This window comes from Elioraea thermophila (ex Habib et al. 2022) (genome assembly GCF_003336755.1).
Lineage (GTDB): Bacteria > Pseudomonadota > Alphaproteobacteria > Acetobacterales > Acetobacteraceae > Elioraea > Elioraea thermophila.
Genome location: NZ_KZ851831.1, coordinates 55,656 through 112,752, shown reverse-complemented (window position 1 = coordinate 112,752; position 57,097 = coordinate 55,656). Strand labels below are relative to the sequence as shown.

Sequence of the window (57,097 nt, the reverse complement as noted above, 5' to 3'; positions counted from 1 at the left end):
ATGCAGAAGGGCGCGGTGGAGAGACGACGATCGACCCCGCCGAAGGGGGCGACGAGCAGCGAGCCCTGCACGTTGACGAAGTGGATCGATATCACCCCTCGCTCCGCCGCCAGCTCCGCCCATTCGCCGACGCGACCGATGTGGCCGGCATTCTTCAGTGCGATGGCGGCGAGGCCGGAGGCGAGCGCCTTCTCCACGCCGAGGCGGACGGCGAATGGAGCGACGGTCTGGCCGAAGCCGTACAGGCCGTCGACCACCGCCGTGATGGACGTTGCCCGCTCGATGCGCGGCTCGACGTCGGCGCGAACGAGGCCCTCGCGCAGCCAGGCGACGTAGCGCGGGGTGCGCACCACGCCGTGGCTGTCATGCCCCGTCAGGTTGGCGGAGACGAGCGAGGCGGCGATGCGCGCACTTTCCTCCGCCGAACAGCCGGCGGCGGCGAAGATCGCGGCGACGAACGTGCGCAAAGAGTTGGCATCGAGCACAGGCATCGGTGGGCGGCGTCGGCGTGGCAGGAGCGGAAGAGGAGGACGGACGCTTTCAACCCTGCGCCGCCGCTTCGGCTTCGGCAAGATAGCCGCGATTGGCGGTGGGGCTCAGCAGGATCTCGTTGATGCAGACATGGGGTGGCCGAGTGGCGACGAACAGGATCGCCTGCGCGACGTCTTCGGGCTTCAGCATGCGTGCGCGAACGTCGGCCGGCAGCGGGATTGGCCGACGATCGAGGATCGGCGTATCGACCTCGCCCGGTTCGATGACGCAACTGCGCACGCCGTCGCGGCAGGCCTCGAGGTTGAGGCTGTGCGAGAGGGCGACGAGGCCGTGCTTGGCCGCCGTGTAGGCAGGACCGGGCAGGGCCCCCACGAAGCGGCCCGCCCAGGAGGCGACGTGCACGATGATGCCGCGCGAGGAGCGCAGGTCGGGCAGCACGGCGCGCGCAACCAGGAACGGCGCCTTCAGGTCGGCTTCCATGATCATCGTCACCGTCGCGGCGTCGATCGCGCTCCAGGAGCGGTTCGGCGCATTCGCCCCGGCGTTTGAGACGACGAGATCGAGCCCGCCGAAGGCCGCCAGCACGGCGTCGCGCGCCGCCTCGACCTGGGCTGGGTCGGTGAGGTCGGCGGGAAAGACGAGGGCGGATGGGCCGATCAGCGCGGCCGTCTCCTCGAGGGGAGCGCGCCGGCGACCGGTGAGCGCCACACGGGCCCCCTCGGCGGCGAGCAGGACGGCGGTCGCGCGCCCGATGCCCGACCCCGCACCGGTGACCCAGGCTCGCCGTCCGGCAAGTGCGCCCATGCTCTCCCTCTCCGCCCCGCCCTCCTAGAGCACGCGATCCGTTGCGGGATCGATCAGGTGCATGCGATCCATCTGCACGGCAAGGCGCATCGCCTCGCCCGGCGCGCCCGCCGCCTGGGGGTCGACGCGGGCGCAGACGCTCGTTCGCCCGAGGCGGAAATGCACCAGCGTCTCCATCCCCATCGGCTCGACCACGTCGAGCGTGACGTCGATCGGGGCGAGGTTCGGCTTGTCGGTTCGTGTCGCCTCCGTCACGTGTTCGGGGCGGATGCCGAACAGGAGATCGCGGCCGACATGGGCCGCGTAGCGCGCGGTGCGCTCGGCCGGTACGGGAAGGGTCGGCCCGCCTTCAAGCGCGACCGCGAGTGCGGCGGCGGTGGGGACGAGCCGGGCCGGGATCATGTTCATCGCCGGGCTGCCGATGAAGCCGGCGACGAAGCGCGTGGCCGGGTTGGCGTAGAGTTCGCCGGGCGGGCCAGCCTGCTCGATGCGACCCTGATTCATCACCACCACCCGATCCGCGAGCGTCATCGCCTCCACCTGGTCGTGCGTGACGTAGACGGTGGTGGTCTTCACCGTCTGGTGCACCGCCTTGATCTCGGTGCGCATCTGCACGCGGAGCTGGGCGTCGAGGTTGGAGAGCGGTTCGTCGAACAGGAACACCTTCGGGTCGCGCACGATGGCGCGGCCCATCGCCACGCGCTGGCGCTGCCCCCCCGAGAGCGCCTTCGGCTTGCGATCGAGAAGCTCGCCGAGGCCCAGGATGCGGGCGGCGCGATCGACGCGGCGCGCGATCTCCTCGCGCGGGAAGCCGCGCAGTTTCAGCCCGAAGGCCATGTTCTCGAACACCGTCATGTGCGGGTAGAGGGCGTAGTTCTGGAACACCATGGCGATGTCGCGATCGCGCGGCGGGATGTCGTTCACCACCTCGCCGCCGATGCGGATCTCGCCCGCCGTCACCTCCTCGAGCCCTGCGATCATGCGCAGGGTGGTGGTCTTGCCGCAGCCGGAGGGGCCGACCAGGACGACGAATTCCCGGTCGGCAATCTCGAGATCGATCGCCTTCACCGCCGCCACACCGCCGTCGTAGGTCTTGGTCAGCCGGCGGAGACTCACCTGCGCCATCGCTCCTCCCTCGAGCCGGCCTGCCGCGGCTCAGCCCTTGGTCGCGCCGGCGGTCAGCCCGGCGATGTAGTAGTCCAACAGGAAGACGTAGACGACGACGGGGGGCAGGGCGGCGAGCAGGGCGCCGGCCATGATCTGGCCCCAGGCGAAGGTGTCGCCGCGGACGAGCTGGGAGACGACGCCGATGGTGAGCGGCATCGCCTCCGGCTTGGTGATGAAGGCCGTCGGATAGACGAAGGCCGCCCAGGAGACGGTGAAGGCGAAGATGGTCGCGGCGATGATGCCGGGCAGGGCGACGGGCACGAAGATGCGGAGCAGCATCTGCAGCCAGGACGCGCCGTCGATCAGCGCCGCCTCGTCGAGCTCCTTCGGGATGGAGGCGAAGTAGCCGATCATGATCCAGGTGCAGAACGGCACGGTGAGCGTGGGGTAGACGAGGACGAGGCCCCAGATCGAGTTGAGGAGCCCGAGCGAGCCGACGATCTGGTAGAGGGGAATGAACAGCAGCGTGTCCGGCACGAGATAGGTGAGGAACACGCCCGTCGCCAAAGTCGTGCTGCCCCAGAACCGCATGCGGGAAAGCGCGAAGGCGGCCGGCACGGACACCGCCATCGTGATGGCGACGACGATCAGCGTGACGATGATCGAATTGCGGAAGAAGCCCAGGAACAGCGGGTTGCCGAGGATCGCCGCGTAGTGCTCGAGGGTGGGCTCGCGCACGAACCAGGGGCTGAGCGACTGGTCCGCCATCTCGGCGTTCGTCTTCAGCGAGGTGATCAGCATGTAGACGGGCGGGGCGAGGAAGATCACCGCCGCGAAGCCAAGCGAGGCATAGGCCGCGCGCAGTGCCCAAGCACGTTCGCGCGACAGGCTGCCCGCGCGGCGATAGAGCTTGGGGAAATCGCGGTTGGCGGCGGAGGTCGCGGCGTCCATGCCCTTTCTCTCCGTCACATCATCTCGCGGGCCCGGCGCGACACGCCACGCAGGATGAAGAAGGCCGCGACCGCGAGGATCGGCAGCATGAAGAGCGAGACGGCCGCGCCGCGCGGCAGGTGCCCCGACAGGATGCCGACCTGGAAGGCGTAGGTGGCGAACAGGTGGGTGGTGTCGCGCGGCCCGCCGTTGGTGAGCACGCGCACGATGTCGTAGTTGGCGAAGGTGACGATCAGGCTGAACAGGACGGTGATGGCGATGATGTTCCGCATCATCGGCAGCGTCACGTAGAGGAGCTTCTGCAGACCCGTCGCACCGTCGATCGCCGCCGCCTCGTAGAGCTGTTCGGGGACGGATTTCAGCGCAGCGAGATACATGATCATGAAGAACGGCGCGCCGTACCAGACATTGACGGTGACGACGGCGATGCGCGCCCACCACGGCGTGCCGAGCCAGGGAATGGAGGGAAAGCCGAAGACGTTGAGGATCCAGTTGATCGAGGAGTAGGACGGGTCGAACATCCACCACCAGCCCAAGGTGGAGAGGGCGGGCGGGATGACCCAAGGGATCAGCAGCATGCCGCGCCACTTGCGCTGCCCGCGCGCGGGGATGGTGTGCAGCATGTGGGCGAGCCAGAAGCCGATCAGCGCCTTCAGCAGCACGGCGGTGATGGCGAAGAAGCAGGATTGCCACACCACCATGCGGAAGGTTTCGGACTCGATCAGGAACAGGTAGTTGTCGAGCCCGACCGAAGCCGTCATGCGGCGATTGAGGGTGGAGAGGTAGATCGCCCACGTCGCCGGCCAGGCGACCAGGCCGGCGATGATCAGGATGAGCGGCAGCGCCAGCAGGAAGGCGATGGTCGAGCGGCGGCGGGCGAGACGGGCGAGCGAGCCCGTTCGTCGGCGCGGCACCGTCACGTCCGCCTCACCGCGTGCGATCGTGCCGCTGACCCCGTCAGGCGCCATGCCGGCAGCCCGTTCCGGCGCGCCCGCTCACCGCGCGCCCTGCCGTGTCCTCGCCTCGGCCTCGCTCAGCCGCGGGCGAAGGTGCGCAGCTCGCGCTCGGCCCAGGCCAGAGCCTGGTCGATCGTCTCGCCAGCCTGCGCGATGCGCGCGATCAGCTTGGTGTTCACGCCCTGCGTGTAGGCCTGCACCGCGATCTCCGGCGGGGCGGGGGCGAAGGCGACCGAGGCGCGCGCGTTGTGGTGCGCCTTCAGCGGGTAGTTGAAGACGACGCCGACGGGCGGCCCCTCCGTCTTCCACACGGTGAAGTCGTTCATGCTGAGGAAGGGCGGGATGTCGTAGCCGGCCGAGGTCGCGCTCTGCTTCTCGGCCGATTCGCGCTGGGAGAGGAACTCGAGCAGCGACTTCGCCGCCGACTGGTGGCGGCTGAAGTTCCAGATCCCCCAGAAGTACGGCAGATAGGGCACAAAGCGGCCCTCCGGCCCTGCCGGCATCGGGAAGGTCCAGTGCTGGTCGTGGCCCGGCATGTTGTCGCGCCGCGCCACCGCCCAGGCCGAGGGCGGGTTGAAGATGAGGGCGGAGCGGCCGGCCTGGATGGCGCGGTTGTTCGAAGCATCGTCCCAGGCCCAGACGTCCTGCGGCAGGAAGCGGGCCAGCCGGAGCATGTATTCGACCGCCGCCCGCAGCTTGGCGTTGCCGCGCACGGTGGGGCGGCCCTCCGCATCCAGCATCGAGGCGCCGAAGGAGGCGAACAGGGCGCCCACCCAGTCCACCGCATCGGAGGTGGTGCCCATCGGCAAGCCGAACGGCACGCCCGCGGCATGACACTTCTCCGCCGCGGCCAGGAAGGTGTCCCACGTCCACTGCTCCGCCCCCGGTCCGGCGCGGTCCTCGGCCGGCCACATCTCCCGCACGTCGATTCCGGCATGTTGCTTGAGGAGATCGATCCGCCCAAGAGACGGCTTCATCTGCGTTCCGGAGACGGCGGGGATGGCGACCCAGCGCCCGTCGCGCTTGGCGAGATACTCCGCCGCGTTGTTCACCGGCCCGTATTGCGCGATGAGCCGCCCCATCACGTCATCCACCGGCACCAGCTGATCGGCATAGGCGGCGGGGAACCAGGTCGGGAAAGAGAGAATGTCGTGGCCCGATCGGCTCTGCGCCTGGGCGGCGATGGTCAGTTCGTTCTGCCGCCCGACCGAGGTGATGAAGTCCACCTGCACCTCGACCCGCTCTCGCGCGCCCCAGGCGGCGCAGAGCTCGCGCAGCGCGCCATTGCCGGCCGGCACCCAGTGGTCCCAGAAGCCGCAGCGCAGGGTGACGCGGGGTTGGCCGTGCACCGCCACCAGCGGCAAGGCGCTCGCCGCCGCGCCGCCGGCGACCGAGCCGAGGAACGTCCGACGTGTCGTGCGCATGCCTGCCATGTCCGTCTCCCCAGTCTTCGTGTCGTGCCGCTTCATCGCCGTGAAGCGATGGTGATCCGGCATCTTTTTCGTCTCCCGGGCCGACTGTAGCGGCCTTGCGCATCGGCGCGCAACGCCGATCGCGCCCTTGGCGCAGGGAGCACGATCGGTTGAGATGCCACCGATGGCGGGTCGCGCATCCGCCGGCAGTCAGGCAGGGAACGAAAGGGGAGAGGCGTGCGCCCGAACAGGATTCGCGAGCTCTGGGCCGCAGGGAAGACCGTGGTCAACGGCTGGCTCGGCATCCCGTCGTCGATCGCGGCGGAGGCGATGGCGCAGGCGGGCTGGGACAGCCTGACCATCGACCTGCAGCACGGCATGGTGCATTTCGACACCGCGGTGCCGATGCTGCAGGCGATCTCCACCACGCCCGCCGTGCCCCTCGCCCGCGTGCCGTGGAACGAGCCCGGCATCATCATGAAGATGCTGGATGCCGGCGCCTACGGCATCATCTGCCCGATGGTGAGCTCGCGCGCCGAGTGCGAGCGCTTCGTGCGCGCCTGCCGCTACCCGCCGAACGGCTATCGCAGTTTCGGCCCGCTGCGCGCGGCCTGGTACGCCGGCACGGCCGACTACTGGAAGCACGCCGACGCCACCGTGCTCACCTTCGCCATGATCGAGACCGCGGAGGCGCTGGAGAGGCTCGAGGAGATCGTGACCACGCCGGGGCTCGATGCGGTGTATGTCGGCCCGAACGACCTCGCGCTCGCGATCGGCGAGACGCCGGCGATCGATCCGACCGCAGAACGGACTCTGGCCGAGATCCGCCGCATCGCGGAAGTGGCGACGAAGCATGGCGTGGTGCCCGGCATCCACACGGGGAGTGCGGACGGGGCGAAGCGGATGTTCGGCCTCGGCTACCGCTTCGCAACCATCATGGGCGACTCGGCCCTGCTCACGGCGGCGGCGAAGGCGGCGGTGGCGGCGGCGAAAGGCGCGGAGGCGAAGCCGGGCGGCGGCACCTACTGACGCTCGTGGCGGCGACGTCCCGGTCGCACCGTCGGCGGCCGAACGGACGTCCGCCCCGCCCCGATCAGTGGATCTCGCTCATCCGGGCGAAGGCGGCGCGCAGGTCGGCGATGCCGAATCCCGGCCGGCGCGCCGCCTCCAGGATCACCGCCTCGCGCCGCGCGCACAACGCCGCCGCCTCCGGCACCCGTGCCGCGACCTCGTGCGGAATCACCACGGCGCCATGGCGGTCGGCGTGCACGAGCTCGCCATCATGCACCACCATGCCGTGGATGCTCACCGTCACCCCCACGGCGACCACATGGACGAAGGCGTGCGACGGGGCGAGCATGCCGGCGAGGATGGGGAAGCCTTTCGCCATCATCGGGATGTCGCGGATCGAGCCGTTGGTGATGCAGCCGGCAACACCGAGCGCCTTATGCACGGTCGTCTGCACCTCGCCCCAGAAGGCGCCCGTTCCGGGAACGGAATCGAGATCCTGGATGACGGCGATGTTCGGCCCGGGCGTCGGTTGCGCGACGTGCTCGTAGTAGCGCAGACGAAGCGCGTTGCGCTCCTCGGCCGCCATCGCGGGCGGGCGCTCGGCACGGATGGCGGCGGTGCGCGCGTAGCCGACCAGGATCGCGTCCGGGTGGTCGTTGTGCACGAAGGGGCGGGTGGTGAAACGGATCAGCTCGCGCGGGGAGACGAGCTCCTCCAGCGCGTTGCACACCGTCGGCGTGTCGAGCTTGGCGAGTTCGGCCAGTAGCGCCGGGTCGTGTACGGTCATGCCGGTCCTATCCTCCCTTCGTGATCGCGCGACCCTCCCAAAGGATCGCGGGCGCGTCGAGAGGCTCAGGCGGCGAGGCGTTCGGCGAAGGCGAGCAGGTCACGCAACGGCAGGGCGCCGGACAGGCGGGCCACCTCGCGCCCGCCCCTGAACCCGATCAGGGTGGGGATGGCGCGCACGCCGAAGCGCGCCGCCGCCTCCGCGTGAGCCTCGGTGTCGAGCTTGAGGAAGCGCACCTGCGGCAGACGTGCGGCGGCTTCGGCGAAGGTGGGGGCGAAGGCGCGGCAGGGGCCGCACCACGGCGCCCAGAGATCGAGCACGGCGGGCAGCTGATCCTTCTCGAGGAAGCGCGCGAGGCGTGCGCCGTCGGTCTCGATCGGTGCGGCCGGCAGAAGAGGCGCGCGGCACGACCCGCACACCGGCCTTTCGTTCAGGCGCGCGGCCGGCACGCGATTGAGGGTGCCGCAGGCGGGGCAGACGAGGATGGTGGCGTCACGCTGATCGCTCATGGCGCACCAGCTAGCACGCCGGCGCGGAGGCCGCGACGGGACGGCGCGCATGCCTTCGTTGACCCGAAGATAGCACCGCCCTATCTCTCTTCCGTAACGGAACGGCGAGGAGGAAAGGCGCGCACCATGGCCAAGCCCATCGACCCCGCAACGCTGAAGAAACGGCTCGACGACGGCACCGCCATCGTTCTCGACCTGCGCGACCCCGACGAGTTCGCCCGCGAGCACATTCCCGGTGCGCGGCTGCTGCCCGCCCCGGTGCTCGATGCGCGCGATCTCGCTGCGGAGCCAGGCAAGGCGATCGTGCTGGCCTGCGCTTCGGGGGTTCGCACCGAGGCCTGTCTCGCCCGCCTGCCGCGCGAAGCGACCACCGAGACTTACGTGCTGGAGGGCGGCCTGTCCGCCTGGAAGCGGGCGGGGCTGCCCGTGGTGCAGGGGGCGGCGCCGCCGATTTCGCTCGCCCGGCAGACGATGATCGGCGCGGGGCTGATGGTGCTCCTCTGGCTCGCCCTCGGCGTGTTCGTCTCGCCCTGGTTCCTGCTGATGGTCGCCTTTGTCGGCGTGATGCTGAACGTGGCGGGCTTCACCGGCTTCTGCCCGATGACGCGCATCCTCGCCCGCCTGCCCTGGAACCGCCCCGCCCGCGCATGACGCCAGCCGTCGGCCGCTGAGGCGACCCCACGGCTCCGCTCCGTCTTGCCGACCGGGGTCGGGCGCGCGATAGGGCGCCACACGCTAGTTTCCCGAAGCCCCCGCCCGATGTCGCGCCTCGCCGCCGCCCTGCTCGCCGCCGCGCTGATCACCCCCTCCCTCGCCGCGGCCGATGCGCTGCGCGAGGCGGCGGAGCGCGGCACGCTTCGGCTCGGCGTGCGCGCCGACGCCGCCCCTTTCTCGGCGGCGGACGGAGCGGGCGGCTATGCGGGCTACGCGGTCGATCTCTGCCGTGCGGTGGTGGAGCGGGCCGCGCGCGCCACCGGCCGGCCGATCACCGCCCAGTTCGTCGCCATCGACGCCGGCAACCGCTTCGCCGCCCTCGCCGAGGGACGGATCGACCTCCTCTGCGAGGCGACGAGCCGAACCCTCTCCCGTCTCGACCACGCCGATTTCACGCTGCCCACCTTCGTCACCGGCCCTGGCCTGATGGTGCGCCTCGCGCCCGGGGCGGTGCGGCTTCCCCCGCTCGGCGGCAAGGGCGTGGGCGCACCGGAGCAGGCGCCGCGGCGCATCGGCGTGCTCGCCGGCACCACGGCCGAGCGGCTGCTGCGGGAACGCGTCGCGCGCGGAGAACTCGCCGCCCAGATCATCGAGGCGGCGACGCATCAGGACGGGCTCGCCGCGCTGACCGCGGGGCTGACCGATGCCTACGCCGCCGACCTCGAGATCCTGGTCAGCTTGCGCGGTCAGGCCGCCGACCCCGCCGCGCTCGCCATCGCCGACCGCGTGCTCGGGCTCGAGACCTATGCGCTTGCCGTACGCCCGGGGGCGCGGGAACTGCGCGTGCTGGCCGACCGCGTGATCGCCGAGGCCGCGCGGTCGGGCGAGCTCGTGCGCATCGCCGCCCGCCACTTCCCCGGGCGCGAGCCGGGCGAGGCTTTCCTCGCGCTGATGCTGTTCAACGCCCTGCCCGAGTGAAGCGGGCGGCAACCGTCATCATCCCGCCATGGCAGCGGTGGGGCGGGATGGGCTAGGGACGCGGCTGTCGCAGCGCGGGAGCGATCCCATGAAGCCCGTCCAGGCCATCAACCGCACCTACGACGAGATTGCCGTCGGCGACACCGCCTCCGAGGTCAGGACCATCACCGCCGACGACCTCGTGCTGTTCGCGCACGCCTCCGGCAACCTCAACCCGATCCATCTGCCGGGCAAGCAAGGCGAAGGCGACGACGAGGAGGCGGTGGCGCCCGGCATGCTGGTCGCCTCGCTCTTCTCCTCCGTGCTCGGCAACAAGCTCCCCGGCCCCGGCACGCTCTATCGCCGCCAGACCGTGCACTTCGCCGCCCGCGCCAAGGTCGGCGACACGCTGACGGTGACGATGACGGCGAAGCTCAAGCTCGCCGACAACGTGATCGTCTTCGACGGGCGCGTGGTGAACCAGGATGGCGTCGTCATCGCCGAAGGCGAGGCGGAGGTCATCGCGCCATCGAAGCGGATGACGCTCGATGATGCCGCGTTGCCGATCCTGTCGCTGCGCCGGCAGGTGAAGTTCGACCGTCTGATCGCCGCCTGTTCGGGCCTTCCGCCGCTCGCCACCGCCGTCGTCCATCCCTGCGATCAGGCCTCGCTGGCGGGGCCGATGGAGGCGGCGAAGGCGGGGCTGATCGTGCCCCTCCTGGTCGGCCCCCGCGCGCGGATCGAGAAGGTCGCCCAGGAGCACGGGATCGACATCAGCGGCGTGGAGATCGTGGAAACGCCGCACAGCCACGCCTCGGCCGAACGCGGTGTCGCGCTGGTGCACGAGGGCCGGGTGCGCGCCCTGATGAAGGGGGCGCTCCATTCCGACGAGATCCTGCACGAGGTGGTCAAGCGCGACGGCGGCCTGCGCACCAAGCGCCGCATCAGCCACGCCTTCGTGCTCGATGCACCGGGAATCAACCACCTGCTGATCGTCACCGACGCCGCGATCAACATCTTGCCCGATCTGCTCACCAAGGCCGACATCGTGCAGAACGCGATCGACCTCGCGCGCGCGATCGGCATCGAGAAGCCGAAGGTGGCGGTGATGAGCGCGGTGGAAACGGTGAACCCGGCGATCCCCTCCTCGGTGGAGGCGGCCGCGCTGTCCAAGATGGCCGAGCGCGGGCAGATCACGGGCGGCATCGTGGACGGGCCCCTCGCCATGGACAATGCGATCGACCTCGACGCCGCCCGCACCAAGGGCATCACCTCCCTCGTCGCCGGGCGGGCCGAAGTGCTGGTGGTACCGAACCTCGAGGCCGGCAACATGCTGGCGAAGAACCTCACCTTCGTCGCCCGCGCCGATGCGGCGGGGCTGGTGCTCGGCGCGCGGGTACCGGTGATGCTGACCAGCCGGGCGGACGATGCCCGCGCCCGCATGGCCTCCGCCGCGCTCGCCGTGCTGTACGAGCACTGGCTGACGACGGGCGAGTCGGCGGTGAAGGGAGTCTGAGCGCCGTCGATCGCTGCGGCGGCGGGCTGCCCCGCCGCTCAGCGGTTCATCAGGAGCGTGACATCGGCGTGCTCCAGCACGTGCCGGGTCACGCCGCCGAGGATCAACTGGCGCAGGCGGGAGTGGCTGTAGGCGCCCATGATCAGGAGGTCGGCACCGAACTCGGCGGCGGCGGCGAGCAGCCCCGCGCCGACGGCGCCACCCGCGGAGCCGATCGGCTTGAAGGCGCGGGACTCCGCCGCCACCCCGTGCCAAGCGAGGTAGTCGATCAGCCCCGACACGTCCGGCCCCCGCCGCTGATACTCCTCGGCGTGCAGCACGCGCACGGCCTCCGCCCGCTCGATCCAGGGCAGTCCGGCGGCGACGGCGGCCGAGGACTCCGCCGTGCCGTTCCAGGCGATGGCCACGCGCCGGCCGATCGTTTCGGGGGCGGTGCGGCGTGAGACCATCACCGGCCGTCCCGAGTCGAACAGGACCGCGTGCAGGGCGTCCGAGGTGGAGACGTCGTCGTCGGCCTCCGGGTGGGCGAGCACGACCAGGTCGGCAAGCCGCGCCTGGTGCGCCACCACCTCCTCCTCGCGCCCGACCACGGTGGCGAAGGAGGCGGTGACCGTGCCGGCGGAGAAGGCCTGGGCGGGGTCGGCGACCATCGGCACGCCGTTCTGCTCGACGAAGCGGGAAAAGAGCGCCTCCACCTTGCGCGCGCGCTCGGCCGCCTCGCGTTCGGTGGCACTCATCATCTCCTCGATCATCGCCCCGGACAGGCCCTCGCCGGCAAGGGGTGCGACATCGCGCGGATCGAGCCGCACGTGCAGCCCCTGGACGTGGGCGCGCCAGATCCGGGCGGCGAGGAAGGCGGTGGCGAGCGCGGCCTCGCCGGCGGCGCTGCCGATCACGGGCAACAGGAGCTTGCGGTAGGCCATGCGCGGGTCTCCACAGGGCGTGACGGGCGCCTCTCTAGCACGCTCGCCACGACGCGATCACGGTTTCGGGAGCAAGTGCCGGGCGCGGTCGACGAGATCGGGCGCGGCGGCATCCAGGCTGACCCAGGCGATCGGACCCGGATCATGCTTCAGGGCGGCGCGCAGCACGGCGATGTCGGCATCCGAGGCGTCGCCGACGCGGGCAGCGAGCCGCGCCTCGAGCACCTCGGGGGGCGCGTGCAGCCAGAAGCCGACGAAGGGGGCTTCGCCGCGCGCGGCCTCGATCGCCGCGCGTTCCTCCGGGCGGAGGAAGACCGCATCGGCGATCGCGGCGTGGCCGGCGGCAATCGTCGCGTCGGCGAGGCGGATGAGTTCCCCGTAGACCGCGCGCGAGGCCTCCGCCGTGTAGGCCTCGGCCCCCAGGCGCTCCTCCGGAGCCCGCCCGGCGAGGCGCTTGCGGATCTCGTCCGAGCGCAGGACGAGCGCGCCGGGAGCGGGGCCGAGGTCGGGCGCGAGGGCGCGGGCGAGGGTGGATTTGCCCGTTCCCTGCAGCCCGCCGATCGCGACCAGAAGGGCAGGTGGGGGGGCGAGAAACGCCATCGCCCGATCGAGGTAGTCCCCTGAATCGGCGGCCCGCCCCATCCGCGCGGCGACATGGGCCCTGATCATGGCGCGGGAGGAGAGCCAAAGCGGCAGGCCCCGCACCAGCGCCGCATCGCCCGTGCGCGCCACATAGCGGTTCAGCACGCGGTTGGCCGCCGCCCGGCCCGCCCGCCGCTCGAGATCCATCAGCAGGAAGGCGAGGTCGTAGCCGAGATCGATGGTGGCGAGCTCCTCGTCGAACTCGAGCGCGTCGAACGGCACCACCCGGCCCTGCCAGAGGCAGAGATTGGCGAGATGCAGGTCGCCATGCGCGCGGCGGACGAAGCCCGCGCGGGCTCGGGCCGCGAACCAGGCGGCGAGGCGGCGGTGCCAGGCGAGCGCCCGCTGCTCCCAGGCGGCGACCACCGCGCCGGCGAGGCCCGCCTCGCGCGCCGCCCGCGCGTTGCCGGCGATCACCCGCGCCATCGCGGCGGCGGCATCGACACTCCGCGCCGGCGGGAGGGCGGCGTGCATCGCCGCCACTGCATCGCCGATCGCATCGAGCAAGCCCGCGGTGAGCGCGCCGCGTTCCGCCACCCGGTCGAGGAAGTCCGCCTCCGGCACGCGGGCCATCTCCACCGCCCACTCGACCACCTCGCCCTCGCCGCCGAGCGCAAGCGCGCCGTCGCGGCGGCGGACGATGGGGACGACGCCGCGATAGAGCCCCGGCGCGTGCGGGGCGTTGAGGCCGAGCTCGCGCCGGCAGAAGCGTTCCCGCGCGGCCAAGGCGGAGAAGTCGAGGAAGGAGAGGCGCACCGGGCGCTTCACCTTCCACACCCGATCCTCGCCCACGAAGACGCGCGAGATGTGGGTCTCGATCGGGGGGCGGCCGGCAAGCCGGGTGAGGAAGGCGGTGACCTCGGCCTCGTCGCGCGCCGAGTCGGTCAGGGGTAGAGGAGTTCGGTCCGCCACGGCTCGTCCTCCGAGTCGCGGCGATAGACGAGCCGCTCGTGCAGGCGGAAGGGGCGGTCGCGCCAGAATTCGATCACGCGGGGGGAGAGGCGGAAGCCCGACCAGTGCGGCGGACGGGGAATCTCGCCGGCGCCGAACTTGATGGTCCAGTCGGCGACCGCCTTCTCCAGCGCCCAACGCCCCTCGAGCGGGCGCGATTGTTTCGAGGCCCAGGCGCCGATGCGCGAGCCCCGCGGGCGGGAGGCGAAGTACGCATCCGCCTCCTCGTCGGAGACGCGCGCGACGGGGCCTTCGACGCGGACGGAACGGAGCAGGGATTTCCAGTGAAAGCACAGCGCGGCATGCGGGTTGGCGGCCAGTTCCCGCCCCTTTCGGCTCTCCAGGTTGGTGTAGAAGACGAAGCCCCGCGAATCCGCCCCCTTGAGCAGGACCATGCGCGCCGAAGGCCGGCCATCGGGGGTGGCGGTGGCGAGGCAGCAGGCGTTGGGGTCGTTCGGTTCGCTCTTCTCGGCCTCCGCCAGCCAGGCGGCGAAGCGGGCGAAGGGGTCTTCGACGTCGGACACGCGGATCGGCTCCGTCAGCTCTTGGCGTGTTCGCCGGTGATGGGCCCGCCTCCCGGGCCTGTCCAGCCCCCTTGCCCCGGCGCGCGGTCGCGTGCCACCTAGGCGGCCTGTTTGATGGGGCGGGGCGGGCATGGACGAAGCCGCGACGGTGGAGCGGGCGGTACGCGCGGGCGGGCTGATGAGCGGCCGGCGCGGCCTGATCATGGGTGTGGCGAACGACCGCTCCATCGCCTGGGGTATCGCCGCCGCCTGTGCAGCGCACGGCGCCACCTTGGCCTTCACCTACCAGGGTGAGGCGCTGCAGAAGCGGGTCGAGCCGCTCGCGGCGTCCGTCGGTTCCGACCTCGTTCTGCCCTGCGACGTCACCGATGAGCCCTCGATCGATGCGGTGTTCGAGGCGTTGCGCGAACGCTGGGGCAGGCTCGATTTCCTCGTCCACGCCATCGCCTGGTCGGACAAGGAGCAGCTGAAGGGCCGCTACCTCGACACCACGCGCGAGAACTTCCTCAAGAGCCTCGACATCTCCTGCTGGTCGTTCACCGCGGTGTGCCAGCGCGCGGTGCCGTTGATGGGGGCGGGCGCCTCGATCCTCACCCTCACCTATCTCGGGGCGGAGCGGGTCACGCCGCACTACAACGTCATGGGGGTGGCGAAGGCCGCCCTCGAGGCCTCCGTGCGCTACCTCGCCGCCGACCTCGGCCCGTTGGGGATCCGGGTGAACGCGATCAGCGCGGGGCCGATCAAGACGCTGGCCGCGTCGGGGATCGGCGATTTCCGCTACATCCTGAAATGGAACCAGTACAACAGCCCGCTCAGGCGCAACGTCACCATCGAGGACGTGGGCGGGGCGGGGGTGTATCTCCTCTCCGACCTTTCCTCGGGGGTGACGGGCGAGGTGCACCACGTGGATTGCGGCTATCACGTGGTGGGCATGAAGGCGGTCGACGCGCCGGACATCAGCACCGTCTGACCCTCTCGCGGTGTCGAACACCTTCGGGCGGATCTTCCGCTTCACCTCCTTCGGCGAAAGCCACGGGCCGGCGATCGGCTGCGTGGTCGATGGCGTGCCGCCGCGCCTGCCGCTCAGCGAGGACGACATCCAGCCCTTCCTCGATCGCCGCCGACCGGGCCAGTCCAAATTCGTCACGCAAAGGCAGGAGCCCGATCGGGTGCGGATCCTGTCGGGGACGTATCGGGGGCTGACGACGGGGCATCCGATCGCGCTCGTCATCGAGAACGTCGATGCGCGGTCGAAGGATTACGATGCGATCGCGGATCGTTTCCGCCCCGGTCACGCCGACCTCACCTACTGGCTGAAGTACGGCATCCGCGACCCGCGCGGCGGTGGGCGCAGTTCTGCCCGCGAAACGGCGGTCCGCGTCGCCGCCGGCGCCGTCGCGCGCAGGATCCTCGGCGAGCGCGTCGTCATCCGCGGCGCACTGGTGCAGCTCGGGCCGTGGCCGATCGACCGCGCGCGCTGGGACTGGGCGGAGGTGGAGCGCAACCCGTTCTTCTGCCCCGACGCGGTGGCGGCCGCCGAATGGGAGGAGCGCCTTGCCGAGGTGCGCAAGCGGGGCTCCTCGGTCGGTGCCGTCGTCGAGGTGGTGGCGGAAGGGGTGCCGCCCGGCCTCGGCGACCCGGTCTACGCCAAGCTCGATGCCGATCTCGCCGGGGCGATGATGGGCATCAACGCGGTGAAGGGGGTGGAAATCGGCGCGGGCTTCGCCGCCGCCGCCCTCTCCGGCGAGGAGAACGCGGACGCGATGCGCATGGAAGAGGCGCCCGACGGGTCGCGCCGGGTGGTGTTCGGCTCCAACAATGCGGGCGGCATCCTGGGCGGCATCTCCACCGGCCAGCCCATCGTGGTGCGCTTCGCGGTCAAGCCCACCTCCTCCATCCTCAACCCCGTGCCGGGGGTGACGGCGGAGGGCGAGGAGGTGGAGATCATCACGCGCGGCCGACACGACCCCTGTGTCGGCATCCGCGCGGTGCCGGTGGGGGAGGCGATGATGGCCTGCGTGTTGGCGGACGCCTGGCTGCGTCAACGCGCCCTCACCCCCGACGCGCCGGAGGCGGCGATCCTGCCGCGCCCGTGAGCGAGGCGGCTGCGCTGCAATTCGCCTCGCAATTTGCAGTCACGCCTGTTTGAGTGTCTGTGAACGGGGCGCGCCCGGACACTCGGCACCGAGGAGTTCCGCCAACATGTCGCTCGCACCCCTGCATGGGATGACGTCGCCGGAAGCGGTCCGCCGGGCGGCCGAGGCGTTCATCGCCATGGCCGGGCGCGAATCCTGGCGGCGGCGCATGGCGCAGCTCGCCGACCAGATCAGGTCCCAGCGCATCGCGGGCCGCGTGGCGCGCGAACGCCACGCCCTCGAACTCGGTCTCGATCGCCTGGCGGCGAGCGAGCCCGCCGCGCCGACGGCGGCCGAACGCGCCGTCGCTGCCCTCGCTGCCGAAGCGGTCGCCGTGCGGCGCCGTCTCTCGCCGGCCGGGCAAGCCCGCTTCGACGAACGGCTCGCTGCAGCGCTCGCCGGCGACGGCACGCTGGTGCCCCTGTTCCACCTGCTGCGCACCGCTGCCCGCCAGCGCCTCGCCGGCTTCGAGGTCCGCTTCGCCGGCTTCGAGGACGGGGCGTCGTTCGACCTCCTGCTCGCGCGTGAGGGCCGCGAGGCCGAGGTGGTGTGCGCCGTGTTCTCGGCCGACGAGGGGCGCTGGGTGCACCGGTCGGATTGGTTCGCCCTGGTCGATCGCATCAACCCGGACCTGCAGGCTTGGCTTGCCGGCCACCCGGGTCGCTACCTGCTGAAGGTCACGCTGCCCGAGGGTCTCGACGCGGCGCGCAACCTCGCCGCCGTGCAGGCGCGCATCGGCGCCCTGCTGGCCGAGGAGCGCAAGACCGACCACAGCGAAACCGCCGTGCTCCGCCTCGACCCCCTGCTCGTCGCCCAGGCCGAGGCCGGGCACCGCGCGCTGCTCGAGCGGCTGAAAGCCCAGTTCGGCGAGGAAACCCACTTCGCGGTGGCCGCCGGCGAGGGCTCGCTGTTCGTGGTCGCCGCCCGCGCCTCGCGCCCGAATGAGATCGCCGCCGTGCTGCAGCGGCGGCTCGCCGAACTTCCCGGCCGGCTCTCCGGCACGCGGCCGGGGATCCTCGCCGTGTTCATCGAGGACACCGAGCCGCAGGAGTGGCGCGCGTTGCGCGAGCGTCTCGAGCTCGAGGCCGCGGCGCGCAACTTCCTCACCGCACCCGAGGCGCGGGCGGTGATCGCCGTCTCCTGCGCCTCGCGCTTCGAACTCCTGGGCCAGGGCGAGCCCTTGGCGGCGAAGGCGGGAGAGCTTCGCTTCCGCAACCCTTCGCATCCGAAGGCGAAGGACGCGCCCCTCTTGCCCGCGGTGGAGAGCCGGGTCTGACGGGTTCGAAGCGGGGCCGGGCCCGCCCTGGCCTTTCCGAGCCCGGTTCGTTAGCCTTCCGGGATGGCGGTGGGCGCGGCGGGGCGAGGCAACGGCACGTGGCCGCCCCGCACGGTGGGCGAGGCGCTGACCGGCGCCGAATGGTCGTTCTCCGCCCGCACCGCGCTCGAACGTGCCGCCGCCATGGCGTTCGACCCCGCCACACGCAAGGCCGACGGGCCCGTTCCGACGCTCGGCCTGAGGCATCTCATCGGCGGCGCCTTGCGCGTCGGACTTCGCGAGCGCGGTGGAACCCTGTCGGCCGGACGCCTCGTCGAGGCGATCGAGCGGCGGGTCGGCGCCAACGCCGTGCAGGCCGTCGCCGCGCCGGACGACGGCGATGCCGATGCTGCTCTTCCGCTCTCCGACCACGCGCAGCGCGCCCTCGACGCCGCGCTCCGCCTCTGCCGCGCCACCACCGGCGGCGGCGAGCGCATCAGCGCGCGGCACCTGATTGCCGCTCTCCTCGCCCCGCCGGACGCTCCGACCCTGTCCGCCGCGCTGGGAAGGGTCTGGCAGCGGCTCCTCGCCCTCGATCCCGAGGACCTGCGCGCGGAGTTGCTCGCGGCACTCGAAGCCGATTCCACCATCGCGAACGAGGTCGAAGCGTGGCGCGACCTCCTCGGCACGCTGCGGCTCGGCACCGCGGCCTTCGTCGCCGACCAGCCCGTCGGCGACGACGCCCTGGGCCGCCGCGCCGACGCCCGCCGCCTCGCCGAACTCGCCTGCCTGAGGGCGAACGAGCCCCCGCTCGCCATCGGCATCTTCGGCGACTGGGGCGCGGGCAAGTCCACCTTCATGCGGCTGATGGAGGAGGAGATCGCGGCGATCGAGGCCCGTTGGCGGAACGATCCGAACACGCCGTTCGTCACCCGCGTCGTGCGCGTGCGCTTCAACGCCTGGTCCTTCGCGGATGCCAATCTCTGGGCTTCGCTCGCGGTCGAGATCTTCTCCCAGCTTCGGGATGCCATCGCGCGCTTCGATGGCGGGCGGGCCGGCAAGGCCGATGCGCTGCTGGCCGACATCACCGGTCGGCGGGAGCAGGCGGAGCGGCGCCTCGCCGCGGCGAAGCAGGATGCGGAAGCCATCCGCGCCGCGCGCGACGCGCTCGCGGGGCGGATCCGGGCACTCGAGGGGACGATCGAGCGGCAGCGCGATCCGACTGCCCGCGCGAGGGCCGTTCTCGAGACGCGCGGCCGGGAGATCGTCGCCAGCCTGCGCGCGCTCGGCCTGATTGGTGTGGACGAGGCGAAGGCGGCCGATGCCCTCGCGGAGGAGGTGGCGCGGATCCGTGCGGCGGGCGAACGAAGCTTCGCCCTCTCCCGCCGCCTCCTTCGCGCCTTCCGCCACCGTCTCGCCTGGCCCCTGTTCGCTGCGGTCGCCCTGTTCGCCGCCACTGCGACGCTGTTGCCGCGACTGATGCCGGAAGCCGCAGCCACCGTTGCGGCGCTGCTCTCCGCTCTCGCCCCGCTCGCCTGGCACGCCCAGCGTGCGGCGTCGACTCTCCAACCTTTGCTCGACGCCGTGGAGGCGGACGCCAAGGCCGAGGCCGACCTCCGCGCGGAACGCGAGCGGCTCGCCGCCGAACGCGAGGCGCTCGAGGCACGGCTCGCCGCCCGCGAGGCCGACCTGCGCGCGGCCGAGGCCGAAATCGCCAGCCTCGACCGCGCCGCCGCCACGCCCGCGGCTCTGCTGCGCTTCTTCCTCAACGAGAGTGACGAACTCAAGGCCTACGAGCGCGAGATCGGGCTGATCGGCCGGCTGCGCCGCAGCTTCGAGCGGCTCGACGATCTGATGCGCCGCCAAGCCGACCCGAACGCACCGACCGATCCCGCCCTGCCGACGATCGAACGCATCGTGCTGTTCATCGACGATCTCGATCGGCTGCGCGACGAGCAGGTGGTGCGCGTGCTGGAGGCGATCGCGCTTCTTCTCCAGTTCCGCCTGTTCGTGGTCGTCGTCGCGGTCGATGCGCGCTGGCTCGCGCGTGCGCTGAAGGCGCAGTATCGGGAGCAATTCGACGAGAGCGGGGCGGGGCCCGGCGAGTATCTCGAGAAGATCTTCCAGGTGCCGTTCTGGCTGCAGCGCCTTGCGCCGGGCGACGGTCGTTACGCCGCGTTTGCCGAACGGCTGGTGAGGATACCGCGCGTGGTGAAGTTGGCGGCCCACGCGACACTCCACTTCTCGGCGAGCGCCAGCGCCAGGGTCCTACGTGCGGACGGCACGGTCGACGCGGAACCCGCGATCGATCCGGACGAGCTCCCACAGCCCGGTGACGAGACGCCGCGCGAGACCCGCGCCGCGATCATCCGCCGCGTCGAACTCACGGAGGCTGAGGCGCGCGTGCTCGAGGCTCTCTTTCCCATCGCCGGCTCCACCCCGCGCGCCATCAAGCGCTTCGTCAACCTCTACCGCCTCGCGCGCTCTGCCCGCGACGGCGAAGACCTTCGCCGCTGGCTCGGCGAGACGGGAAAGGCGTCGCAGTTCCCCGCATTCGCGTTCGCCCTGGCGGTTGAGAACGGCTTCGACGCAAGGTTACGCGGCCACTGGCGAGAGGCGCTGTCCAAGACGCATCAAGACGACATTTTCGCCAACACGATCGTCATGCAGGATCTCGGCTTGGAACGCGACGGTTGGGTGCCCCTCCGCACCGCCCTCCGTCGCGCCCGCGACTTCTGGAGCGACGACAGCCTCGGCGGGGCGTTGACCGTCGGCGACATCGCGGCACACCTCGACGAAGCCCGCCGCCTCTCCTTCCACCCGCCCGAGTTCGACCCCACCCCCTTGCCCGAAGAGAGCCGCCCCGATAGCCCCGGGGCGTGAGCCCCATCCTCGTCATCAAGCACGGCGCGCTCGGCGACCTCATCCAGGCCTTCGGGCCCTTCGCCGCCATCCGCGCCCACCACCCGGGTGCCCGCATCGACCTCCTCACCACGCCGCCCTTCGCGGCCCTGATGCGCCGCGCGCCGTGGTTCGACCGCGTGCTGGAAGACCCCCGCGCCCCGGCCTGGAACCTCCCCGCCAGCTTGCGCCTCGCGCGCAGCCTGGCGCGCGAGGGCTACGCCCGCGTCTACGACCTGCAGACCTCCGCCCGCTCCTCGCGCCTGTTCCACCTCATGCGTCTCTTCGGCGCGCGGCCCGAATGGTCCGGCATCGCGCGCGGATGCTCGCACCCGCACGCCAACCCCGACCGCGACCGCATGCACACGCTGGAGCGCCAGCGCGACCAGCTCGCCGCCGCCGGCATCACCACCTTCCCCCCGCCCGACCTCGCCTGGCTGGATGCCGACCTCGCTCGCTTCAGCCTCCCCGCCCGCTTCGCCCTGCTCGTGCCCGGCGCCTCGCCGCAGCGCCCCGAGAAGCGCTGGCCGGCGGAACACTACGCCGCGCTCGCCGCGACAATCGCCGCGCAGGGCGCGACCCCCGTCATCGTCGGCACCGCGGCCGAAGCGCCGCTCGCCGCCGCCATCCGCCAGACGTGCCCCGCGGCCCTCGACCTTACCGGCCGCACCACGCTCGTCGAGCTCGCCGCGCTTGCCCGGCGCGCCCTGTTCGCGGTGGGCAACGACACCGGCCCGATGCACCTGATCGCCGCTCTCGGCCGCCCCGCCGTCGTGCTGTTCTCCGCCGCCTCCGACCCCGCGCTCTGCGCCCCGCGTGGCCAATGCTTGCGCATCCTGCGCGCGGCTGACCTGCGCGATCTCCAGCCTCAGACCGTGCTCGCCGCGCTTGCCGGCCTTGACGCCGTCTCCGCCCCGTCCCCATAGACCGCCGCCAGCGAGGAAGCGAGCGCGCCCATGCCCGCCATCACCCTGCCCGACGGATCCGAGCGTCGTTTCGACGGCGCGGTGACGGGTGCCGAGATCGCCGCCGCCGTCGGGCCGGGCCTCGCCAAGGCCGCGCTCGCGATCGAGGTCGACGGAGAGCTCTGGGACCTCTCGCGCCCGATCACGAAGGACGCGCGGGTGCGCATCATCACGCGCAAGGACCCGGAGGCGCTCGAGCTCATCCGCCACGACTGCGCGCACGTGCTGGCCGAGGCCGTGCAGGCGCTCTTTCCCGGCGCGCAGGTGACCATCGGGCCGCCGATCGAGAACGGCTTCTACTATGACTTCGCCTACGAACGCCCGTTCACGCCGGAGGACTTCCCGGCGATCGAGGCGAAGATGCGCGAGATCATCGCCCGCGGCGCACCCTTCGAGCGCATCGTCACCACGCGCCACGACGCGATCGCCCTCTTCGAATCGAAGGGGGAAAAATACAAGGTCGAACTGATTCAGGATTTGCCGCAGGGCGAGACGATCACGCTCTACCGCCAGGGCGAGTGGGTCGATCTCTGCCGCGGCCCGCACGGCCCCTCCACCGCCGCGATCGGCGACGCCTTCAAGCTGATGAAGGTGGCGGGCGCCTATTGGCGCGGCGATCACCGCAACGCGATGCTGTCGCGCATCTACGGCACCGCCTGGCGCGACCGCAAGGAGCTCGAGGCATACTTGCATCGCCTCGAGGAGGCCGAACGGCGCGACCATCGCCGCATCGGCCGCGAGATGGGCCTCTTCCACCTGCAGGAGGAGGCCGTCGGCTCCGTCTTCTGGCACCCGAAGGGCTGGCGTCTCTATCGCACGGTCGAGGCCTACATGCGGCGCCGCCTCGAGGCCGCGGGCTACGTGGAGGTGCGCACACCGCAGCTCGTCGATCGCAGGCTGTGGGAGGCCTCGGGGCACTGGGAGAAGTTCCGCGAGAACATGTTCCTCGCCAGCGTCGAGGACGAGGCGGAGAAGAACCGCATCCTGGCGCTGAAGCCGATGAACTGCCCCTGCCACGTGCAGATCTTCAACACCACGGTGCGCTCGTATCGCGACCTGCCGTTGCGCATGGCGGAGTTCGGCTCCTGCCACCGCTACGAACCGTCGGGTGCGTTGCACGGCATCATGCGCGTGCGTGCCTTCACCCAGGATGACGCGCATATCTTCTGCACCGAGGAGCAGATCGCCGACGAGACGGTGCGCTTCGTCGAACTCCTCTCGTCGGTCTATCGCGATTTCGGCTTCGAGACGTTCTCGGTGAAGTTCTCCGACCGCCCGGCCAAGCGCGCCGGGTCCGACGCGGTGTGGGACCAGGCGGAAGGCGCGCTGAAGGAGGCCTGCGCCAAGGCCGGGGTGGCCTATACGCTCAATCCGGGCGAGGGCGCCTTCTACGGGCCGAAGCTCGAATTCGTGTTGCGCGACGCGATCGGGCGCGACTGGCAGTGCGGCACGCTGCAGGTCGATTTCGTGCTGCCCGAGCGGCTGGATGCCGTCTACGTCGCGGCGGACGGGGCGCGCCGCCGCCCGGTGATGCTGCACCGCGCGATTCTCGGCTCCTTCGAGCGCTTCCTGGGCATCCTGATCGAGCAGTACGCGGGCCGCTTCCCGCTCTGGCTCGCGCCCACCCAGGTCGTGGTCGCCACCATCGTCTCGGATGCGGACGACTACGCCCGCGCCGTCGCCCGTGCCTTCGCCTCAGCCGGGCTCGCGGTCGAGGCCGACCTCTCGAATGCCAAGATCCAGGCCAAGATTCGTGAGGCGAGCTTGGCCCATGTGCCGGTGATCGCGGTCATCGGACGGAAGGAGGCGGAGACGCGCACGGTGGCGTTGCGCCGCCTCGGCGGCGAGACGCAGACCATCCTGCCGCTCGATGAGGCCGTCGCCCGGCTGGCCGCCGAAGCGACCCCGCCCGACCTGCGCGCGAGGGCCGCGGAACCCGTTGAAGCCGCGGCCTGATCGCCCCATTCTTGCCACGTCGCAACCAGCACGGAGGTTTTCGCCATCCCACCGCGTCCGACCACCCTGGCGCCGCCGACCCGAGAGGGTCCGCGCGTCAACGAAGAGATCCGCATCCCCCAGGTCCGGCTGATCGGACCCGACGGCGAGATGATCGGCGTCGTGCCGACCCGGGAGGCGCTCTGGCGGGCCCGTGAAATGGGCCTTGATCTCGTCGAGATCTCACCGAATGCCGACCCTCCCGTCTGCAAGATCCTCGACTTCGGCAAGTACAAGTACGAACAGCAGAAGAAGAAGAGCGAAGCTCGCAAGAAGCAGAAGATCGTCGAGGTCAAGGAGATCAAGATTCGCCCGAACATCGACGATCACGACTACGACGTGAAGATGCGTCAGGCCAAGGGCTTCATCCAGGAGGGAGACAAGGTCAAGGTCACGCTCCGCTTCCGCGGCCGCGAACTCGCCCATATCGACCTCGGCATGAAGGTGCTCGAGCGGGTGAAGAACGAGCTCGAGCCCATCGCCAAGGTCGAGCAGATGCCGCGGATGGAGAACAAGCAGATGATCATGGTGCTGACGCCGCGCTGATGGCCGGCGTCGGCCCTGGCTTCGCTTTTCCGCAGCGGAAGTGCGCGAAAGGTCCGCGCGGTCAGGCCCAGCGGTCGTCCGACCGATAGCGCGGGCGGAAGTACTTGATGGCGTAGTTGTCGGGCCGGAACGGCCGGCGGAAGACCACCTGGGCAAGGCGCCGCGCGGGCCCCATCGGCTCCCGTCGCGGCTCCGGCAGGCCTCGATTGCGCCCATGCCGGACTTCGACCACGAGGCTCTTTCCGTCGCCGATCACCGCGAGGTCGGGCCCCGCCAGGTGGTGCTCGAAGCTCCCCTGTTCGACCGGCAGCGGCAGGGGCGGATCGGTCCAGAAGGGCGAGGTCGGCGGCTGCAGATAGGCGGCGACCAGCGAGCGCAGGGACCACAGGCAGCTGCCCCGGCCGAGGTAGTTCTCCAACAACTCGGGCGCCGGCCTGTCGCCGCAGCCCTGGGTGACGGTGCCGTGCGCAAGCCCGCCCTCGGCGATGAAGTGCGCCCACACGACGTCGAGGGCGCGGCGCGCGAGCCCCGGCGCCACGGCCTCGGGCGCGATCGCGGCGGCCAGGATGAGCGGGGCGGGGACGGCGAAGCGGTAGCAGAGGCTGCGGCCGAACATCGGCACGCCGCCGTTCGGCGTGAAGAAGGCGGCGAAGCCACGGGCGAAGCGCACCAGGCGCTCGTTCACCCAAGCCGCATCCACCACCTCGCCCATCCGGGCCGCGAGCGGCAGGCCGAAATGCATCTGCCACGCCGTGTAGTGGTCGACCCGCCCGGCGTGGTTTTCCTCGTACCACCCGTCCTCGAGGGCGAGCGACTGCAGGGCCTTCACCCGCTCGCCCAGGCTCGGGTCCGGCGGCGTACCCAGGGCGGCGGCGGCGAGGCCAGCGAGCAGCGGCGCGAGGTGCCAGTTCCCGCCATACACCTGGCATGGCAGCACGGCGGTGAGCCAGCGCGCGAGGTTCCGCCGCGTCGCGCCGTCCAGGCGATCGCGCAACAGCCAGGCGATCAGCGCGATGTCGCCCGCTTCGATGATCCGTTGGTCGAGATCCACCGGCCAGCCCCAGAAGGCGGGCGAGTCCGGATCGCTTCCGGCGGCAACGCCGCGCAGCAGATGATCGGCTGCATGGAAGCGACCGCCATCCGGTGTGGGGACCTCATCGCCCCGCGTGCTGACCCAGGCGGCGAGCAGCAGCCCCGAGCGTGCGAAGCCCTCGACGCCCTCGACACTCCACCCCCGGGTGCCCGGAAGCCCGGGGTAGTGCACGCGCTCGCAGCGGGGGGAACGGTAGGCGGCGACGCCGAGCGCGAAGTAGCCGACCAGGGTATCGTAGTCCTGCCGGGAAAGGGCGCTCTTGCCGCCGATCTCACGACGGATCCGGGGATCGAGCGCCCGGAAGCGCGGATCGGGAGCGACCCGGCGAAACCACCCCTCGACGGGGCGAAGCCGGCGGAGGCCGTCGCACAGCCGTGTCAGCATCGGGGGGAGTTGCCCGATCTCAGGCCGTGCGTCGCGCCCGGCCCTGCTCCATCGCGCGGCGCACCTCCGGGTCCTCGCGCATCAGGGCGGCGAGCCGCTCGCGCCGGTCCCCGTGCGAGGGGTGGGTGGAGAGGAAACTCACCCCGCCGCTGCGCCCGTGCTGCGCCTCCATGCGGTCCCAGAACCGGCTCGCTGCCTGCGGCTCGTAGCCCGCGCGCGCGGCATAGATCAGCCCGAGCCGGTCGGCCTCGTATTCGTGGCTGCGCGAGAACGCTGCGCCGCCGAGCGCCGCGCCGAGCCCCAGGGCGGCGCCGATCGCCGGCGAGTAGGCGCGGGTGCCGCGATTGACCGCCGCCGCCGTGCCCAGCACCGCCACCCCGATGGAGAGGGCGAGCTGCTGGCTCACCCGCTCCTGCGCATGCCGCCCCGTCAAGTGGCCCATCTCGTGGCCCATGATGATCGCCATCTCGTCCTGGCTGCCGCCGACGAAGCCCCACATGCCGTCGAAATAGCCCGAATAGCCGTTCGGCAGGACGAAGGCGTTCACTTGCCGATCGGCCAGGAGTTCGGGACGGAAGCCCCTGCGCGGCTGCGGCGCGCCCTCGACCGAGGAGAGATTGCCCGCCATGCGCTCGAGGCTCCTCTGCCGGGCGGGGTCGCGCAGCGGGCCGCCCGAGCGGCGCCGAATGTCGGCCTCCGCCAGGTCGGACATCCGCTCGAGCTCCTCGTCGTCGATCAGGATGAGCTGCGACCGCCCGAGCTGTTCGTTCTGCGCGCAGCCGCCGACCGGCAGCCCCAAGGCCAGCGCGGTGAGCACGCCGGCACCCGCGCTGAGGATCGCCTGGCGGCGGTGCAGATAGGCCGGGCTCGCCAGAGGTGAGGCGCTCTTGCGCGTCATCGCCGTTCTCCCTCCGCTGTCGTCGTCCGTCTCGGCCGAGACTACCATGGGCGGGCGTGCCGAATCGCCCTCTCCGCCCATCACCCCCGATCAAGCTCTCCCATCCGTGAGCGCGCTCCGCGTCGATCGGCCTCTGGTCGTGCTGCTGCTGCTCGGCTTCTCGGCCGGACTGCCGTTGCCGCTCACCGGGTTCACGCTCCGCCAGTGGTTCGCCGAGGCCGGCGTGTCGCTCGGCGCGATCGGGCTCACCGCACTCATCGGGCTTGCCTACACGCTGAAGTTCCTCTGGGCCCCGCTGCTCGACCACGCCCGACCGCCGCTTTCACGCCTCGGCCGCCGGCGCGGCTGGCTCGCGCCGGTGCAAGTGGCGCTGGCGGCCGCCATCTTCGCCATGGGCTTCACCGACCCTGCACGCGACGCCCAGGCGACGGTGCTGATCGCAGTCGTCGTCGCCTTCCTCTCGGCCACACAGGACATCGCGATCGACGCCCTGCGCATCGAGAGCCTGCCGCCGGAACGCCAAGGGCTGGGGCTTGCCGCCTATGTCTGGGGCTATCGAATCGCCCTTCTGGTGGCGAACGCGGGCGCGCTCGGCATCGTCGAGCTCGCCGGCTGGCGGGCGGCCTTCGCCATCATGGCGGGCCTGATGGGGGTCGGCCTCGCCACCACCCTCCTTCTCGCCCGCGAGCCGTTGCCGCCCGGCACGCCGCCGCCCTCGTCCTGGGGGGCGCGGCTCAGGCTCGCCGTGATCGACCCGTTCCGCGACTTCCTGCGCCGCCCGGGCTGGCCGCTGATCCTCGCCTTCGTCGCCCTGTTCAAGCTCGGCGAGGCGCTGGCGGGGATCATGACCGCGCCGTTCTACCGCGCACTCGGCTTCTCGCGCCTCGACGTCGCGGCGGTATCGGGCGTGTTCGGCATGGCGGCGACGCTGGCCGGCGTCACCTTGGGCGGGATCCTGGTGGCGCGGATCGGGGTCGGGCGGGCGCTGATCGCCACGGGCCTCGGCCAGATGCTCTCCAACTTGATGTACGTGGCGCTGGCCGAGGCCGGCCGCTCCGTTCCCTTGCTTTGGGCCCAGGTGGGCGTGGAGAACGTGACCGACGGGCTCGCCGACGCGGCCTTCGTCGCCTACCTCTCGGGGCTCACCAGCACCGCCTTCACCGCCACCCAGTACGCCCTCCTCTCCTCGCTTGCCGCGGTCCCGCTGCGCACGCTGGGCGCGACGGGCGGCTTCCTCGCCGAGGCGATGGGCTGGACGCGCTTCTTCCTGCTCACCACCGCCGCCGCCCTGCCGGGCATGATCCTGATGCTCGTCCTCTTGTCCCGTTTTCCCCCCAAGCGCGAGGCCGAACCGACATGATCCCCCTCCCCGCCCCCTGGATGGCCTGGGTTTTGCCCCCGGTGCTGCTCGTCTGTTCCAACGTGTTGATGATCTACGCCTGGTATTGGCACCTGAAGAAGCCGGATTGGCCGCTCTGGCTCGCCATCGTCGCCTCCTGGGGCATCGCCTTCTTCGAGTACTGCCTCGCCGTGCCGGCCAACCGCATCGGCTTCGGCCCTTACACCGCGCAGCAGCTGAAGGTGATGCAGGAGGTGATCACCATGACGGTGTTCGCGGGCTTCGCGGTGTGGATGCTGGGGGAGAAGCTGACCTGGAACTATGCCGCCGCTGCCGTGTGCCTGGTGGCGGCGGTGGTGTTCATCTTCCTCCCCGTGCAGAAGTGAGCGGGGCCTGTTCGCTTACGCGGCCGCGGGCTGGGCGACGGCGCGAGGCGCCTCCGCCGGCACCGCCGGCAGCCACGCCGTGAAGGTGGAGCCCTTGCCCTCCTCGCTCTCGATCTCGAGCACGCCCCGGTGCCGGTTCAGCACGTGCTTGACGATCGCGAGCCCGAGCCCCGTGCCGCCGATCGCGCGCGACCGCGCCGCGTCGACCCGGTAGAACCGCTCGGTCAGGCGCGGGATGTGCTGGCGGGGGATGCCCACGCCGTCGTCGGTGACGGCGATGGCGACCCCGGCCGGCCGTCCGCCTTGCGCGGGGGTGGTGAACACCCGCACCCGGATCGAACCGCCATCGCGCCCGTACTTCACCGCGTTGTCGACCAGGTTGGTCACCACCTGGGCGAGCTGGTCCGGGTCGCCGACGATGGGCCGCACCGCGGGGTCGACCGAGAGTTCGACCCGCATCCGGCGTGCCGCGATGCGCGGCTCGAGCGCCTCGATGGTGCGGCGGGCGAGGGTTGGCAGATCCGCCACCCCCTTGGGTGCCGTGTGCTCCATCATCTCGATGCGCGAGAGCGACAGCATGTCGTCGATCAGGCGCGACATGCGCGTGGCTTCCTGCGCCATGATGGCGAGGAAGCGCTGTTGCGCCTCGCGATCCTCCGCCGCCGGGCCGCGCAAGGTCTCGATGAAGCCGAGCAAGCTGGCGAGCGGGGTGCGCAGTTCGTGGTTGGCGTTGGCGATGAAATCGGCCCGCATCTGCTCCACCCGGCGTTCCCGCGTGCGGTCGGAGAGCGTGACCAGCACACGCCCGCCGTTGCGCAACGGGGGGTCGAGCCCGATCGCTTTGGCGATGAGTTCGCGCTCCACCGGCACCGGCAGGGTGACGGAGAACGCGTCGGGCCGCTCGCCGCGCTCCGCCCGCTCCACCGCCGTACGCAGGCCCGGGTGGCGCAGGAGCGCACCGAGATCGGGCCCTTCCGCCGCCGGCGGGGTGAACAGCTCCCGCGCCGCGCCGTTCAGCATGATCGGCTTCGCTTCGCCATCGAGCACGATCAGCGGGTCGGGCAAGCCCTCGACGATGCGCACGGCCGCGCCGGCCAGCCGGTCGACCTCGCTGGTGCGGTCCCTGAGCGAGTCGGCCAGCCGTCCCGCCGCCTCGGCGATTCGCCTGAGCGGCGGCAGCACCGGGAGATGCTCGAGCGGCTGGCCCGCCTCGGCCCGCTTCAGGGTCAGCACGAGGCGGGCGAGGTCGCGATAGACGACGACGCCGGCGAAGGTGCCGCCGACCGCGAAGGCGGCGGCCAGGATGGCGGCGGCGCGTTCGGAGATGATCTCGAAGGCGGCGAAGCCGGCGAGCAGGGCCCCGGGCACGGCGGCGATCGCCGCCGCGGTGCCGGCGACGAGAAGGGTCGGGCTCGCCGGACGGTCGGGCAGTGACGGCGGCATGGCGTTCGCCTCTCCCGGAGGTCGCTCAGAAGATCACGTCGTCGAAGCGTTCCGGCGCGGGTTCGAGCACGCGGAAGCCATCTCGCGTCACCTCCATCAGGGCGAGGGCCCGGCGATTGGTCCCGTCCGGCATCAGCCGCACCAGGCCGAGCACGCCGGCGAAGCCCGCCGGCTGGGTCAGTGCGCCGGACGAAAGATCGGGCGGCGAGGCGTTGGCGAGCGCGCCGACGATCGCCGCCGCATCGAAGGCGACCCCGGCCACGAGAGGAGGGTCGTTGCCGTAGGCCTCGCGGTAGCGCGCGGCGAAGGCTTCGCGCCGCGTCTCGTCGGGGGCGGCGAACCAGGCCCCGACCAGGGCGGGTTCGGTGCCGGCGTCCGCCATGCCGGCGAGCAGCGGCGTGCCGAGTATGCGCACCGGCGGGCTGTCGATGTCGTAGAAGGGCAGGAGCGCGGCCACCGCGCGCAGCCGATCGCCGGAGTCCGCGAGCAGCAGCGCGTCGAAGGGCGGGGGCGGGATGCGCGCCTCGCGCTGCATCTGCGCCGCGCGACGACGCCCCTCCGCCGTGCCTTCGGCGCGGGCCGCCCGGACCTGGGCGTCGATCGGGCCTCGCCGAGTGTCGTAGTCGGACAAGCGCCGCACCGCCGGGGCCGGGTTGTCGCCCGCATAGAGTTCCCGCCGCACCAGGACTCCGCCCGAGTCCGCCACCGCCCGCGCATAGGCCTCGGCAACGAGGCGGCCGAAGGGGGTGTCGGGGGCGAGCAGGGCGAAGCGTTCCGCCCCTGCCGCGCGGGCGGCGGCGACCACGCGCCGCACCGCGGGTTCGGGCAGCTGGCCCAGCACCCAGACCCCGGGACGCGCTTGCGTCGCGTCCGTGGTGAAGGCGAGCACCGGCACCCCCGAGGGGGAGGCGACCGAGGCGACGGCCGCCGTTTCGGAGGCGAACAGGGGGCCGAGGATGGCGCCTGCCCCCTCGGCAAGCGCCTCGCGCGCGGCGGCTGCCGCTCGGGCGGGGTCTCCCCCCGTATCCTTCGGCAGCAGCTCCACCTTGCCCCCACCGTGCTGGAACAGGGCGAGGGTAGCGGCGTTCAGCATCGCCTCGCCCACCTGGGCCTGCGGCCCGGAGAGCGGCAGCAGCAGGGCGGCGCGAAGCTTGCCGTCCGGCCCGAGGGCGGGGCGGGCGGGCGACGGCAAGGCGGAGGGGTCGACCCGAACGGGCGGGGCGGTGGCGACGGGGCGCGCGGGCGGCGGCTGCGGGGCGCAGGCCGTTGCCCCGACCAGCACGCATGCAAGGATGGCGAAGGCCGATGCACGCAAGCGACGAATCACGGGCTGAACCCCCTCCCTCCAGTTCCGACGACGCGGCCGGCCCTCCCGGCACCTTGACCCTCGTCGCCACCCCGATCGGCAACCTCGGCGACCTCTCGCCGCGCGCGGCCGCCGTGCTCGCCGCGGCCGATGCGGTGCTCGCCGAGGATACGCGCGTCACCCGGAAACTGGCGCAGCGCTACGGCCTCGCACCACGCCTCGTTTCCCTACGTGATCATAATGAAGAAACGATGACCGGGCGCGTCCTCGCCCAGCTCGCCGCCGGAGAGCGCATCGCGCTGGTCTCCGATGCCGGCATGCCGCTGATCGCCGATCCCGGCTACCGCCTCGTTCGGGCGGCGATTGCGGCCGGCCATCGCGTCACCTGCGTGCCCGGCCCCTCTGCCGCGACCACCGCCCTCGTCCTCTCCGGCCTGCCGCCCGCGCCGTTCCTCTTTCTCGGCTTTCCGCCGCCGAAGGCGGCAGCCCGGCAGGCGCGCTTCGCCGAACTCGCCGCCCTCGAACGCGCCGGGCTCTCCGCCACCCTCGTGCTCTACGAGGCGCCGCACCGGTTGGCCGAAACCCTGCACGACCTCGCCCACACCCTGGGCGAGGATCGCCCGGCGGCGGTGGCGCGCGAACTGACCAAGCGCTTCGAGGAGGTTGTGCGTGGGCCGCTCGGCGCGCTCGCCGCGCGCTACGCGGGCGCGGAGGTGCTGGGCGAGATCGTCGTCGTCGTCGGTCCCGCCGAGGGCAGGGCGGAGGTGAGCGAGGAGGAGCTTGATGGGCGTCTTCGCGCCGCCCTCGCCGAGGGGCTTTCCGTGCGCGACGCGGCGGAGCGTGTGGCGGCGGAGACGGGTGCTGCCCGCCGCGCGGTCTATGCGCGCGCGCTCGCCCTCAAAGGCTCCGGGCGAGGATGAGCTTCTGGATGTCGGAGGTGCCCTCGTAGATCTGGCAGATGCGCACGTCGCGATACGCCCGCTCCACCGGATAGTCGGCGAGGTAGCCGTAGCCGCCGAGGGTCTGGATCGCCGCCGAACAGATCTCCTCCGCCACCTCGGAGGCATAGAGCTTCGCCATGCAGGCGGCCTCGAGGGCGTTCTCGCCCGCGTCCTTCTTGCGCGCGGCGAGGTGGACGAGTTGACGCGCGGCCTCGAGCTTCGTCTTCGCCTCGACCAGGCGGAAGGCGACCGCCTGATTGTCGATGATCGGCCGGCCGAAGGCGATGCGCTCCTTGGCGTAGGCGATGGCGTAGTCGAGGGCGGCGCGCGCGATGCCGACCGCCTGGGCGCCGATGCCGATCCGCCCCGATTCCAGGGTGGAGAGCGCGATGCGGTAGCCCTCTCCCTCGCCCCCGATCAGGTTCTCCGCCGGCACGCGCATGGACTCGAAGACGAGGGCGCAGGTGTCGGAGGCGTGCTGGCCGAGCTTGTGCTCGACCCGCGCGACCGTGTAGCCCGGCGTGTCGGTCGGCACCGCGAAGCAGGAGATGCCCTTCTTGCCGGCGGCGGGGTCGGTGACGGCGAAGAGAAGGCAGATCTTCGCGATCGACCCGTTGCTGATGAACTGCTTGGTGCCGTCGATGATCCAATCGTCCCCGTCGCGCACCGCCCGCGTGCGCAGGTTCGACGCGTCCGACCCGGCCTGGGGCTCGGTGAGCGCGAAGCAGCTCACCCATTGCCCGGAGGCCATCGGGCGGAGGAAGCGCTCCTTCTGGGCCTCCGTGCCGTAGCGTTCCAGGATGGTGCAGGTCGGCGAGTTGTGCACGGAGACGAGGGTGGAGACCGAAGCGTCACCGGCCGCGATCTCCTCCAGCGCCATCGCGTAGGTGAGCGAATCGAGCCCAGCCCCCCCCCACTCGGGCGAGATGGTGGCGCCGAGGAAGCCGAGTTCGCCGAGTTCGCGAATGATGTCGGGCTCGATGCGGCGTTCGCGTTCGCGCTCCGCCGCACGGGGGGCGAGCTTCTCCTGGGCGAAGGCGCGAGCGGTCTCGACCACGAGGCGTCGCGTCTCCAGGGCCTCCGCGTCGGTGACGTCGAGCATGGGCGTATCCTCCCCGGCGAGAGGTTTACGCCGAAGCGGGCTCGGGCGCCACAACGGGCGTCGCGGCCGCCGAGAGGGCGGCGCGGGCGGCCGCGCGCTCGGCCATCGCCTTGGCGTGGTTGGCACGCTTGATCGGGCCGAAGCCGCGCGCGGCGAAGGGCCAGGAAAGGAGCCGCAGGCAGGCCTCGGCTGTGGCGGGGCGGAGGTGAGCGAGGGCGAAGGCGACGTCCGCCTCGAACAGCCGGATCGCTGCCCGCTCGAGACGGCGATCCTCTTGCCAGTGGAACGGATCGAGCCAGCTGCCGCGCAGCGCCTTCAGGCGCGCGAGCAGGCGAAACACCGGCAGCGCGACGCGGGCGGGGAGCGCGATCTTGCGCCGCCGCCCCGTCGCCGGATCGCGCCCCAGGAAGGGCAGCGGCGGGGAGAGATGGAAGGTGAGCGGGGTGTCGCCGAACTCCGCCTTCAGCCCGGCGAGAAAAGCGGGGTCCGAGAGGTGGCGCGCCACCTCGTACTCGTCCTTGTAGGCCAGCACGCGATGGTAGCCGTCCGCCACGGCGCGCGTCACGGCCCCCGCGCGCCCGAGGCTCGCTTCCTCGATCGCGCGCGCGTGGTCGGCAAGCGTGCGGAAGCGTTGCGCGAGGCGTTCGTTCTGATAGCGCACGAGGTCCGCCGCCCGGTTCGCGATCAGATCGTCGAGGGTCTCGGGGGCGCGGCGTTCTGCGAGGAGTCGGTCGGCGAGTCTGGGCTCGTGCGCGAGCGCCCGGCCCCACAGGAAGGCGCGCTTGTTGGTCGCCACCGCCACCCCGTTGAGCTCGATCGCGCGGAGCAAGGACGCGGCGCGAACCGGGATCAGCCCCTTCTGCCAGGCGGCGCCGAGCAGCAGCGTGTTCATCGTCTGCGCCTCGCCGAACAGCACTTCGGCGAGCCGGGCGGCATCGAGCCAGAGATGGAGGCCGGCGGGCGAGGCGGCTTCGAGAGCCCGGCGATGGCCCTCGCAGTCGAGCACCACGTCGGCGTCGCGCACGAAGGCGGCGACGGAAGCGAGCCGCGCTTGCCCGACCACCGCCCCGTCCGCTTTCAGCCGCGGCAGCACGTCGCGCCCGGCGGCGACCGCCATGTCGGCCGCGATCAGGAGATCGGCCCCGCGCAGCGGCACGCGCGCGACGTCGAGCAAGGCTTCCTCGGCCGCGATCTGCACGTGCCCGACCACCGCGCCGTTCTTCTGCGCCAGCCCGGTGAAGTCGAGGGTGCGCACCGCCCTGCCTTCGAGATGGGCGGCCATGGCGGTGATCGCGCCGGCGGTGACGATGCCGCCACCCCCCACGCCGGCGAACAGTGCCCGCCACGGGCGATCGCCGAGCGGCGGCGGCAGGGGTGTCGGCAACTCGCGCCCCAAGCGCTCCTCCAACGCCGCGATCTCCGGCGAGGGTTCCTTCGGCTTGCGCGCCGCCGCGACGGTGACGAAGGACGGACAGTAGCCCTTGAGGCAGGAGAGGTCGGTGTTGCAGGTGGACGGCGAGACGCGGCGCTTGCGGCCGAACTCGGTCTCGACCGGCTCGATGGCGACGCAGTTCGACTGCACCGTGCAGTCGCCGCAGTTCTCGCACACGCGCTCGTTGATCAGCACGCTCGTCTCGGGCGCAGGCATCGTGCCGCGCTTGCGCTTGCGACGCTTCTCGGTGGCGCAGACCTGGTCGTAGACGATCGCGCTCACGCCCGGAACGGTTCGGAAACGCTCCTGCACCGCGAGCAGGTGTTCGCGCGTGGCGCGCTCCACGCCGGGCGGCAGGTCGGCGGCAGGGGGAAGCCGCGCCGCGTCGTCGGCGACGACGGCGATCCGCGCCACCCCTTCGGCGGCGAGCTGACGCACGATCTGCGCGACGGAAGGCCCGCCGTCCACCGGCTGGCCGCCGGTCATCGCCACCGCGCTGTTGTAGAGGATCTTGTAGGTGACGTTGGCGCCGGCGGCGACCGCCTGGCGGATGGCGAGGATGCCCGAGTGCTGCCAGGTGCCGTCGCCCATGTTGACGAAGGCGTGCGGCACCTCGACGAACGGTGCGAGGCCAACCCAGGTGACGCCTTCGGCGCCCATGTGGGTCACGGTCTTCGCCCGACCCACCGCACCCAGCGCCAGCGTGTGGCAGCCGATGCCGCCCAGGGCGAGCGCGCCCTCGGGCACCACGGTCGAGGTGTTGTGCGGGCAGCCCGCGCAGAAATAGGGCGCGCGGATCAGCGCTGCGGCGGGCGGCGGAAGGTCGGGTTCGGTGAAGGAGACCGCCACACCGAACTCGGGCAGCACACGGGCGAGCGCGCGGGCGATCGCGACGGGATCGAGTTCGCCATGCTCCGGCAGCAGCGGCTCGCCCGACAGCGTGCGCTTGCCGATGATGGCGGGGCGACGGTCGGTGGGGAGGTTGTAGAGGATGTCGCGCGCCTGGCGCTTCACCAGGCTCCGCTTCTCCTCCACCACGATCAGGAGTTTCTTGCCGGAGGCGAAACGCGTCAGGCCCTCGGGCTCGACGGGCCAGGTCAGCGCCACCTTGTAGAGCGCGATCCCCCGCCGTTCCGCCTCACCGCCGCCCAGGCCCAGGAGGTCGAGCGCGCGCACGACGTCGAGATGCGCCTTGCCGCAGGTGACGAGGCCGATCGGCGCATCCGCGTTGCCGAACACGAGGCGATCGAGCGCGTTGGCGCGGGCGAAGGCAGAAGCGGCCGGGAGGCGTTCGGCGATCACGCGCCGTTCGAGTTCCGCCCGCTGTTCCGGCCAGCGCAGGCGCGGGTCGAGGTTGAAGCCCCAGGGCGGGGCTTCGATCTCGGGGCGGACGAATCGTCGCGCGGAGGGAACGACCACCGTCGCCGCCGCCTCCACCGTCTCCGCCACCGTCTTCAGCCCGACCCAGAGCCCCGAGAAGCGGCTCATCGCGATCCCGGCGAGGCCCAGGTCGAGGATGTCCTGCACCGAGGCCGGGTGCAGGAGCGGGATCATCGCCGCCTCGAAGATCTGGTCGGACTGGTGCGGCAGCACGGAGGACTGCGCGGCGTGATCGTCTCCCGCCACCGCAAGCACGCCCCCCTTGGCGTGGGTGCCGAAGGCGTTGGCGTGGCGGAAGGCGTCGCCGGAACGATCCACTCCCGGACCTTTCCCGTACCACAGGCCGAACACGCCCTCGACCCGGCGGCCGGGAAACACCTCGAGCATCTGCGCGCCCCACAGCAGGGTGGCGGCGAGATCCTCGTTGATGCCCGGCTGGAAGCGCACGCCGGCGGCATCCAGGAGCGCGCGCCGGGCCCAGAGCTCCTTGTCGAGCCCGCCCAAGGGAGAGCCGCGATAGCCGGAGACGAGACCGGCGGTGTTCAGCCCAGCGGCGCGATCGAGCCGGGCCTGCTCGAGCAGCACGCGAACGAGGGCCTGGATCCCCGTCAGCAGCACCGGCGAATCGAGGTCGATGAACCGGCTCTCCAACGTGATCGGCGCGGTCCCGCTGAGCGAGTCCATCCGAGCCGTCTCCCTTGCCTCTCCCGGACCCGAAAGGTCAGCAAGGCTAACCCGATTTGCAAGGTCACGTGGTGGCGAAGTGCGCGCGCGGTCAGCACGTTTTGCGACGATTGCTGCGCCGCTTCGGCAAAATCCTGGCGGGGGCGGCCTCAGCGCGGGGGCATGCGCAGCGCGGCATCCAGGCGGATCGTCGCCCCGTTCAGCATCGGGTTCTCGGCGATCGCCGCGACGAGGCGGGCGAACTCCTCCGGCCTGCCGGCACGGCGCGGGAAGGGGATGGTGGCGACGAGGGCCTCGCGCACCGGGTCGGGCAGCCCCGCCACCATCGGGGTGGCGAACACGCCGGGCAGGACGGAGACGACGCGGATCCCCCACTCGGCGAGGTCCCGCGCCGCCGGCAGCGTCATGCCCGCCACGGCGGCTTTGGAGGCGGCGTAAGCCGTCTGGCCGATCTGGCCGTCCTCGGCGGCGATGGAGGCGACGGTGATGATGACGCCGCGCTCGCCGTCCTCGCCCAAGGGTGCGAGTGCCGCCATGTCGGCGGCGGCATGGGCGACGAGCCGCACCGTGCCGAGCAGGTTCACCGCGATCACGCGCTCGAAGAGGGCGAGGTCGTGCGGCACAGGGCGGCCGGAGTCGCGATCGCGCCGCACGAGCTTCTGGGCCGGCGCGATGCCGGCGCAGGCGAGAGCGAGGCGCGCAGGGCCGTGCGCGGCGCGGGCGGAGGCGAGAGCGGAGATCAGGCTTGCCTCGTCGGCCACGTCGCACGGCGCGAAGTGCCCGCCGATCTCGCGCGCGACCTCCGCCCCGCGGTCTGCGTCACGATCGAAGATCGCGACCCGCACGCCACGGGCGGCAAGGAAGCGAGCCGCCGCCTCGCCGAGCCCCGAGGCGCCGCCCGTGATCACCGCCGCGATCGAGCCGTCGAGCACCATCCTCGTCCCTCCTCACCCCTCCGTCTTCGCCGCTTCGCGCGCGAGGGGCGCGATCTCGCCCCGCTCGATCGCCTCCACCGCGGCCTCGGCGCTGTCGAACCACGGCAGGGCGGCGAGCGCGGGCGACCGCTTCAGCCGGTTGCGAAAGCGCGCGTGCCCCCCGCCCAACACCACCCTGAGCCCCGCCGCCTCGGCCGCCGCGACCGCGCGTTCCAGGACCTCGGCCCCGGTGCTGTCCAGCACCGTCATCGCCGAACAGTCGAGCACCAGGAAGCGCGTGCCCGGCTCGGCCTTGGCGATCGCCCGCGGCAGCCGTTCGCCCAGCCGGTCGGCGGCGACGAACACCGGCGAGCCCTGGAACTGCCACACGAGGATCCGGGGGATCGGCTTCGCCTCGGGGTGCAGGTGCAGCTTCCACAGCCCCGGACGGCCCGGAATCCGGCCGAGGCGAGCATCGCGCGGGCGCGAAGCCATGCGCAGGTAGTTGGCGAGGCTGAGCAGGACCCCGAGGCCGACCGTCTTCAGCGCATCGACCGCGACCACGCCAAGTGCGGTGATGAGCGCGATCCAGAACTCGCGCCGGTCGATCTCCCACAGTCGCCGGAACGCGCGAGGATCGATCAGTCCCGCCCCGGTCGCGATCAGGATGGCGGCGAGCACCGCCACCGGCAGGGGCGCGAGCAGAGGCCCGAGGCGGGTGGCGGCGAGGCCGAGGGCGAGGGAGGCGGTCAGCGCCGCGAGCGGTGAGCGCGCGCCCAAGGTGAAGGCAACGGCAGTACGGCTCGAGGTGCCCGTCACCGCGAACCCTCCCGTGAGGCCGGCGGCGAGGTTGGCGAGGCCGAGACCGCGCAGTTCCGCGTTCGGGTCGGAGAGCAGCCCGGCACGGGCATTGAAGGCGCGGGCCGGAATGACGCCGGAGGCGAAGGCGATCACCGCCAGCGCGACCACGCCCTCGCCGAAGGGTTCCGCCGGTACGTCGGCGCGCGGCAGGGCGAGCATCGGCACCGCCGGCGGCACCGGTCCGAGCACGGCGACGCCGAGCCCGGGCAGATCGAGGACCGCAGCAAGGCCGAGCGCGAGGGCGAGCACCACGGGAGCGGCGGGAATGCGCGGCACGAGCCTGGACCAGGCGAGCATCGCCAGCAGGGAGGCGAGCCCGAGGACGAGCGTGGGCAGCCGAACGTCGGAGAGACGGCCGAGCAGAGCGAACACCGGTCCGACCAGACCGGAACCCGGCACATCGAGCCCGACGAGGCGGCCGAGTTGCGAGCCGATCAGCGTGAGCCCGACGCCGGCGACGAAGCCGACCAGCACGGGCCGCGCGAGCAGCACGGCGGCGCGGCCGAAGCCGAAGGCGCCGGCGGCGAGCAAGACCGCGCCCGTGCCGAGCGCGAGGGCGGCCGCCGTCTCCGCCCGCCCCGCCGGCTCGGTGACGGCAAGCCGCGCCAGCACGTCGGCCAGCACGGCGCACAGCGCCGTGTCCGGCCCCACCACCAGCCGCGGCGAGGGGCCGAACAGGGCATAGGCCGCAAGCCCGACGATGGCGGCACTCAGGGCGGTTTCGGGCGGGAGGCCGACCATGGCGGCATAGGCGAGCGCCATCGGCACGCTGACCGCGGCGACGGAGAGCCCGGCCGCGACATCGCCCGCGAGCAACGTCGGGCGATAGCCGCGCAAGGCGGCAAGGCCCGGCAGGATGGTGCCGAGACGGATCATTCCGTTCCCGTTTGCTCCAGCAGCTCGCGATAGACGGCAAGCGTGGCTTCGGTCATGCGCTCCGTGGTGTAGCGGGCGAGCACGGCGTCCCGCGCGCGGGCGCCGAGCGCGGCCCGCGCCTCCGCCGGGCAGGCGAGCAGCCGGTCGAGCGCGCGGGCAAGGGCTGCCGGATCGTTCGGCGGAACGAGCAGCCCGGTCGCCTCGTGTTCCACCGTCTCCGCCGCCCCACCATGCGCGGTGGCGACGACGGGCCGGGCCATCGCCTGCGCCTCGATCACCACCCGGCCGAAGGCCTCCGGTTCGATCGAGGCGTTCACCACCACCTCGGCGGCGAGGCAGGCGGCCGGCATGTCGGCGACGTGGCCGGCGAAGCGGACGCGATCCGACACGCCATGCTTGTGCGCGAGGCGCACGAGGTGCAGGGCATGGCCGCCACTCCCGCCGGCATCGCCCGCCAGCACCGCAACCGCGTCGCGCCGGCCCATCCGGGCCAGTGCCTCGATCAGCACCTGCTGCCCCTTCCAGCGCGACAGCCGCCCGGGCAGCAGCACCACGGGCGTGTCGGGCGCCACGCCCCAGACCGCGCGCATGGCGGCGACGCGCTCGGGCGAGACCCCCTCGGGGTCGAAGCGGCGAGGATCAACCCCGCGCGGAATGATCCGCACGCGGGCCGGATCGGTGCCGTGACGGGAGAGGAGATGATCGGCGACGAAGCGCGAGATCGCGATCACCCGCTCGCCCGAGGCCATCACCGCGTTGTAGAGACGCTTGCCAGGAAACCCCTCGCGATAAACGCCGTGCCACGTGGTGACCCAGCGCGCACCCGTCCGCCGGGCGGCAAGCCGCGCGCTCCAGGCCGGGGCGCGCGAGCGGGCGTGCACGATGGCAACACGCTCCCGCCGGATGAGATCGGCGAGCCGACCCGCGTTGCGCCAGAGCGTCAGCGGGTCCTTGGCGCGCAGGGGGAGGGTGACGTGGCGCCCGCCGAGCGCCTCGAGTTCGGGCACGAGACGCCCGCCCGCCGAGGCGACCAGGGCCCGCCACCCCGCGCGCACCACCGCCTCGGCGACCTCCAGCGTACCGCGCTCCACCCCACCCGAATCGAGGGCGGGCAGCACCTGCAGCACCGTGGGAGGGTCGGCGGCCACGCGGGCTCGTGCTAGCAGCCCGCCCGCCGGACGGCGGAGGGAGAGACGCGATGGAGGAGAGCGGGCGCATCGACGGTCCGAACGGTGCAATCGCCTGGCGCAGGCGCCGGGGCACGCCGCCGTGGGTGGTGTTCCTCGGCGGCTATGCCTCCGACATGACCGGCAGCAAGGCCTCGTTCCTCGATGCGTGGTGCGCCGCGAGAGGCAGAGCCTTCCTCCGCTTCGACTACACCGGCCACGGCGCCTCCGCCGGCCGGTTCGAGGACGGCACGATCGGTGCCTGGGCGGCGGACGCGCTCGCCGTCATCGACCGATTGACCGAGGGCGCGGTGGTGCTGGTCGGTTCCTCGATGGGCGGGTGGATCATGCTCGAGGTGGCGCTTGCCGGGGCCCACCGGGTGGCCGCGCTCGTCGGCATCGCCGCCGCCCCCGACTTCACCGAGGATCTGCTCTGGGCGCGGTGGGACGAGGAAACGCGCGCGCGGCTGCTCGCCGAGGGCCGGGTGGTCGAGCCGTCCGAGTACGACCCTGCAGGCTACGTCTACACCAGCGCTCTGATCGAGGACGGGCGGCGGCGTCTGCGTCTGCGCGGCGGCATTCCCTTCACCGGGCCGGTTCGCCTGTTGCATGGGCAGAACGACTCCGCCGTGCCCTGGCAGACGAGCCTCAGGCTGGCGGAATGTCTCGCTTCGGCCGACGTGCAGGTGACGCTGATCAAGGATGGTGACCATCGCCTGTCACGCCCGGCCGATCTCGCCCTGCTCGCCCGCACCCTCGCGCCCCTCCTCGGCGAGGATGGCGGCAAGCCCCTCGCGGTATGAGGGGTAGCGCGGCGCCCAGCCGGTCGCTGCCTTGGTCAGGGCGTTCGCCACCCGCCGGTTCTCGCTCCAGAAGCCGAGCGCCATCGGGCTCATCGTGCGCGCGGCCTCCGCGAAGGGGATTTCCGGCGGGGCGGGGACGCCGAGCAGGCGCGCGGCTTCCGCGACGACATCCGCTTGGGGGGCGGGTTCGTCGTCCACCCCGTGCAGGACGCGGGCGCGCCCGACCTCGCCGGGGTGGGCGGCGGCGGCGAGCACGAGCCCCGCGATGTCGGCCACATGGATGCGGTTGAAGGCATGACCGGGCTTGACGATGCGCCGCGCCCGCCCGGCACGCAGGTCATCGAACGGGGATCGCCCGGGCCCGTAGATGCCGGCGAGGCGGATCAGGTCGAGGGCGGCACCGCGCCGGGCGGCGAACGCCGCCCACGCCTCCTCGGCGGCGCGGCGGGCCACGCTCTGTGGCTTCGAGGGCGCCGGCGGGTCGGCCTCCGTCACCCAGGCTCCGCCCCGATCACCGTAGACACCGGTGGTGGAGAGATAGCCGATCCAGGTGAGCTTCGGGGCTTCGGCGAGCGCCTTCTCGTGCGCGACGAGCACCGGGTCGCCCGCTTCGGCGGGAGCGGCGGTGAGCACGACATGGGTGGCGTCGGCGAGCGCGGGGGTCGGGTCGGCGAACGGCACGATCGGCACGCCCATCGCGTCGCCCGCACCTCGGCTCACCACGGCCACGGGCCAGCCCGCGGCGCGCGCTGCGGCCGCGATCGCACGACCCGAGTAGCCGAGACCGAACACGACCAGGGCGCGTTGCATCGCAGGCTGCGCTAGCATGGCGTGGCGTTCGTCGCGAGGGTGATTGCCCTGACCACCATCCGCTGGTTTCTGCTTGTCCTGCCGTTCGCCGCCATGGGCGCCGGGGCGCTGTGGTGGCTCGCCCCGCCCGCGGCGGAACCGCCCGCCGCCGGCGAGACCGCCCCGAGGGACGTGGTTTCAGCACCGATGGCGCAGACCGCGGAGCCGATCCCGACCGTCGCCGCGCCGAGGGCGGATGTCGACTACGACCGCTGCCTTGCCCTCGCCATGCTGGCGCCGCGCGAGGCGCTGGTGGAAGCCCGTCGCTGGAGCGCCGAGGGCGGAGGCGATGCCGCGCGGCACTGTGAGGCGGTGGCGCTGATCGAGGCGGGCGAGACCGAGGCGGCGGCGGAGATCCTCGAGGCGTTGGGGGCGCACGCGACGGCACCGGCGGATGCGCGCGCCGCCCTGCTCGCCCAGGCGACCCGGCTTTGGCTCGCCCTCGACCGACCCGACCGTGCCCAGGTCGCCGCCACACGCGGCCTCGCCGCCCGGCCTGACGATCCCGACCTGCTCACCGACCGCGCCATCGCCGCCGCCGCGCTCGGCCGCTTCAGTGAGGCGATCGAGGACCTGTCGCGGCTCATCGCGCGCGAGCCGGACCGCAGCGAGGCCCTGATCCTGCGCGCCTCCGCCTGGCGGCAGGCCGGAGACGCCACGCGCGCGGCGGCCGACCTCACCCGCGTGCTGCTGCGCGAACCGGAGAACGCGCAGGCCCTGCTCGAGCGCGCCCTCCTCTCGCGCGACAGGGGCGACCTCGCCGCGGCCCGGCGCGACCTCGAACGCGTGCTCGCCCTCGCCTCTGACCAGACGGTCGCAGGGTTTGCCCGCGACCATCTCGCCGCGTTGGAGGCCGAGGCCGGGCGACGCTGAGGGGAAGGGCTCAGAAGTCGAGATCGGCGTAGTGGTCGGGCGGGCGCAATCCCGGCACGCGGTCCGTCAGCAGGGGGCGGAAGGAGGGCCGTGACTTGATTCGCGCGTACCATTCCTTCGCCGCCGGCGCGACCGACCAGTCGATCTCGCCCGCGAAATCGAGCACGGAGAGATGCGCGGCGGCGGCGAGATCGGCGAGCGACAGCGCCTCCCCCGCGAGCCACCGTCGGTTCTCGGCAAGCTCCGCCACATAGCCGAGGTGGGTGCGCAGGTTGGCGTAGCCGACGCGGATCGCTCCCGCATCCGGCACGCCGCGGCCGATCAGCCGCTTCACCACCTTCTCGACGAGGAGCTTGTCCGTCACCTCGCGCGCGAACTTGCCGTCGAACCAGGCTACGAGGCGTCGGCACTCCACCCGCTCGGCAGCAGTGGCCCCGAGCAGCGGCACCTCGCGGTAGGTCTCCTCGAGGTATTCCGTGATCACCACGCTGTCCGGGATGACGAGCCCGTTCTCCTCGACCAGCACCGGCACCTGGCCCGCCGGGTTGAGGGCGAGGAACTCGGGCCTCTTCTCCCAGACCTTTTCCTCGCGGAGTTCGAACGGCAGCCGCTTCTCGGCGAGAGCGAGGCGAACCTTGCGCGAGAAGGGCGAGAGCGGGAAGTGATAAAGCACGCGCATGGCGGGGTGCCTATCACGCGGCCCCCGATCGCGGAACCTGAGCCGCCGTCAGGGCAGGGCGATCTCGCGCGCGCGGCAGCTGTCGATCCGCCCCCGCTCCAGCACCGAGTTGTCGTCGAACACCGCGCGGACATCGACTTCGCACCCACTCTCGCGCGGCAGGCGGACGACGGCCGACCCGCCGGCAAGACGCTTTCGCCGAGCCGATCCGCGCCCCAATCGCGCTCCGTCGAGGGCGAGACGAAGAGCTGCCTCATCGTGCGCGCCGCGCGATTGACCACGGTGACGCTCCGCCCGGCCGCCCCCGGCGCACGGTCGGACGCCGCCGCGCCGCGGCTGAAGGAGACCTCGGCCACCGCGCAGACGTTCACCCGCCGTCGCTCTTCCGCCGAACCGTCGGCATAGACGACGCGGATGTCGTACAGACAGCGCCCGTCGCGCGGCGGACGGACGGGAGAGCGCTCGCCGGGCGCCAGCACGTGTTCGCCCAGCCAATCGTGCCCCCACTCGTCGCGATCGACGGGCAAGACGGAGAGGCGGTCGATCCGCAGCGCCGAGCGGTTGGCGACCCAGAAATCCGGGTTGGGCTGGGCGACGACCGCCCCCGGCGCAAGGACGGCGGCCGCGGCGAGGACGACTCCGCGCCGGCGCACCGCCGTTGCCTCAGCGCGGATAGAGGATGGTGACGGAACGGTCGGCCTCGTTCTCGGCCCGATCCACCCTCGCCCCCCAGGCCGCGCCCTGCACCTGCGCGCCGATCAGCGGCCGGGCCACCCCGCCCGCGACGAGGGCATCCGTCACCGCCCGCACACGAGCGGCGGCGAGACGCTCGTTCGCCTGCGGCGATCCGGTCGGCGAGGCGCGGCCGATGAGACAGACGTGGTCCTTGTGCTGGGCGACGATCTGCCCCGCCGCGCGGCGGATCGCGGCGCGCGCGCGGTCGTCGAGTGCGGAGGAGCCGATGGCGAAGAACACCGTGACACTCTCGTAACCTTGCGCCGCCGGCGAGATCGCCGCGCAGCGATCCGCCTGTGCCAGGGCGGGGGCGGCGGCAAGCAGCAGCACGACGGCAAGGACTTCGCGCATTGGCCCGACTCCCGACGGCGTCTTCGACCCGAGCGTCGACAATGAATCCTACACCGACAAGGCTAGTCCGCCCGCCTCCTGCGCGTCTACCGTCGGCCGTGAGGCGAGGGTTTCGGGAGAACGCCGCATGGCACCGGAAGGGCTCGAGGGCAGGCTCGGCACGGCGACGGTGGCGCGCGCCGCCCTGCTCGAGGCGGCGAACGCGGTGCTGGCGCGGCGGCTGCCGCCTGCGCCGGCGGCGGAGGCGCGTGCCTTCCTCGCCCTCTGGGCGGAGGGGGTGGCGGACGATGATCTTCTCGCCCGCGCCCCGGAGGACGTCGCCGGGGCAGCGCTGTCGCTGCTCGAGCACGCCCGCCGGCGCGCCGCGGGCACCGCGAACGTCCGCTGCTTCAAGCCCCGCCCCGATCGCGACGGCTGGCGGTCGGCGCACGCGGTGGCGGAGATCGTCACCGACGACATGCCGTTCCTGGTCGACTCCGCGCTTGCCGCGCTCGCGCGCGCGAACCGCGCCGTGCACCTCGTCGTCCACCCGATCGTGCCGGTGCGGCGCGATGCGGCGGGCAGGCTGCTCGCCTTCGGCCCCGCCGCAGGCGAGGGAGCGGCGCGCGAGAGCATGATGCAGATCGAGTTCGCCGAGCCGGCGGAGGCGAGCGAGCTCGGCCCGATCGCCGACTCGCTCGCCCGGACGATGGCCGATGTGCGTCGCGCGGTGGAGGATTGGCCGGCGATGCGGGCCCGCTTGGCACAGGTGACGGCCCGGCTCGCCGAACGCGACGAGGAGCCCTTCCGCATCGCGCGCGACTTCCTCGCCTGGCTCGACGACGACAACTTCGTCTTCCTCGGCTGGCGCGGCTACGCGCTGGACGAAGCGGGCCGGGTGCATCCCGAGCAGGACGAGGCGCTCGGGCTGTTGCGCGACCCCGCTTTGCCCGTGTTCGACGTGCTGCGCGACCCCCACACCATCCCCGAGCCCGTGCGGGCCTGGGCGCTCGAGCCTGTGCCGCTCACGGTGGCGAAGGCGAACATGCGCTCCACGGTGCATCGGCCGCAGCATTGCGACGCGATCGTGCTCAAGCGAATCGATCGCGCAGGTCGCGTGAGGGGGGCCGACATCGTGCTCGGTCTGTTCGCCGCCTCGGCCTACAACCGCAATCCGCGCTCGATCCCCTATCTGCGCGAGAAGGTCGCCGCCGTGTTGGCCCGCGCAGGGCTCGATCCCGCGACGCATGACGGGCGGCGGCTCTCCAACATCCTCGAGACCTACCCGCGCGACGAACTCTTTCAGGCCGACGTGGCGGAACTCCATCGCACCGCGCAGGGCATCCTCGCGCTGCAGGAGCGCCAGCGCGTCGCGCTGTTCCTTCGCCGCGACCGTTTCGAGCGCTTCGTCTCCGCCCTGGTGTTCGTGCCGCGCGACGTGATGGACACCCGCCTGCGCATCCGGCTCGGCGAGATTCTCGCCCGCGCCTTCGCCGGGCGCCTCTCCGCCACCTACATCCAGATCGGCGACGCCCCGCTTGCCCGCATCCACTACATCGTCGCCACCACGCCGGGCGCGGTGCCCGAGGTCGAGGCGAAGGCGCTCGAGCGCGTGCTCGCCGAGGCCGCGCGCAGCTTCCGCGATCGCCTCGCCGAAGCCTTGGCGGCGGAGGCCGGCGAGGGGGCGGCGCAGGCGACCCTCGCCCGCTGGGGCGAGGCCTTTCCGCCGGGCTACGCCGAGCGGCACGGCGCGCGCGAGGCGGTGGCCGACATCGCACTCGCCGAAGCGGCGCTGGCGCGCGGCGGGCTCGTGCTGGCGCTGGCGAGGCCGCAAGGCGTGCCAGGTTTCGTCCTGCAGCTCCGCCTCGCCCGCCCGGATGAGCCGGTTCCGCTCTCCGACATCCTGCCGCTGATCGAGTGCCTTGGCCTGCGCGCGATCGAGGAGGTGCCCTTCCGCCTCGCACCTGCGGCCGGGCGGGCGGTGGTCTTGCACGAGTTCGCGCTCGAGACGGCGGACCGCGCCGCGATCGAGCCCGAGCGGATTCCGCGCCTCGCCGCCGCGCTCGAGGCCCTCGCGGCGGGGCGGGCGGAGGCGGATGGTTTCAACCGGCTCGTGCTGCGCGCTGGCCTCACTTGGCGCGAGGCGTGGCTTCTGCGCGCGCTCTGGCGCTGGCTGAAGCAGGTGGGCGTGCCGTTCGCGCAAGGCGCGGCCGAGGAGGCCCTGGCCGCCAACGCGGAGGCCGCCGCCGCGCTGATCCGCCTGTTCCGTCTTCGCTTCGACCCGGACCAGGAACGGAACCCTGAGGACGAGGCGGCGGAGGAGGCGCGCTGGCAGGCCATCCTGGATGCGGTCGCCGACCCCGAGCACGACCGCATCCTCGCCCGTCTCCGCGCCGCGCTCGATGCGGTGCTGCGCACCAGCTTCTTCCGCGACGAGGCGGCCGAGGTGCTTGCCCTCAAGCTCGACCCGGCGCGCGCGGGCGACATCCCCCGCCCGGTGCCGTGGCGCGAGATCTTCGTGCATGGGCCCCGCATCGAGGGCGTGCACCTGCGCGCGGGCGCGGTCGCGCGCGGCGGGATCCGCTGGTCGGACCGGCGCGAGGACTTCCGCACCGAGATCCTCGGCCTGATGAAGGCGCAGACCCTGAAGAACACCGTGATCGTGCCGACGGGCGCGAAGGGCGGCTTCGTCGTCCGTCGTCCTCCCGCGCCGAGCGGCGATGCGGCGCGCGACCGCGAGGCGGTCGCCGCTGAGGGCGTCGCCTGCTACCGGCTGTTCATCGGCGCGCTGCTCGATCTCACCGACAATCGCGACGGCGAGCGGATCGCACCACCCGCGCGCGTGGTTTGCCGCGACGGGCCCGACCCCTATCTCGTCGCGGCGGCAGACAAGGGGACGGCCGCCTTCTCCGACATCGCCAATGCGCTCGCGCTCGCGCGCGGCTTCTGGCTCGGCGACGCCTTCGCCTCCGGCGGCTCGAAGGGCTACGACCACAAGAAGCTCGGTGTGACCGCGCGCGGCGCCTTCGTCTGCATCGCCCGCCACTTCCGCGAGGAGGGGATCGACATCGCGCGCGATCCGATCGATGTCGTCGGGGTGGGCGACATGTCGGGCGACGTGTTCGGCAACTTCATGCTGCTCTCACGCGCCTTCCGGCTGCGTGCGGCCTTCGATCACCGCCACATCTTCCTCGACCCTGACCCGGACCCGGAAGTCGCGCACGCCGAGCGCGCGCGCCTCTTCCATCTCCCCCGTTCGGCCTGGGCCGATTACGACCCCGCCAAACTCTCCCCGGGCGGCGGCGTCTTTCCGCGTACGGCGAAGACCATCCCGCTCTCGCCGCAGGCGCGCGCCGTGCTCGGCCTCGACGCTGAGCGCGCCACGCCGGAGGCGGTGATCCGTGCCATCCTCGCCATGCCGTGCGATCTCCTCTACTTCGGCGGCATCGGCACCTTCATCAAGGCAAGCAACGAGGCGCACGCGGCGGCAGGCGATCGCGCCAACGACGCGATCCGGATCGATGCCGCATCGTTGCGCTGCCGTGTGGTGGGCGAAGGGGCGAATCTCGCCCTCACCCAGGCCGCGCGCATCGAGGCGGCGCTGCGGGGCATCAGGGTCGATGCGGACTCCCTGCACAACTCCGCCGGCGTCGATACCTCCGACCACGAGGTGAACCTGAAGATTCTGCTCGATGGTCTGGTGCGCGCGGGCGACCTCACGCCGAAGCAGCGCGACGGGCTTCTGTGCGAGGCGACCGAGGACGTGGTGGCGCAGGTTCTGGCGACGAACCGCCGCCAGTCGCTCGGGCTGTCGCTGGAGATGGGCGAGGGTGTCGCGGCGACGCCCGCGCATGCCGCGCTGATCGCGCGCCTCGAGGCGGAAGCGGGGCTCGACCGTTCGGTCGCTGCCCTGCCCGACCCGGCAACGCTTGCCGCGCGCGGGACCCTCACTCGGCCCGAGCTCGTGGTTCTCCTCGCCCATGCCAAGCTCTGGCTGACCGACGCCATCCTCGCCTCCGACCTGCCGGACGATCGCGCGTTCGGCGAGGACCTCGCGGCCTACTTCCCGTCCGCCGTGCGCACCCGTTTCGCGGACGCGATCGCCGCCTTCCCGCTTCGGCGCGAGCTTCTCGCCATGCTGCTCGCCAACGACCTGCTCGACCGCCTCGGTCTTGCCGCCTTCGCCCGCCTCGCCGACGGCATCGCGCCGGCGGAAGCCGCGCGGGCGGCGCTGATCGCGCGCGCCGCCCTTGGGCTCGACGGGCTTCGCCGCGAGCTGGAGGCGGAGGATGTCGCCGGCGCTTCGCCCGATGCCCTCTATCCCCGTTTGGCCGCGCTGCGCCGGGCCCAGGAGGGTTCGGCGCGCTGGGTGTTGCGGAACGCCCCCTCGGGCGGCGTGGCGGAGGTCGCCGCCCCGTTCCGCGACCGCGCCGAGGCGCTGCTCGATGACCTTCTCGCGCACGACCCCCCCGGCGAGGCGGCCGGGATGGCGCTGCCCATCCTCGCGCTCTCGGCCGAGCTCGGTGCTCCGGTCGAACGCGTGCGCGAGACGTGGTTCGAGGTCGGCGCGGCGTGCGGGCTCGAAGCGGTGCGCAAGGCGGCGGCCGCGATCGTGCCCGCCGATGCCTGGACCGCGCGCGCCCTCGCCGCTCTGGCCGATGACCTGGGCGCTGCGCAGACCCGACTCGTCCGCGCCGCGCTGCAGGGCGGCGGTGTGGATGCGGTGCGCGCCGCCGCCGGTGCGCGCTGGACCGCCGTGCAGGGGGTACTGAGCACGCTCGGCGCCTCACCCTCCCTCGGTCAGATCGTCGTCGCCGCCCGCGCGATCGGGGCGCTCGCGTGAGCCCGCCCTTCGCCGATGCGGACAGCTTGCGCGCGCTCTCGCCGCGCGCGCGGCGGTCCGTGCTCGCCTGGTGTCTCTACGACTTCGCCAATTCGGCCTTTCCCACCGTCATCGGCACCTTCGTCTTTCCGACCTACTTCGTGCAGGCGGTGGCGGCCGACGAAACGAGAGGCACCTCGCAGTGGGGTGTCGCGATGGCGGTGGCGGGGCTGCTGATCGCCCTGCTTTCGCCACCCCTCGGCGCGATCGCCGACGGGGCGGGTCGTCGCAAACCGTGGCTTGCCGCCTTCACCGTGCTGGCGGTCGTCACCTCGGCCGCGCTCTGGTGGGTCCGCCCCGACCCGTCCTTCGTGCCGTTCGCGCTGGTGGTGGTGGTCGTCGCCAGCCTCGGCTTCGAGCTCGGCACCGTGTTTTACAACGCGATGCTGGTCGACGTCGCCCCGCCGCGCATGCGCGGGCGCGTCTCGGGCTGGGGCTGGGGCATCGGCTATTTCGGCGGACTGATCTGTCTGCTCGCCTGTCTCGTCCTGCTGATCGAGCCCGACCCACCGCTCCTGCCGCTCGACCGGGCGGCGGCCGAGCACGTCCGCGCGACGGCTGTCCTCGTCGCGCTTTGGTATGCGCTGTTCTGCTGGCCGCTGTTCCGCTTCGTGCCCGACACGCCGCGTCGGGCGGGCATTGCGCAGGCGGTCCGTTCCGGTCTCGCGGCGATCGCGCGCCTGCTACCGGAACTGCGCCGCCGCCCGGCGGTGGCGCGCTTCCTCCTCTCGCGCCTGCTGTACACCGATGGGCTGAACACGCTGTTCAACTTCGGCGCGATCTACGCCGCCGGCGCTTTCGGCATGGCGACCGACGAGATCATCCTCCTGGGGATCGCGATGAACGTGACGGCCGGCTTCGGCGCCTACGCCTTCGCCTTCATCGATGACCGCATCGGGCCGAAGCGGACGGTGCTGATCTCGCTTGCTTCGCTGGCTGCGATCGGGGTGGTGCTGCTGCTGATCCGCTCCAAGGCCTGGTTCTGGCTGCTCGCGCTGCCCTTGGGCGTGTTCTTCGGCCCCGCCCAGGCGGCGAGCCGCACCTTGATGAGCCGGCTCGCGCCTGCCGCGCAGGCTTCGGAGTACTTCGGCCTGTTCGCGCTGTCGGGGCGGATCACCGCCTTCGCGGGGCCGGCCGCGCTCGCCTGGGCGACGGATGCGTTCGGCTCGCAGCGGGCGGGGATGGCGACGATCCTGGTCTTTTTGGTGGGCGGGGGGGCGATTCTCGCGACCGTGCGCGAACCACCCCCCACCACCGTGCCGCGTCCAGCCGTTGCCGATCAGGAATAGACGTAGAGGGGGCCGATGACCATGTGGTCCTCGACCCGCTTCACGCCGGGCACGCCTTCGGCCAGCACCTTCAGCGCCCGGCGGTACTCGTCGGAGCCGCAGTAGCCGTAGAACTCGACCACGCCGTCTTTCACCACCACCGTGGTGTAGAAGGTCGAGGCCCAGGGCTGCTTCTTCATCTCGTTCATGATCGCGCGGTAGATGCCCTCGTCCGAGGTGTCGTCGGTGGACACGACGGGGGGTGAAACCAGCGCCCGCAGCAGGTCGGCGCGCGAGACGATGCCGACCAGCCGCCCGTCGCGGGTGACGAGGACGCGGCGGATGTTCTCCTTGTCGAGGAGTTCCGCGATCTCGCCGGCCGGGGTGTCCTCGCTCACGGTGATGACGTCGGTGGTCATGATGTCGGCCGCGGTGCGCCCGTGGCTCTTCACGTACTGGGCCGCCATCTTCGCCGGGTCGGCGAACAGCGACTGGAAGAAGCCCGGCGGCTTGTCGTGCCGGCCCGCCACCTGCTTGATGAGGTCGGACTCGGAGACGATGCCGAGCACCTTGCGGTCGGCGTCCGTCACCGGCACGGCGCTGATGTGCCGTTCGGCAAGCAGGCGGGCGACCCCCATCACCGGCGTGTTGGGCGCCACCGTCACCACGTCGGGGGTCATCAGGTCGCGGGCTTTCATGCTGTCCTCTCCGTGTCTGGCCGGCGGCGACCGCGAGACGGTTCGCCGCGCGCGCCTCCCTCTTTGATCACGCCACGCAAGCGGACCTCTGCCTTTGGCGCATGTCAATGCGTTTCGCCGCGGCGCGTGTTCCGTCTTCGCCGTGTCCCGCCGGGGCACCGCAACCGACGCGTGTCAAGTGAAAGAGGTCAGTGAAGGGCTCACGAACTCTTGACATCTTCGAAGATAAGTGGTAATATTCGCCTGTAATCGATCGAGGAAGGAGGCCATCATGGCTATCAATAGCGGGTCGATGCGGCTCGCATTCCTTACCTTTGTCTCGAGCGTTGCTTTGACAGGTGCCGTGCTGTCTCAGGAGCGGGGGGTCAAGATCGATCTGACGCGCCATCCGGTGCCTGACATCGAGAAGCTGGAACCGGGGCCGCTGACGGATCTCATCCGCTATGGCCGGGAGCTCGTCGAACGCACCTACACCCACATCGGCCCCGAGGTGGCCGACCCGGCGATGCGCTTCACCGGCAACAACCTCGCCTGCGCCTCCTGCCACCTGGAGGCGGGTACCAAGCCCTACGCCATGCCCTTCGTCGGGGTGGCCGCCACCTTCCCGCAGTATCGCGCGCGCGAGGACGACATCTCGACGCTGGAGGAGCGGGTGAACGGCTGCATGCAGCGCAGCATGAACGGCCGCGCGCTGCCTTCCGACTCGCGCGAGATGAAGGCCTTCATCGCCTACTTCACCTTCCTCTCGCAGGGCATCCCGATCGGCGCCACCATCGAAGGCGCGGGCGTGCAGATGGTGCGCATGCCGAACCGCCGCGCCGACCCGGAGGCCGGGGCGCGCGTCTATGCCGAGAAGTGTGCCTCCTGCCACGGCGAGGACGGGCGCGGCGTGCGCCTGGGTGAAGCGGGCGACGCCCAGGGCTATGCCATCCCGCCCGTCTGGGGGCCTGACAGCTTCAACACCGGGGCCGGCATGCATCGGCTTGCCATGGCGACCCGCTTCATCCTCGCCAACATGCCCTCGGGCGCAAGCCACGATGCGCCGCAGCTCACCCTGGATGAGGCCTACGACGTCGCCGCCTTCATCAATTCGCACCCGCGCCCCGAGAAGGCGGGGCTCGAGCGCGACTTCCCCGCACGCTGGAACAAGCCGGTGGACGCGCCGTTCCCGCCCTACCTCCTCGGCACGCCCGACCAGCACAAGTACGGGCCGTTCCCGCCGCTCCTCGAGAAGCAGCGGCGGATGAAGGAGGAGCTGATGGAGTATGCGCGGCGCGAGCGCGAAGGGCGGCCGATGAACTGACCGCGTCGCCCCCGGCCCTCAGGCCGGCGGGAGGAGAGCCGGGAAGCGATACCGCGGCGCATCGCGATCCCGGGCTGGCGACGGCGCCCGCCGTCCTCGGCCCGGGATCTCCCCGCGCGGTGCGGTGCCGTCTTTGCTATACGGCGCGTCACACCCCGAGTCGGACCGTCCCACTCGCCATGCACCGCCGCACCCTCCTCGCCACCGCTCTCGCCGCTGCCTTGCCGCTCTCGCCCGCGCGCGCGGGTGCGGGCCACGCCGGCAACGTCTTCGTCCTCGACAGCCGGGATGCGACGGTCAGCGTGATCGACGCCGCCCGCGGCGAGGTGGTCAAACGCATCCCCACCCTGCGCGAACCCCACCACCTCGTCTACACGCCGGATCGTTCCGAGATCGTGCTCGGCGATTCGGTCGGCAACGAGTTCCTCTTCCTCCACCCCGCCCGGGCGGAAACGACGCGCACGCTGCGCATCTCCAACCCCTACCACCTGATGTTCTCGCCCGACGGGGCGTGGCTCACCGTCGCCTCGCTCCGGCGCAACCAGATCGACCTCTATCGCGCGGCGGACTACGGCCTGGTGCACCGCCTCGCCGCCCCGCGCATGCCGAGCCACATCGCTTGGAGCTCCGATTCGCGCGTCACCTTCGTCACCCTGCAGGGCACCAACGACCTGGTCGCGATCGAGGCCGAAACCGGCCGAATCCTCTGGCGCAAGCCGACCGGCGACACCCCGGCCGGCATCCTCCGCGCCGCTTCGGGCGAACTTCTCGTCGCCAACATGGGCGAGGAGACCGTGTCGGTGATCGACCCTGAAACGGGCGAGACGATCCGCCGTATCCGCACCGGGGCGGGGGCGCACAACGTCTTTCCCTCGCCCGACGGTCGCGTGCTGTTCGTCACCAATCGCGTCGCCGGCACGATTTCGATCCTCGACGCGCGGAGCTTCGCCGTGCTCGGCGCGCACCGCGCTCCGGGCGCGCCGGACTGCCTCGACTTCTCGCCCGACGGGCGGCAGATCTGGTTCACCCAGCGCGTGAGCAACCGCGTCGGCGTGCTCGAGGTCGAGAGCGGGGCCTTGCTCGCGCAGATCCGGGTCGGGCGCAGCCCGCACGGCATCCTGTTCCATGCGCTGGCGTAACGCGCTCGCCGCCCTCCTCCTCCTCCTCGCCCCCCTCGCCCCCCTTCCGGCCAGCCCGCGCGAGGGGGGTTGCCGCGGCACGGTGCATCTCACCATCGACACCGGCTGGATGGACCAGGCCGAGCACATCGCCGAGGTGATGCGCCGGCACGGCGTGCGCGCCACCCTGTTCGTCGCCGACGAACGCACGCAGCGCGGCGACACCGCGCTCTCCGATTCCTGGGCGCCGTTCTGGCGCGCGCGTGCCGCCGAGGGCCACACCTTCGCCTCGCACACGCTGAGGCACTGGTACTTCCGCGGCGACGTGGGCACGACGGGCGTGCGCTACGTGCCCTGGGGCGCGCGCGAGGGCGTGGTGCTCGATCGCGAAGGGCTCTGCGCGGAACTGCGCGCGGTCGATGACCGACTGCGCGCGATGACCGGGCGCGGGGTGGAGCCGATCTGGCGCGCCCCCGGCGGGCGCACCACACCAAATGCGCTTGCCTTCGCGGAGTCTTGCGGCTTCGCGCATGTGGGCTGGACGGCGAACGGTTTCTTGGGCGACGAACTCCCCTCCGACCGCTACCCCAACCGCGCTTTGCTCGAGCGCGCGCTGCGCAGCATCCGCGACGGCGAGGTGCTGGTCATGCATTGGGGCATCCGCTCGCGCCGCGAAGCCTTTGCGCTCGTCTTCGAGGACCTGATCGTCGGGCTGAAGGCGCGGGGCTTCTGCTTCGAGCCCCTCTCCGCCCCGCCACCCCGCCTGCTTGCAGAGACGAAACGATGATCGACGCCATCGGCTCGGCTTACGTCGCGGTGAAGGAAGCGATCTTCGACCACGCGCTGCTGCCGACACTCTACGCGCTCGGGCTGATGGCCTTCGAGGAGGCGGCGGAGGAGTGGCTCGACTTCGCCCTCCTCGGCGCGCTCACCGTGTTCGTCTCGGTCGCGGTCTGCCTGCCGCTCGAACGCTGGCGTCCGGTAGAGGAGCACGGGCCCGACCGCGGCCCCATCCGCACCGACGTCACCTACACCCTCCTCTCGCGCCTCGGCCTCGCCCCCCTCTTCGCCTTCGTGCTGCTTCGCCCCGTCGAGGCCGCCTGGGCGGCGGGGCTGGCGCGGCTCGGGCTCATTCCGCCCACGCTGGAGACGCTGATCCCCCCCTTGCGCGACGCCCCCCTCCTCGCCTTCCTCGCCTATGTCGTGGTGATCGACTTCGCCGAGTACTGGCGGCACCGCCTGCAGCACCGGTTCGGCTGGTGGTGGGCGCTCCATTCGCTGCACCACGCGCAGCGGCAGATGACGTTCTGGACCGACGACCGCAACCACTTCATCGACGACCTCGTCGCCGGGCTGTGGTTCGCCCTCGTCGCGACCTTCATCGGCGTGCCGCCCGGGCAGTTCCCCTTGCTCGTCCTCGTGATGCGTGTCGCCGAGAGCCTGAGCCACGCCAATGTCCGGCTCGATTTCGGCCGCATCGGCCGCTACCTGATCGTCAGCCCGCAGTATCACCGCGTGCACCATGCGCTCGACCATGCCGAGGGGCGCTACGCCCGGGTGCATGGCTGCAACTTCGCCGTGCTCCTGCCCCTGTGGGACGTGCTGTTCGGCACCGCCCGCTTCGTGCGCGACTACCCGGCGACGGGCGATCGTTCGGGGTCGGAACGGCTGGCGCGGGGGTCCTGGTGGGGCACGCAGGTGGAAGGCGCCAAACGCTTCGCCCGCGCGCTCATCGGCCGGGGGTAGGCCGGCCGCGGGAAAGGGCATTGCCTGCATCCGCGTGGTGCAACATTATAACATTGCACCCAGAACCCTTCGAGGAACACCGCATGACGTCCACCAGCCGGGCCGCGATCGCGGCCGCCCTCCTTCTCGCTTTCGCCTCGGCGGCGGAGGCCGCGCCGATCACCCGCTCCTTCACCCTCACCGACGGCGCCTCCGAGGTGCTGGTCAGTCCGTCGAACGGGGTGCTCATGTGGCGAACGGACGGCGAGCCGGACAACGCCTTCCTGCTCGCCCACTTCCTGCGCGGCGCGGGCGATGCCCAGGAGCGCACGTTGCGATCCTTCTTCGGCGCTGCCCCGGAGGGCGAGATCGCGCGCAACGCCGCCACCCTCTCCTGGCGGTCGGAGACCCTCGCCGCCGATCTCGAGATCGTGCTGAGAGGCAGCGCGCCCGGGATGGGCCGCTCCAGCCTCGCGCGCACGCTCACCCTGACCAATCTCGCCGACTCGCCGCTCTCGCTCGTGCTGTTCGACTACGTCGACATCGACGGGGTGTTCGACCAGCGGGACCCGAAGGATCGCACGCGGCTTGCTGCGCCGGGCGTGCTCGAGACCGTCAACGCCACACGGCCCGAGCTGATCTTCCGCACCCGCTTCTCGCCGACGCCTGAGGCGTGGGAAATCGGCAACTGGCTTGATCTCTACTTCAAGTTCATCGTCGATCGCGACGGGCCGACCACCCTCTCCTCCTCGCCCGCGATCGGAACGTGGTTCCCGGAAGACAGTGTGGGCGACCAGGCGGCGGCGTTCTCCTGGAGCCTCACCCTCGCTCCGGGGGAGAGCGCGCGCTTCGTGACGGTCTCGGAGCGAATCGTTCCGGAACCGGCCGCGTTGTCGCTGCTCGGCCTCGGCCTGTTCGGCCTCGCCCTCGCTCGGTCCCGCGCTCAGAAGCCCTGCGGGTGGTCGGCGAGCCAGGCGCGCTCGGCCTCCGTGCTCTCGCGCCCGAGCACCGCGTTACGGTGCGGAAACCGGCCGAACCGCTCGATCACCACCAGGTGCCGCACGGCATAATCGAGATAGAGGCCTTCACCGACGCGTTCGCGGAACAGCGCGACCGCGAGGCGCTGATCGTCGAGATCCTCCGCGTGCTCGAACGGCAGGTAGAAGAACGGGCGTTCCCGCACCGGCCGGGCGAGGTCGAAGCCGCGCGCAAGTGCCGCCCGTGCCGCGGCGCGCGCCTCGGCGTCGGTGGCAAAGGCGCGCGGGCTGCCGCGGAAGGCGTTGCGCGGCACCTGGTCGAGCAGAAGGATCAGCGCGAGGGCACCCTCCGCCGAGCCGAGCCAGGAATCGAGCTCCCCGGCCGCAGCCCGCTCATGCGCCGGCAGAAGCGCGCTGCGCACGCGCGCATCGAAGTGCGCATCGCCCGTGAACCAGAGGGGCTCGGTTTCGGGCGCGAACCAGAAACCCAGCACCTCCGCGGCCGTCTCGGCGGGCCTTTCCGTCACGTCTCCTCCTCGGCATAGGGGTTCTTCGGACTGCGCAGCGTGATCCGGATCGGCACGCCCGAGAGGCCGAGCGCCTCGCGCAGCCCGTTTACCAGATAACGCAGGTAGTCCTGCGGCAACGCGGCGGTGCGA

General features: G+C 72.0%; 49 protein-coding genes and 1 pseudogene (2 of these 50 only partly in view). 23 read left to right on the top strand and 27 right to left on the bottom strand.

Features of this window, described 5'->3' with window-relative positions:
• The 6 genes from DWB05_RS00510 to DWB05_RS00485 all read right to left on the bottom strand — a co-directional run.
• A protein-coding gene (locus tag DWB05_RS00510) for a malate/lactate/ureidoglycolate dehydrogenase (RefSeq protein ID WP_114373867.1) crosses the window boundary here: on the bottom strand, positions 1-491 show its beginning. 601 nt of this gene lie to the left of the window's left edge; 491 of the gene's 1,092 nt are visible here — the first part of the coding sequence; the start codon lies at positions 489-491; the stop codon falls past the left edge of the window.
• 49 nt (positions 492-540) lie between these two features.
• Complete coding sequence (locus DWB05_RS00505) at positions 541-1,296, bottom strand: SDR family oxidoreductase (protein WP_114373864.1); 756 nt, start codon at positions 1,294-1,296, stop codon at positions 541-543.
• A gap of 24 nt (positions 1,297-1,320) precedes the next feature.
• On the bottom strand, positions 1,321-2,421 hold the full coding sequence (locus DWB05_RS00500) for an ABC transporter ATP-binding protein (RefSeq protein ID WP_114373861.1): 1,101 nt from the start codon (positions 2,419-2,421) through the stop codon (positions 1,321-1,323).
• 30 nt (positions 2,422-2,451) lie between these two features.
• The gene (locus tag DWB05_RS00495) at positions 2,452-3,354 is read right to left on the bottom strand and encodes a carbohydrate ABC transporter permease (RefSeq protein ID WP_114373858.1); all 903 of its coding nucleotides are present in this window, start codon (positions 3,352-3,354) and stop codon (positions 2,452-2,454) included.
• Positions 3,355-3,368: 14 nt separating this feature from the next.
• Positions 3,369-4,322: a carbohydrate ABC transporter permease gene (locus tag DWB05_RS00490; RefSeq protein WP_114373854.1), complete on the bottom strand. Its 954-nt coding sequence runs from the start codon at positions 4,320-4,322 to the stop codon at positions 3,369-3,371.
• A 65-nt stretch (positions 4,323-4,387) separates the two neighbouring features.
• Positions 4,388-5,734: an ABC transporter substrate-binding protein gene (locus tag DWB05_RS00485; protein WP_232818332.1), complete on the bottom strand. Its 1,347-nt coding sequence runs from the start codon at positions 5,732-5,734 to the stop codon at positions 4,388-4,390.
• A gap of 225 nt (positions 5,735-5,959) precedes the next feature.
• Between DWB05_RS00485 and DWB05_RS00480 the strand changes: the two genes are divergently transcribed.
• Positions 5,960-6,751, top strand: coding sequence for an HpcH/HpaI aldolase family protein (locus DWB05_RS00480; RefSeq protein ID WP_114373851.1), 792 nt, complete (start codon positions 5,960-5,962; stop codon positions 6,749-6,751).
• A gap of 64 nt (positions 6,752-6,815) precedes the next feature.
• On the opposite strand, the gene DWB05_RS00475 is transcribed toward DWB05_RS00480, so the two are convergent.
• Together DWB05_RS00475 and trxC are read right to left on the bottom strand one after the other, a co-directional pair.
• Positions 6,816-7,520 (bottom strand): RraA family protein, encoded by a 705-nt coding sequence (locus DWB05_RS00475; protein WP_114373848.1) that lies wholly within the window; start codon positions 7,518-7,520, stop codon positions 6,816-6,818.
• Between the two features lie 65 nt (positions 7,521-7,585).
• A complete protein-coding gene (gene trxC / locus DWB05_RS00470; protein WP_114373845.1) occupies positions 7,586-8,029 on the bottom strand; it encodes a thioredoxin TrxC in 444 nt (147 codons plus the stop codon).
• 126 nt (positions 8,030-8,155) lie between these two features.
• Between trxC and DWB05_RS00465 the strand changes: the two genes are divergently transcribed.
• From DWB05_RS00465 to DWB05_RS00455, 3 genes are all read left to right on the top strand, one after another.
• Positions 8,156-8,680 carry a rhodanese-like domain-containing protein gene (locus DWB05_RS00465; RefSeq protein ID WP_114373842.1) on the top strand — a complete coding sequence of 175 codons (525 nt, stop codon included), beginning with the start codon at positions 8,156-8,158 and terminating at the stop codon, positions 8,678-8,680.
• 108 nt (positions 8,681-8,788) lie between these two features.
• The gene (locus tag DWB05_RS00460) at positions 8,789-9,661 is read left to right on the top strand and encodes a transporter substrate-binding domain-containing protein (RefSeq protein WP_114373839.1); all 873 of its coding nucleotides are present in this window, start codon (positions 8,789-8,791) and stop codon (positions 9,659-9,661) included.
• 88 nt (positions 9,662-9,749) lie between these two features.
• Positions 9,750-11,156 (top strand): bifunctional enoyl-CoA hydratase/phosphate acetyltransferase, encoded by a 1,407-nt coding sequence (locus DWB05_RS00455; protein WP_114373836.1) that lies wholly within the window; start codon positions 9,750-9,752, stop codon positions 11,154-11,156.
• Between the two features lie 38 nt (positions 11,157-11,194).
• On the opposite strand, the gene DWB05_RS00450 is transcribed toward DWB05_RS00455, so the two are convergent.
• From DWB05_RS00450 to pdxH, 3 genes are read right to left on the bottom strand one after another with little or no spacing between them, the layout of a single operon-like run.
• Positions 11,195-12,079 (bottom strand): universal stress protein, encoded by an 885-nt coding sequence (locus DWB05_RS00450; protein WP_114373831.1) that lies wholly within the window; start codon positions 12,077-12,079, stop codon positions 11,195-11,197.
• A 57-nt stretch (positions 12,080-12,136) separates the two neighbouring features.
• Positions 12,137-13,633 (bottom strand): bifunctional aminoglycoside phosphotransferase/ATP-binding protein, encoded by a 1,497-nt coding sequence (locus tag DWB05_RS00445; protein ID WP_232818331.1) that lies wholly within the window; start codon positions 13,631-13,633, stop codon positions 12,137-12,139.
• On the bottom strand, positions 13,606-14,196 hold the full coding sequence (pdxH, locus tag DWB05_RS00440; RefSeq protein ID WP_198669007.1) for a pyridoxamine 5'-phosphate oxidase: 591 nt from the start codon (positions 14,194-14,196) through the stop codon (positions 13,606-13,608). Before pdxH ends, DWB05_RS00445 begins: the two co-directional genes overlap by 28 nt.
• 130 nt (positions 14,197-14,326) lie before the next feature.
• On the opposite strand from pdxH, the gene fabI reads away from it, so the two are divergent.
• The 7 genes from fabI (at position 14,327) to infC (ending at position 23,993) form a co-directional block, all read left to right on the top strand.
• Entirely contained in the window at positions 14,327-15,166 is an 840-nt protein-coding gene (fabI, locus tag DWB05_RS00435; RefSeq protein ID WP_232818330.1) for an enoyl-ACP reductase FabI, read from the top strand.
• Positions 15,167-15,176: 10 nt separating this feature from the next.
• Complete coding sequence (gene aroC, locus DWB05_RS00430) at positions 15,177-16,292, top strand: chorismate synthase (protein WP_114373824.1); 1,116 nt, start codon at positions 15,177-15,179, stop codon at positions 16,290-16,292.
• A gap of 106 nt (positions 16,293-16,398) precedes the next feature.
• On the top strand, positions 16,399-17,607 hold the full coding sequence (locus DWB05_RS00425; protein ID WP_114373821.1) for a hypothetical protein: 1,209 nt from the start codon (positions 16,399-16,401) through the stop codon (positions 17,605-17,607).
• 63 nt (positions 17,608-17,670) lie between these two features.
• A complete protein-coding gene (locus DWB05_RS00420; protein ID WP_114373818.1) occupies positions 17,671-20,469 on the top strand; it encodes a P-loop NTPase fold protein in 2,799 nt (932 codons plus the stop codon).
• Complete coding sequence (locus DWB05_RS00415) at positions 20,466-21,413, top strand: glycosyltransferase family 9 protein (RefSeq protein ID WP_114373815.1); 948 nt, start codon at positions 20,466-20,468, stop codon at positions 21,411-21,413. The genes DWB05_RS00420 and DWB05_RS00415 overlap by 4 nt, the downstream gene beginning before the upstream one ends.
• Before the next feature lie 30 nt (positions 21,414-21,443).
• Positions 21,444-23,408 carry a threonine--tRNA ligase gene (gene thrS, locus DWB05_RS00410; protein WP_114373812.1) on the top strand — a complete coding sequence of 655 codons (1,965 nt, stop codon included), beginning with the start codon at positions 21,444-21,446 and terminating at the stop codon, positions 23,406-23,408.
• Between the two features lie 66 nt (positions 23,409-23,474).
• A complete protein-coding gene (infC, locus tag DWB05_RS00405) occupies positions 23,475-23,993 on the top strand; it encodes a translation initiation factor IF-3 (RefSeq protein WP_232818344.1) in 519 nt (172 codons plus the stop codon).
• Positions 23,994-24,054: 61 nt separating this feature from the next.
• On the opposite strand, the gene DWB05_RS00400 is transcribed toward infC, so the two are convergent.
• Positions 24,055-25,470: a DUF2264 domain-containing protein gene (locus DWB05_RS00400; protein ID WP_114373804.1), complete on the bottom strand. Its 1,416-nt coding sequence runs from the start codon at positions 25,468-25,470 to the stop codon at positions 24,055-24,057.
• Between the two features lie 19 nt (positions 25,471-25,489).
• A complete protein-coding gene (locus DWB05_RS00395) occupies positions 25,490-26,368 on the bottom strand; it encodes a M48 family metallopeptidase (RefSeq protein ID WP_157967011.1) in 879 nt (292 codons plus the stop codon).
• A gap of 106 nt (positions 26,369-26,474) precedes the next feature.
• Here DWB05_RS00395 and DWB05_RS00390 point away from each other — a divergent pair, with 106 nt between their 5' ends.
• Together DWB05_RS00390 and DWB05_RS00385 are read left to right on the top strand one after the other, a co-directional pair.
• A complete protein-coding gene (locus tag DWB05_RS00390) occupies positions 26,475-27,728 on the top strand; it encodes an AmpG family muropeptide MFS transporter (protein ID WP_232818329.1) in 1,254 nt (417 codons plus the stop codon).
• Positions 27,725-28,093, top strand: coding sequence for a DMT family protein (locus DWB05_RS00385; RefSeq protein WP_114373795.1), 369 nt, complete (start codon positions 27,725-27,727; stop codon positions 28,091-28,093). The genes DWB05_RS00390 and DWB05_RS00385 overlap by 4 nt, the downstream gene beginning before the upstream one ends.
• Positions 28,094-28,108: 15 nt before the next feature.
• Here DWB05_RS00385 and DWB05_RS00380 read toward each other — a convergent pair whose 3' ends face one another.
• Positions 28,109-29,536, bottom strand: a complete 1,428-nt coding sequence (locus DWB05_RS00380) for an ATP-binding protein (RefSeq protein WP_114373792.1) — start codon at positions 29,534-29,536, stop codon at positions 28,109-28,111.
• A 25-nt stretch (positions 29,537-29,561) separates the two neighbouring features.
• Positions 29,562-30,863, bottom strand: a complete 1,302-nt coding sequence (locus DWB05_RS00375; protein ID WP_157967010.1) for a penicillin-binding protein activator — start codon at positions 30,861-30,863, stop codon at positions 29,562-29,564.
• Between DWB05_RS00375 and rsmI the strand changes: the two genes are divergently transcribed.
• Positions 30,842-31,762, top strand: coding sequence for a 16S rRNA (cytidine(1402)-2'-O)-methyltransferase (gene rsmI, locus DWB05_RS00370; RefSeq protein ID WP_114373786.1), 921 nt, complete (start codon positions 30,842-30,844; stop codon positions 31,760-31,762). The two genes, DWB05_RS00375 and rsmI, sit on opposite strands and share 22 nt — an antisense overlap.
• Here rsmI and DWB05_RS00365 read toward each other — a convergent pair.
• The 5 genes from DWB05_RS00365 to DWB05_RS00345 all read right to left on the bottom strand — a co-directional run bounded on the left by DWB05_RS00365 (position 31,740) and on the right by DWB05_RS00345 (position 40,180).
• Positions 31,740-32,885, bottom strand: coding sequence for an acyl-CoA dehydrogenase family protein (locus DWB05_RS00365; protein WP_114373784.1), 1,146 nt, complete (start codon positions 32,883-32,885; stop codon positions 31,740-31,742). The genes rsmI and DWB05_RS00365 overlap by 23 nt on opposite strands.
• A 25-nt stretch (positions 32,886-32,910) precedes the next feature.
• The gene (locus tag DWB05_RS00360) at positions 32,911-36,381 is read right to left on the bottom strand and encodes an indolepyruvate ferredoxin oxidoreductase family protein (RefSeq protein ID WP_114373782.1); all 3,471 of its coding nucleotides are present in this window, start codon (positions 36,379-36,381) and stop codon (positions 32,911-32,913) included.
• Positions 36,382-36,530: 149 nt separating this feature from the next.
• Positions 36,531-37,316 (bottom strand): SDR family NAD(P)-dependent oxidoreductase, encoded by a 786-nt coding sequence (locus DWB05_RS00355; RefSeq protein ID WP_114373780.1) that lies wholly within the window; start codon positions 37,314-37,316, stop codon positions 36,531-36,533.
• 12 nt (positions 37,317-37,328) lie between these two features.
• Entirely contained in the window at positions 37,329-39,032 is a 1,704-nt protein-coding gene (locus DWB05_RS00350; protein WP_114373778.1) for a SulP family inorganic anion transporter, read from the bottom strand.
• Complete coding sequence (locus DWB05_RS00345) at positions 39,029-40,180, bottom strand: glycosyltransferase family 4 protein (RefSeq protein WP_114373776.1); 1,152 nt, start codon at positions 40,178-40,180, stop codon at positions 39,029-39,031. Before DWB05_RS00345 ends, DWB05_RS00350 begins: the two co-directional genes overlap by 4 nt.
• A gap of 50 nt (positions 40,181-40,230) precedes the next feature.
• On the opposite strand from DWB05_RS00345, the gene DWB05_RS00340 reads away from it, so the two are divergent.
• Complete coding sequence (locus DWB05_RS00340) at positions 40,231-41,001, top strand: alpha/beta fold hydrolase (protein WP_114373774.1); 771 nt, start codon at positions 40,231-40,233, stop codon at positions 40,999-41,001.
• On the opposite strand, the gene DWB05_RS00335 is transcribed toward DWB05_RS00340, so the two are convergent.
• Positions 40,918-41,811, bottom strand: coding sequence for an NAD-dependent epimerase/dehydratase family protein (locus DWB05_RS00335; protein ID WP_114373772.1), 894 nt, complete (start codon positions 41,809-41,811; stop codon positions 40,918-40,920). The two genes, DWB05_RS00340 and DWB05_RS00335, sit on opposite strands and share 84 nt — an antisense overlap.
• 21 nt (positions 41,812-41,832) lie before the next feature.
• Here DWB05_RS00335 and DWB05_RS00330 point away from each other — a divergent pair, with 21 nt between their 5' ends.
• On the top strand, positions 41,833-42,723 hold the full coding sequence (locus DWB05_RS00330) for a tetratricopeptide repeat protein (protein ID WP_114373771.1): 891 nt from the start codon (positions 41,833-41,835) through the stop codon (positions 42,721-42,723).
• A 10-nt stretch (positions 42,724-42,733) separates the two neighbouring features.
• Here the strand turns inward: DWB05_RS00330 and fzlA are convergent, their stop codons facing one another.
• The 3 genes from fzlA to DWB05_RS00315 all read right to left on the bottom strand — a co-directional run bounded on the left by fzlA (position 42,734) and on the right by DWB05_RS00315 (position 44,488).
• A complete protein-coding gene (gene fzlA, locus DWB05_RS00325; RefSeq protein ID WP_114373769.1) occupies positions 42,734-43,402 on the bottom strand; it encodes an FtsZ-binding protein FzlA in 669 nt (222 codons plus the stop codon).
• Between the two features lie 48 nt (positions 43,403-43,450).
• On the bottom strand, positions 43,451-43,621 hold the full coding sequence (locus DWB05_RS14525) for a hypothetical protein (RefSeq protein ID WP_157967009.1): 171 nt from the start codon (positions 43,619-43,621) through the stop codon (positions 43,451-43,453).
• 444 nt (positions 43,622-44,065) lie between these two features.
• Positions 44,066-44,488: an OmpA family protein gene (locus DWB05_RS00315; RefSeq protein WP_114373765.1), complete on the bottom strand. Its 423-nt coding sequence runs from the start codon at positions 44,486-44,488 to the stop codon at positions 44,066-44,068.
• A 127-nt stretch (positions 44,489-44,615) separates the two neighbouring features.
• Between DWB05_RS00315 and DWB05_RS00310 the strand changes: the two genes are divergently transcribed.
• Together DWB05_RS00310 and DWB05_RS00305 are read left to right on the top strand one after the other, a co-directional pair.
• Positions 44,616-49,310 (top strand): NAD-glutamate dehydrogenase, encoded by a 4,695-nt coding sequence (locus DWB05_RS00310; protein WP_114373762.1) that lies wholly within the window; start codon positions 44,616-44,618, stop codon positions 49,308-49,310.
• Entirely contained in the window at positions 49,307-50,638 is a 1,332-nt protein-coding gene (locus DWB05_RS00305) for an MFS transporter (RefSeq protein ID WP_114373759.1), read from the top strand. The genes DWB05_RS00310 and DWB05_RS00305 overlap by 4 nt, the downstream gene beginning before the upstream one ends.
• On the opposite strand, the gene DWB05_RS00300 is transcribed toward DWB05_RS00305, so the two are convergent.
• Positions 50,629-51,315 (bottom strand): CBS domain-containing protein, encoded by a 687-nt coding sequence (locus DWB05_RS00300; protein WP_232818328.1) that lies wholly within the window; start codon positions 51,313-51,315, stop codon positions 50,629-50,631. The two genes, DWB05_RS00305 and DWB05_RS00300, sit on opposite strands and share 10 nt — an antisense overlap.
• A 391-nt stretch (positions 51,316-51,706) precedes the next feature.
• On the opposite strand from DWB05_RS00300, the gene DWB05_RS00295 reads away from it, so the two are divergent.
• From DWB05_RS00295 to DWB05_RS15270, 5 genes and pseudogenes are all read left to right on the top strand, one after another.
• Complete coding sequence (locus DWB05_RS00295; RefSeq protein WP_198669006.1) at positions 51,707-52,618, top strand: c-type cytochrome; 912 nt, start codon at positions 51,707-51,709, stop codon at positions 52,616-52,618.
• A 179-nt stretch (positions 52,619-52,797) separates the two neighbouring features.
• On the top strand, positions 52,798-53,757 hold the full coding sequence (locus DWB05_RS00290) for a YncE family protein (RefSeq protein WP_114373753.1): 960 nt from the start codon (positions 52,798-52,800) through the stop codon (positions 53,755-53,757).
• Positions 53,744-54,523, top strand: a complete 780-nt coding sequence (locus DWB05_RS00285) for a polysaccharide deacetylase family protein (protein ID WP_114373748.1) — start codon at positions 53,744-53,746, stop codon at positions 54,521-54,523. Before DWB05_RS00290 ends, DWB05_RS00285 begins: the two co-directional genes overlap by 14 nt.
• Positions 54,520-55,482, top strand: coding sequence for a sterol desaturase family protein (locus DWB05_RS00280; protein ID WP_114373744.1), 963 nt, complete (start codon positions 54,520-54,522; stop codon positions 55,480-55,482). Before DWB05_RS00285 ends, DWB05_RS00280 begins: the two co-directional genes overlap by 4 nt.
• An 83-nt stretch (positions 55,483-55,565) precedes the next feature.
• Positions 55,566-56,393, top strand: a pseudogene (locus DWB05_RS15270) (hypothetical protein); the annotation flags it as partial.
• A gap of 11 nt (positions 56,394-56,404) precedes the next feature.
• On the opposite strand, the gene DWB05_RS14940 reads toward DWB05_RS15270, so the two are convergent.
• Both DWB05_RS14940 and der read right to left on the bottom strand, forming a co-directional pair.
• Complete coding sequence (locus tag DWB05_RS14940; RefSeq protein ID WP_114373738.1) at positions 56,405-56,965, bottom strand: DUF924 family protein; 561 nt, start codon at positions 56,963-56,965, stop codon at positions 56,405-56,407.
• Positions 56,962-57,097, bottom strand: the 3' end of a protein-coding gene (gene der, locus DWB05_RS00265; protein ID WP_114373735.1) for a ribosome biogenesis GTPase Der. 1,259 nt of this gene lie beyond the right edge of the window; the window shows 136 of its 1,395 coding nt (coding positions 1,260-1,395); the start codon falls outside the window, past its right edge; it ends in the stop codon at positions 56,962-56,964. The genes DWB05_RS14940 and der overlap by 4 nt, the downstream gene beginning before the upstream one ends.

Coding starts and splice junctions, on each gene's coding strand:
- DWB05_RS00380 (WP_114373792.1), bottom strand. CDS start 29,536: ATGCCGCCGTCACTGCCCGACCGTCCGGCGAGCCCGACCCTTCTCGTC.
- DWB05_RS00475 (WP_114373848.1), bottom strand. CDS start 7,520: ATGACCGTACACGACCCGGCGCTACTGGCCGAACTCGCCAAGCTCGAC.
- DWB05_RS00505 (WP_114373864.1), bottom strand. CDS start 1,296: ATGGGCGCACTTGCCGGACGGCGAGCCTGGGTCACCGGTGCGGGGTCG.
- DWB05_RS00450 (WP_114373831.1), bottom strand. CDS start 12,079: ATGGCCTACCGCAAGCTCCTGTTGCCCGTGATCGGCAGCGCCGCCGGC.
- DWB05_RS00495 (WP_114373858.1), bottom strand. CDS start 3,354: ATGGACGCCGCGACCTCCGCCGCCAACCGCGATTTCCCCAAGCTCTAT.
- DWB05_RS00355 (WP_114373780.1), bottom strand. CDS start 37,316: ATGGTGCTCGACGGCTCGATCGCGGCGGTGATCACGGGCGGCGCCTCG.
- DWB05_RS00385 (WP_114373795.1), top strand. CDS start 27,725: ATGATCCCCCTCCCCGCCCCCTGGATGGCCTGGGTTTTGCCCCCGGTG.
- DWB05_RS00290 (WP_114373753.1), top strand. CDS start 52,798: ATGCACCGCCGCACCCTCCTCGCCACCGCTCTCGCCGCTGCCTTGCCG.
- DWB05_RS00460 (WP_114373839.1), top strand. CDS start 8,789: ATGTCGCGCCTCGCCGCCGCCCTGCTCGCCGCCGCGCTGATCACCCCC.
- DWB05_RS00455 (WP_114373836.1), top strand. CDS start 9,750: ATGAAGCCCGTCCAGGCCATCAACCGCACCTACGACGAGATTGCCGTC.
- DWB05_RS00300 (WP_232818328.1), bottom strand. CDS start 51,315: ATGAAAGCCCGCGACCTGATGACCCCCGACGTGGTGACGGTGGCGCCC.
- DWB05_RS00465 (WP_114373842.1), top strand. CDS start 8,156: ATGGCCAAGCCCATCGACCCCGCAACGCTGAAGAAACGGCTCGACGAC.
- DWB05_RS00340 (WP_114373774.1), top strand. CDS start 40,231: ATGGAGGAGAGCGGGCGCATCGACGGTCCGAACGGTGCAATCGCCTGG.
- DWB05_RS00350 (WP_114373778.1), bottom strand. CDS start 39,032: ATGATCCGTCTCGGCACCATCCTGCCGGGCCTTGCCGCCTTGCGCGGC.
- DWB05_RS00315 (WP_114373765.1), bottom strand. CDS start 44,488: ATGCGCGAAGTCCTTGCCGTCGTGCTGCTGCTTGCCGCCGCCCCCGCC.
- DWB05_RS00285 (WP_114373748.1), top strand. CDS start 53,744: ATGCGCTGGCGTAACGCGCTCGCCGCCCTCCTCCTCCTCCTCGCCCCC.
- DWB05_RS00335 (WP_114373772.1), bottom strand. CDS start 41,811: ATGCAACGCGCCCTGGTCGTGTTCGGTCTCGGCTACTCGGGTCGTGCG.
- DWB05_RS00365 (WP_114373784.1), bottom strand. CDS start 32,885: ATGCTCGACGTCACCGACGCGGAGGCCCTGGAGACGCGACGCCTCGTG.
- DWB05_RS00485 (WP_232818332.1), bottom strand. CDS start 5,734: ATGCGCACGACACGTCGGACGTTCCTCGGCTCGGTCGCCGGCGGCGCG.
- DWB05_RS00425 (WP_114373821.1), top strand. CDS start 16,399: ATGTCGCTCGCACCCCTGCATGGGATGACGTCGCCGGAAGCGGTCCGC.
- DWB05_RS00280 (WP_114373744.1), top strand. CDS start 54,520: ATGATCGACGCCATCGGCTCGGCTTACGTCGCGGTGAAGGAAGCGATC.
- DWB05_RS00360 (WP_114373782.1), bottom strand. CDS start 36,381: ATGGACTCGCTCAGCGGGACCGCGCCGATCACGTTGGAGAGCCGGTTC.
- DWB05_RS00310 (WP_114373762.1), top strand. CDS start 44,616: ATGGCACCGGAAGGGCTCGAGGGCAGGCTCGGCACGGCGACGGTGGCG.
- DWB05_RS00420 (WP_114373818.1), top strand. CDS start 17,671: ATGGCGGTGGGCGCGGCGGGGCGAGGCAACGGCACGTGGCCGCCCCGC.
- fabI (WP_232818330.1), top strand. CDS start 14,327: ATGGACGAAGCCGCGACGGTGGAGCGGGCGGTACGCGCGGGCGGGCTG.
- fzlA (WP_114373769.1), bottom strand. CDS start 43,402: ATGCGCGTGCTTTATCACTTCCCGCTCTCGCCCTTCTCGCGCAAGGTT.
- DWB05_RS00500 (WP_114373861.1), bottom strand. CDS start 2,421: ATGGCGCAGGTGAGTCTCCGCCGGCTGACCAAGACCTACGACGGCGGT.
- rsmI (WP_114373786.1), top strand. CDS start 30,842: ATGCACGCAAGCGACGAATCACGGGCTGAACCCCCTCCCTCCAGTTCC.
- trxC (WP_114373845.1), bottom strand. CDS start 8,029: ATGAGCGATCAGCGTGACGCCACCATCCTCGTCTGCCCCGCCTGCGGC.
- DWB05_RS00490 (WP_114373854.1), bottom strand. CDS start 4,322: ATGGCGCCTGACGGGGTCAGCGGCACGATCGCACGCGGTGAGGCGGAC.
- DWB05_RS00400 (WP_114373804.1), bottom strand. CDS start 25,470: ATGCTGACACGGCTGTGCGACGGCCTCCGCCGGCTTCGCCCCGTCGAG.
- DWB05_RS00395 (WP_157967011.1), bottom strand. CDS start 26,368: ATGACGCGCAAGAGCGCCTCACCTCTGGCGAGCCCGGCCTATCTGCAC.
- thrS (WP_114373812.1), top strand. CDS start 21,444: ATGCCCGCCATCACCCTGCCCGACGGATCCGAGCGTCGTTTCGACGGC.